46 protein-coding genes, 3 tRNA genes and 1 pseudogene (2 of these 50 cut by a window edge) are annotated in these 57671 nt (G+C 73.5%); 30 read left to right on the top strand and 20 right to left on the bottom strand.

The genetic code is table 11. The features are described from left to right. From ACIBFB_RS18390 to ACIBFB_RS18380, 3 genes are all read left to right on the top strand, one after another. Positions 1-207: the 3' portion of a sensor histidine kinase gene (locus ACIBFB_RS18390; RefSeq protein WP_397231549.1), read on the top strand. 1059 nt of this gene lie to the left of the window's left edge; the window shows 207 of its 1266 coding nt (coding positions 1060-1266); its start codon lies off the left edge, out of view; the stop codon is at positions 205-207. Between the two features lie 244 nt (positions 208-451). Next, a complete protein-coding gene (locus ACIBFB_RS18385; protein ID WP_397231547.1) occupies positions 452-1615 on the top strand; it encodes an RNA-guided endonuclease InsQ/TnpB family protein in 1164 nt (387 codons plus the stop codon). 175 nt (positions 1616-1790) lie between these two features. Further along, positions 1791-2456 carry a response regulator gene (locus ACIBFB_RS18380; RefSeq protein WP_397231545.1) on the top strand — a complete coding sequence of 222 codons (666 nt, stop codon included), beginning with the start codon at positions 1791-1793 and terminating at the stop codon, positions 2454-2456. 130 nt (positions 2457-2586) lie between these two features. Here the strand turns inward: ACIBFB_RS18380 and ACIBFB_RS18375 are convergent, their stop codons facing one another. The 3 genes from ACIBFB_RS18375 to ACIBFB_RS18365 form a co-directional block, all read right to left on the bottom strand. After that, entirely contained in the window at positions 2587-3579 is a 993-nt protein-coding gene (locus tag ACIBFB_RS18375; RefSeq protein ID WP_397231543.1) for a cytochrome d ubiquinol oxidase subunit II, read from the bottom strand. A gap of 11 nt (positions 3580-3590) precedes the next feature. Beyond that, a complete protein-coding gene (locus tag ACIBFB_RS18370; RefSeq protein ID WP_397231541.1) occupies positions 3591-4865 on the bottom strand; it encodes a cytochrome ubiquinol oxidase subunit I in 1275 nt (424 codons plus the stop codon). Positions 4866-5227: 362 nt separating this feature from the next. Continuing rightward, the gene (locus tag ACIBFB_RS18365; RefSeq protein WP_397231539.1) at positions 5228-6424 is read right to left on the bottom strand and encodes an aminotransferase class V-fold PLP-dependent enzyme; all 1197 of its coding nucleotides are present in this window, start codon (positions 6422-6424) and stop codon (positions 5228-5230) included. A 518-nt stretch (positions 6425-6942) separates the two neighbouring features. On the opposite strand from ACIBFB_RS18365, the gene ACIBFB_RS18360 reads away from it, so the two are divergent. After that, positions 6943-8883 (top strand): BTAD domain-containing putative transcriptional regulator, encoded by a 1941-nt coding sequence (locus ACIBFB_RS18360; protein WP_397231537.1) that lies wholly within the window; start codon positions 6943-6945, stop codon positions 8881-8883. A 237-nt stretch (positions 8884-9120) separates the two neighbouring features. Here the strand turns inward: ACIBFB_RS18360 and ACIBFB_RS18355 are convergent, their stop codons facing one another. After that, positions 9121-9315, bottom strand: a complete 195-nt coding sequence (locus ACIBFB_RS18355; protein ID WP_397231535.1) for a DUF5957 family protein — start codon at positions 9313-9315, stop codon at positions 9121-9123. Positions 9316-9627: 312 nt separating this feature from the next. Here ACIBFB_RS18355 and ACIBFB_RS18350 point away from each other — a divergent pair, with 312 nt between their 5' ends. The 6 genes from ACIBFB_RS18350 (at position 9628) to ACIBFB_RS18325 (ending at position 24041) form a co-directional block, all read left to right on the top strand. Then, positions 9628-11463, top strand: coding sequence for an asparagine synthetase B family protein (locus tag ACIBFB_RS18350; RefSeq protein ID WP_397231533.1), 1836 nt, complete (start codon positions 9628-9630; stop codon positions 11461-11463). 72 nt (positions 11464-11535) lie between these two features. Continuing rightward, positions 11536-12585: a PLP-dependent cysteine synthase family protein gene (locus tag ACIBFB_RS18345; RefSeq protein WP_397231531.1), complete on the top strand. Its 1050-nt coding sequence runs from the start codon at positions 11536-11538 to the stop codon at positions 12583-12585. Between the two features lie 26 nt (positions 12586-12611). Further along, positions 12612-13829, top strand: coding sequence for a M24 family metallopeptidase (locus ACIBFB_RS18340; protein WP_397231529.1), 1218 nt, complete (start codon positions 12612-12614; stop codon positions 13827-13829). Then, positions 13826-14662, top strand: a complete 837-nt coding sequence (locus ACIBFB_RS18335; protein ID WP_397231526.1) for a putative hydro-lyase — start codon at positions 13826-13828, stop codon at positions 14660-14662. Before ACIBFB_RS18340 ends, ACIBFB_RS18335 begins: the two co-directional genes overlap by 4 nt. A 31-nt stretch (positions 14663-14693) precedes the next feature. Next, positions 14694-15404 (top strand): sulfotransferase family protein, encoded by a 711-nt coding sequence (locus ACIBFB_RS18330; protein WP_397231524.1) that lies wholly within the window; start codon positions 14694-14696, stop codon positions 15402-15404. A gap of 45 nt (positions 15405-15449) precedes the next feature. Then, positions 15450-24041 (top strand): SDR family NAD(P)-dependent oxidoreductase, encoded by an 8592-nt coding sequence (locus ACIBFB_RS18325; protein WP_397231522.1) that lies wholly within the window; start codon positions 15450-15452, stop codon positions 24039-24041. Positions 24042-24404: 363 nt separating this feature from the next. Here the strand turns inward: ACIBFB_RS18325 and ACIBFB_RS18320 are convergent, their stop codons facing one another. Both ACIBFB_RS18320 and tnpA read right to left on the bottom strand, forming a co-directional pair. Beyond that, entirely contained in the window at positions 24405-24677 is a 273-nt protein-coding gene (locus ACIBFB_RS18320) for an AbrB/MazE/SpoVT family DNA-binding domain-containing protein (RefSeq protein ID WP_397231653.1), read from the bottom strand. Positions 24678-24897: 220 nt separating this feature from the next. Further along, on the bottom strand, positions 24898-25359 hold the full coding sequence (gene tnpA / locus ACIBFB_RS18315) for an IS200/IS605 family transposase (RefSeq protein WP_083924148.1): 462 nt from the start codon (positions 25357-25359) through the stop codon (positions 24898-24900). Between the two features lie 19 nt (positions 25360-25378). Between tnpA and ACIBFB_RS18310 the strand changes: the two genes are divergently transcribed. Then, positions 25379-26542 (top strand): RNA-guided endonuclease InsQ/TnpB family protein, encoded by a 1164-nt coding sequence (locus ACIBFB_RS18310; protein ID WP_397231519.1) that lies wholly within the window; start codon positions 25379-25381, stop codon positions 26540-26542. 84 nt (positions 26543-26626) lie between these two features. Here the strand turns inward: ACIBFB_RS18310 and ACIBFB_RS18305 are convergent, their stop codons facing one another. Next, a complete protein-coding gene (locus tag ACIBFB_RS18305) occupies positions 26627-27862 on the bottom strand; it encodes a cytochrome ubiquinol oxidase subunit I (protein WP_397231517.1) in 1236 nt (411 codons plus the stop codon). A 48-nt stretch (positions 27863-27910) separates the two neighbouring features. Next, entirely contained in the window at positions 27911-29593 is a 1683-nt protein-coding gene (locus ACIBFB_RS18300; RefSeq protein ID WP_397231515.1) for an FAD-dependent monooxygenase, read from the bottom strand. A gap of 222 nt (positions 29594-29815) precedes the next feature. On the opposite strand from ACIBFB_RS18300, the gene ACIBFB_RS18295 reads away from it, so the two are divergent. After that, positions 29816-30832 carry a methyltransferase gene (locus tag ACIBFB_RS18295; protein WP_397231513.1) on the top strand — a complete coding sequence of 339 codons (1017 nt, stop codon included), beginning with the start codon at positions 29816-29818 and terminating at the stop codon, positions 30830-30832. A 34-nt stretch (positions 30833-30866) separates the two neighbouring features. Next, positions 30867-31766, top strand: coding sequence for a hypothetical protein (locus ACIBFB_RS18290; RefSeq protein ID WP_397231511.1), 900 nt, complete (start codon positions 30867-30869; stop codon positions 31764-31766). A 54-nt stretch (positions 31767-31820) separates the two neighbouring features. Here the strand turns inward: ACIBFB_RS18290 and ACIBFB_RS18285 are convergent, their stop codons facing one another. Both ACIBFB_RS18285 and ACIBFB_RS18280 read right to left on the bottom strand, forming a co-directional pair. Next, positions 31821-32723, bottom strand: coding sequence for a cytochrome c biogenesis CcdA family protein (locus ACIBFB_RS18285; RefSeq protein WP_397231509.1), 903 nt, complete (start codon positions 32721-32723; stop codon positions 31821-31823). Further along, positions 32720-33313 carry a redoxin domain-containing protein gene (locus ACIBFB_RS18280; RefSeq protein ID WP_397231507.1) on the bottom strand — a complete coding sequence of 198 codons (594 nt, stop codon included), beginning with the start codon at positions 33311-33313 and terminating at the stop codon, positions 32720-32722. The genes ACIBFB_RS18285 and ACIBFB_RS18280 overlap by 4 nt, the downstream gene beginning before the upstream one ends. 279 nt (positions 33314-33592) lie before the next feature. Here ACIBFB_RS18280 and ACIBFB_RS18275 point away from each other — a divergent pair, with 279 nt between their 5' ends. Continuing rightward, entirely contained in the window at positions 33593-34027 is a 435-nt protein-coding gene (locus ACIBFB_RS18275) for a hypothetical protein (RefSeq protein ID WP_397231505.1), read from the top strand. Between the two features lie 163 nt (positions 34028-34190). On the opposite strand, the gene ACIBFB_RS18270 is transcribed toward ACIBFB_RS18275, so the two are convergent. The 3 genes and pseudogenes from ACIBFB_RS18270 to ACIBFB_RS18260 all read right to left on the bottom strand — a co-directional run. Beyond that, complete coding sequence (locus tag ACIBFB_RS18270) at positions 34191-35339, bottom strand: phytoene desaturase family protein (protein WP_397231503.1); 1149 nt, start codon at positions 35337-35339, stop codon at positions 34191-34193. 4 nt (positions 35340-35343) lie between these two features. After that, entirely contained in the window at positions 35344-36258 is a 915-nt protein-coding gene (gene sigJ, locus ACIBFB_RS18265; RefSeq protein WP_397231501.1) for an RNA polymerase sigma factor SigJ, read from the bottom strand. Between the two features lie 125 nt (positions 36259-36383). Next, positions 36384-36503 (bottom strand): annotated as a pseudogene (locus ACIBFB_RS18260) (Uma2 family endonuclease); the annotation flags it as partial. Between the two features lie 175 nt (positions 36504-36678). On the opposite strand from ACIBFB_RS18260, the gene ACIBFB_RS18255 reads away from it, so the two are divergent. Beyond that, positions 36679-37218, top strand: a complete 540-nt coding sequence (locus ACIBFB_RS18255) for a GNAT family N-acetyltransferase (RefSeq protein ID WP_397231499.1) — start codon at positions 36679-36681, stop codon at positions 37216-37218. A gap of 51 nt (positions 37219-37269) precedes the next feature. Here ACIBFB_RS18255 and ACIBFB_RS18250 read toward each other — a convergent pair whose 3' ends face one another. The 6 genes from ACIBFB_RS18250 to ACIBFB_RS18225 all read right to left on the bottom strand — a co-directional run bounded on the left by ACIBFB_RS18250 (position 37270) and on the right by ACIBFB_RS18225 (position 42465). Beyond that, the gene (locus ACIBFB_RS18250; RefSeq protein ID WP_397231497.1) at positions 37270-37479 is read right to left on the bottom strand and encodes a hypothetical protein; all 210 of its coding nucleotides are present in this window, start codon (positions 37477-37479) and stop codon (positions 37270-37272) included. 78 nt (positions 37480-37557) lie between these two features. Beyond that, positions 37558-37767, bottom strand: coding sequence for a hypothetical protein (locus tag ACIBFB_RS18245; protein WP_397231495.1), 210 nt, complete (start codon positions 37765-37767; stop codon positions 37558-37560). A gap of 322 nt (positions 37768-38089) precedes the next feature. Continuing rightward, positions 38090-38629 (bottom strand): hypothetical protein, encoded by a 540-nt coding sequence (locus ACIBFB_RS18240; RefSeq protein WP_397231493.1) that lies wholly within the window; start codon positions 38627-38629, stop codon positions 38090-38092. Between the two features lie 153 nt (positions 38630-38782). Continuing rightward, a complete protein-coding gene (locus tag ACIBFB_RS18235) occupies positions 38783-39445 on the bottom strand; it encodes an SDR family oxidoreductase (protein WP_397231491.1) in 663 nt (220 codons plus the stop codon). A 76-nt stretch (positions 39446-39521) separates the two neighbouring features. After that, positions 39522-40583 (bottom strand): 2-oxoacid:ferredoxin oxidoreductase subunit beta, encoded by a 1062-nt coding sequence (locus ACIBFB_RS18230; RefSeq protein WP_397231651.1) that lies wholly within the window; start codon positions 40581-40583, stop codon positions 39522-39524. 28 nt (positions 40584-40611) lie between these two features. Beyond that, on the bottom strand, positions 40612-42465 hold the full coding sequence (locus ACIBFB_RS18225) for a 2-oxoacid:acceptor oxidoreductase subunit alpha (RefSeq protein WP_397231489.1): 1854 nt from the start codon (positions 42463-42465) through the stop codon (positions 40612-40614). Positions 42466-42929: 464 nt separating this feature from the next. On the opposite strand from ACIBFB_RS18225, the gene ACIBFB_RS18220 reads away from it, so the two are divergent. Then, entirely contained in the window at positions 42930-43790 is an 861-nt protein-coding gene (locus ACIBFB_RS18220) for a M48 family metalloprotease (protein ID WP_397231487.1), read from the top strand. Between the two features lie 61 nt (positions 43791-43851). On the opposite strand, the gene ACIBFB_RS18215 is transcribed toward ACIBFB_RS18220, so the two are convergent. Next, positions 43852-44349 (bottom strand): YajQ family cyclic di-GMP-binding protein, encoded by a 498-nt coding sequence (locus ACIBFB_RS18215; protein WP_397231485.1) that lies wholly within the window; start codon positions 44347-44349, stop codon positions 43852-43854. 232 nt (positions 44350-44581) lie between these two features. Here ACIBFB_RS18215 and ACIBFB_RS18210 point away from each other — a divergent pair. From ACIBFB_RS18210 to ACIBFB_RS18145, 14 genes are all read left to right on the top strand, one after another. After that, a tRNA-Tyr gene (locus tag ACIBFB_RS18210) sits at positions 44582-44663 on the top strand. A 630-nt stretch (positions 44664-45293) separates the two neighbouring features. Further along, entirely contained in the window at positions 45294-45539 is a 246-nt protein-coding gene (locus ACIBFB_RS18205; protein WP_358565207.1) for a hypothetical protein, read from the top strand. Between the two features lie 55 nt (positions 45540-45594). Further along, positions 45595-45843 carry a hypothetical protein gene (locus ACIBFB_RS18200; protein ID WP_397231483.1) on the top strand — a complete coding sequence of 83 codons (249 nt, stop codon included), beginning with the start codon at positions 45595-45597 and terminating at the stop codon, positions 45841-45843. Between the two features lie 12 nt (positions 45844-45855). Next, on the top strand, positions 45856-46104 hold the full coding sequence (locus ACIBFB_RS18195) for a hypothetical protein (protein ID WP_397231481.1): 249 nt from the start codon (positions 45856-45858) through the stop codon (positions 46102-46104). A 12-nt stretch (positions 46105-46116) separates the two neighbouring features. Beyond that, entirely contained in the window at positions 46117-46383 is a 267-nt protein-coding gene (locus ACIBFB_RS18190) for a hypothetical protein (protein WP_397231479.1), read from the top strand. A gap of 126 nt (positions 46384-46509) precedes the next feature. Continuing rightward, complete coding sequence (locus ACIBFB_RS18185; RefSeq protein ID WP_397231477.1) at positions 46510-46992, top strand: hypothetical protein; 483 nt, start codon at positions 46510-46512, stop codon at positions 46990-46992. A gap of 146 nt (positions 46993-47138) precedes the next feature. After that, on the top strand, positions 47139-48179 hold the full coding sequence (locus ACIBFB_RS18180) for a DUF2397 family protein (protein ID WP_397231649.1): 1041 nt from the start codon (positions 47139-47141) through the stop codon (positions 48177-48179). Between the two features lie 9 nt (positions 48180-48188). Then, positions 48189-49565, top strand: a complete 1377-nt coding sequence (locus ACIBFB_RS18175) for a TIGR02678 family protein (protein ID WP_397231475.1) — start codon at positions 48189-48191, stop codon at positions 49563-49565. Next, the gene (locus ACIBFB_RS18170; RefSeq protein ID WP_397231473.1) at positions 49519-54138 is read left to right on the top strand and encodes an SbcC/MukB-like Walker B domain-containing protein; all 4620 of its coding nucleotides are present in this window, start codon (positions 49519-49521) and stop codon (positions 54136-54138) included. The genes ACIBFB_RS18175 and ACIBFB_RS18170 overlap by 47 nt, the downstream gene beginning before the upstream one ends. Before the next feature lie 93 nt (positions 54139-54231). Next, positions 54232-56337, top strand: coding sequence for an AAA family ATPase (locus ACIBFB_RS18165; RefSeq protein WP_397231471.1), 2106 nt, complete (start codon positions 54232-54234; stop codon positions 56335-56337). Between the two features lie 262 nt (positions 56338-56599). Beyond that, positions 56600-56675, top strand: a tRNA-Thr gene (locus ACIBFB_RS18160). A gap of 98 nt (positions 56676-56773) precedes the next feature. Further along, positions 56774-56849: transfer RNA gene (locus ACIBFB_RS18155), tRNA-Met, on the top strand. 97 nt (positions 56850-56946) lie between these two features. Continuing rightward, positions 56947-57111 (top strand): 50S ribosomal protein L33, encoded by a 165-nt coding sequence (rpmG, locus tag ACIBFB_RS18150; protein WP_013156089.1) that lies wholly within the window; start codon positions 56947-56949, stop codon positions 57109-57111. Between the two features lie 151 nt (positions 57112-57262). Continuing rightward, a protein-coding gene (locus ACIBFB_RS18145) for a MaoC family dehydratase N-terminal domain-containing protein (protein WP_397231469.1) crosses the window boundary here: on the top strand, positions 57263-57671 show its 5' portion. Its footprint extends 32 nt past the window's final position; only the first 409 of its 441 coding nucleotides appear in the window; its start codon is at positions 57263-57265; its stop codon lies off the right edge, out of view.

Raw genomic sequence — 57671 nt, 5'->3', positions numbered from 1 at the left:
CGGGCGGACGTGGCGATCGAGCGCGCTCCGGGGGAGGTCGCGGTGCGGATCGTCGACGACGGCCGCGCGACCGCCGCCGACGCCCGGCCCGAGGGAAACGGGCTCCGGGGGATGCGCGAGCGCGTGTCCGCGCTGGGCGGCCGTTTCGAGGCGGGTCCGCTGCCGACGGGAGGTTTCCTGGTCCGTGCCGTCTTCCCGGTGCGTTAGGGCGCGCTCGGCGGGCCGCACGTCGCGCGGCGGGGGAGGTGTCCGCCGAGCGAGCCCCGGCCCCGCCGCCGGACCGACGACATCGACTCCCGCCCACAGCGCGCGGCCGTCTGATCGCGGATCAAGGGCGCGAACCCGGTCCTCCAGGGCCGGGTAAGCCCGTCAACCACCCGCACGGAACCGAAAACCCTCCACCATGGCCCCCGCTAGGATCCCGTCGAGACCGAGAGGGGGTGTTCCCACTGTGCTGACCGGGTTCCGGTACCGGCTCGCGCTCACCGACGAGCAGGCCGAGCGGTGCGCCGAGTACGGCGACATCTGCCGGGCGGTGTGGAACACGGCCCTGGACCAGCGCCGCCAGGCCGTGAACCGGTGGCGGCGCGGCCACGACCAACCCTACTGCGGCTACCACCTGCAAGCCGCCCAGCTCGCCGAGGCCAAGACCGAGGAGACCTGGCTGCGGGCGGCGCCCTCCCACATCCTCCAACAGACGTTGAGGGACCTGGACGCCGCCTGCCGACAGCACGGCACCTTCCACGTCAACTGGCGCGCCAAGGCCCGGTGGAGGCCCTCCTTCCGGTTCCCCGACCCGAAGCAGATCACCGTGGAGCGCCTGGGCCGCGGGTGGGGTCGGGTGAAGCTGCCCAAGCTGGGGTGGGTGCGGTTCCGGTGGTCGCGTGCCCCCCGGGGCACGATCCGCTCCGCGACCGTGTCCCGGGACGGCGCGCACTGGTGCGTGTCGCTGCTGTGTGAGGACGGCGAGCACACCCCCGCCGAGCACGCGTTGCCGGACTCGGCCGTGGGCGTGGACCGCGGGGTCGCGGTGGCGGTGGCCACCTCGGACGGGGACCTGTTCGACCGCGTCCTGCAGACCCCGAAGGAGCACGAGCGGGAACGCCGCCTGCGACGCAAGCTCGCCCGGCAGCGCCAAGGCTCGAACAACCGGGCCAGGACCAAGGCCGCCCTGTCGAAGCTGACCGGTCGGGTCCGTTCCCGGCGCGCGGACTTCGCCGCCCAGACCGCGTCGGTGTTGTGCGCCAAGAACGCGGTCGTGGTGCTGGAGAAGTTGAACACGAAGGGCATGACCGCCTCGGCCAGAGGCACCACCGAATCCCCGGGGCGTCATGTTCGGGCCAAGGCGGGGTTGAACCGGGCGATCCTGGCCAAGGGATGGCACGGCTTCAAACTCGCTTGTGTCAACAAGGCTCGGCGCACGGGAACCCGTGTGGTCGAGGTCGATCCCGCGTACACGTCGCAGACCTGTCACCCGTGCGGACACGTCGCAGCGGACAACCGAGAGAGCCAATCGGTGTTCCGTTGTGGTGTGTGCGGGCACACAGCTCACGCGGACGTGAACGCGGCCCGGAACACTCTTTCGCGCGGATGGACTAGCTCCTTACCGGGGTGAACCGTGCCAGCCTGCGGAGACCTCTGGGGTGCCATGTCGGTAAAGCAGGAACCAGCTCGTGCCGCGAGGCGCGCAGCGCCACCTGGCCGCAAGGCCCGGTCGGAATCCCGGTCCTTTCAGGGCTGGGAGGAAGTCAAAGAACATTGCCGCCGACGGGCGACAGAAGGGGATCCTTGTGATCAACGTGGTGATCGCCGACGACCAGACCCTGGTGCGGGCGGGCTTCCGCTCGATCCTGGACGGTGAGGAGGACATCTCCGTCGTCGCGGAGGCGGCCGACGGCGCGGAGGCCGTGGAACGCGCCGCCAGCGAGCGGCCCGACGTGGTGCTCATGGACATCCGCATGCCCGGGGTCGACGGGTTGGAGGCCACCCGGCGCATCGCCGCCGACCCCAGGCTCGGCGACGTCCGCGTCGTCATCCTCACCACCTTCGACCTCGACGAGTACGTCTACTCCGCGCTCCGCGCCGGGGCCAGCGGCTTCCTGGTCAAGGACACCGAGCCGATGGAGCTCATCCACGCCGTCCGGGTGGCCGCCCGCGGCGACTCCCTGCTCGCCCCGGCGGTGACGCGGCGGCTGATCGCCGAGTTCGTCGACCGGATCAAGGAGCCGCCCCCCGCGCCGCGGCTGAACAGCCTGACCGAGCGCGAACGCGAGGTCCTGGCGGGAGTGGCGGCGGGGCTCAGCAACGAGGAGCTCGCCGAACGGCTGGTCGTCTCCATCGCCACCGCCAAGACGCACGTCAGCCGGGTCCTCACCAAGCTCGGCGCCCGCGACCGCGCCCAGCTCGTCGTCATCGCCTACGAGTCCGGGACCGTCCGTCCCGGCTGGCTCTCCTGACCGTCTCCGCGGCCCCCGCAGGGCGGGAGCGCGGGGCCCGGTCGCGCACAGGCGGGTGGGACCGGCCCGGTCCCACCCGCCCCGCCCGTGCCCGGTGACCCCACTGGGATGGGAGAGGAGGGACGCGCGGTCACCGAGCGACGGGAGCCGGGGGCACGGACGCCACGAAGAACCCGCGTTCCTCCGTCGGGCGCCGCAGCATCCGGTAGAGCGCCACCTGGCCGACGACCATGAGCGGCAGCACCGGCAGGATCGACACACTGGTCAGCACGAGCGTCCCCGTCGGCGCGGCCCCGAGCGGCAGCGCCAGCGCGGCGCCGGCCACCACCGGCACCGCCCCGATCGCGACCGCCGAGGTGTGCCGTGACAGGTGCGGTCCGGACAGTCCGGCGGTCGCCGCCAGCGCGACCACCGGCACGGCCGCCGTCCCGGCCAGGGCCAGCGGCCGGTCCACGTCCAGCCCGCCGAACGGCAGCACCGCCAGGACGATCGCGACCACCGCCGCGACCAGTCCGATCCGGGCCAGCTGGCGGGTCAGACGCGCCGCCTCGTCCGCGCTCGGCGCGGCGTCGGCGGCAGACGGCGCCGCTGCGGTGTCGGCGTGCGCGGGCACCATGCGCTCGGCGCCGAAGGCCGCCCCGCGGAGCAGGAACAGGACGGTCACGACCAGCGCGCACGCGAGTGAGAACGGGCTGAGCGGCCGACCGCCGGAGAGCAGGCCGCCCAGCGCCAGCCCCCACGTCACCGCCAGGGCCCAACTGCCCCCCGTCACCGCGGCGTCGCACACCGACCGCCACCCGGGCGCGTCCACCCGCGCCCGCAGCCACAGTCCCGCGTCGCGGAACAGCCACCCGGCCAGCAGCGCGGTGAACACCGCCCACATGCCACCGCCGAACAGCACGTCCTTCAGCGCAGGGAACAGCCCGGCGATCACACCGATCGTGCCGACCAGCCACACCTCGGTGCCGAGGAAGTAGGGCGCCAGCGCCGACACCAACCGGCGCCGCTCCGTCGGCGTCCGGGCCAGGTAGGGCGTGAGCATGCCCAGCCCGACGTCGCACCCGGCGAGCACGAAGTAGCCCACGACCAGGCCGGTCAGGAAGAGTACGGGGACGGTTTCCATGCGGGGGCTCCCTACAGGGTCGGGGTGGTGAGGCGGTCCCGGTCCTCGTCGGCCGCGCCCTCCGGGGCGGCGGCCAGGGGGCTGGCCTCGGGGCCCCGGCGGGCGAACCGGACCAGCAACCAGGCGGTGACCGTGCCGAGCACGGCGAAGGCCAGGGTGAACAGGGTGAACGAGGCCGCGGCCATCAGCGGCGACATGTCGGTGACCGCGTCGGCGGTGGTCAGGTGGTGGCGCACGGTCCAGGGCTGGCGTTCGGTCTCGCGGAAGACCCACCCGCCGACGCTCGCCGCGTAGGGGAACACGGGCGTGACGGCGAGCAACCGCAGGTGCCAGCGCCACCGGTCGAGCCGGCGGGACAGCCACACCGCGGCCGAGACCAGGCACAGCAGGAGCAGAAGCGCCCAGGACGTCATCATGAGCATGTCTCCGGACACGCTGAGGATGAGGGAGGTGCTCACGTCGGAGCCGTCCTCGAACCCCCGGAAGCCCTGCTCGATCTGCGCGATCTCCTCGGCGCTGTACGTCATGCCGCTGGTCGGCGGCTCCTGGCCGTACATCGCGAGCTGGGAGAAGCCGGTGGCGATGGTCGGGATCAGCCCGACCATCACGAGCACCAGCCCGTGCCGCAGACTCCGGCGGAACATCCCCCCGGCGTCGCGTCCGCGGCGGACGTGGAAGGCGCTGGTCGCCGCGATCACCGCGCCGCCCACCAGCAGGGCCGAGGCCGCCACGTGGGCGAAGGCCAGCAGGCCCGACGGGTTGGTCACCAGGGCGACGGGGTCGTCGAGGACCGCCACCCCGTCCTGGACCGAGAAGCCCGCGGGCCACTTGAGGAAGCCGTTGGAGACCAGCACCCAGTACGCCGACGCGTAGGCGGTGAGGGTGACGACGAGGAAGCACGCCCAGTGCGCCCAGCGCGACATCCGGTCCCAGCCGAAGATCCACAGGCCCAGGAAGGTCGACTCGACGAAGAACGCCGCCATGGTCTCGATGGCCAGCGGCGCGCCGAACGTGTACCCGAACATGGTGGTCAGGCCCTGCCAGTTGAGCGCGAGCTGCAACTCCATGACCAGTCCGGACAGGATGCCCATCGCGTAGTTGACCACGTACAGCCCGCCCCAGAACCGCACCGCGCGCAGTCGGGACGCGTCGCGGCGCAGTACCGCGCCGAGCTGGGTGAACAGGACGTAGGGGGCGAGTCCCAGAGTGAAGGCGACGAACATGTAGTGCGTCGCCGCGGTGAGCGCGAACTGGAGTCGCGCCAGGAGCAGGGGATCGTCGAGCATCGTGGATGGCCTTTCGGGGCGCGTTCGTCACGCCATGCTCGCCCGGCACGGGGCGCCGGGGCATCGCTCCTGAGGCTGCACCCGGCCTACAGCTCCGGACGGGGGAGGGTGCGGCGCGCCTACGTCCTCGGATGTAGGCGGCCTCATCCCGGGGACGCGTCCGAACGTAGGGCGCGGTGCCGGGAGGGGTGATCCCCCGGGAGGCACCGCGCCCCACCGGTCCTCCCGGTTCCTCCGGTCGCTCAGAAGTCACCTGTCCCTGCGGTCCCTCTGGCCTCCCCGGTTCTTCCGATCCCTCCGGGCCGCGCCGCCCGTGCGACCCCGCCGGCCCGCGCACCCCGTTCACCGCGCCCGCCCCGGGCTCACCGGACGTCTCCCCGGGCGTTCCGCAGGATCCCCGCCAGGGCCTCCACCGCCCGGTCGATGTCGCCGTGCGAGACGAAGTAGTGCGGCGACGCGCGCACGACCGCCTCCAGTCCGCGCCGCTCCATGTCGAACCGGGTGGACGCGCGCGGGCTCACCGTGACGGCCACCCCCGCGTCCCACAGCGCCGCCGCCACCCGCCGCGGCTCCTCCCCCGCGCAGGTGAACGTGACGATCCCGTTGTGCTCGGCGCCGAGGTCGGCCACCTCCACGCCCGCGATCGCGTCCAGCCCGCGGCGCAGCCGTCCCGCGCGGTCGGCGACGGCGGCGGCGACCGCCTCCACACCCAGGTCCAGCGCGTACCGGGCGGCGGCGATCAGGCCCAGGCGCTCGGCCACGCCGTACTCCCACAACTGGTGGACGCGGGCGTCATCACGCAGCCGGTAGGTGGTGGCGCTGTCCCACTCCGCCCCGGAGTGGTCGACGAGCAGCGGTCGCAGGCGATCGGCGGCGGAGCGGCGGACGGCGAGGAAGCCGGTGCCGCGCGGGCCGCGCAGCCACTTGCGCCCCGTCCCGGAGAGCATGTCGACCCCGAGGTCGTCCATCCGCACGGGCAGCTGGCCGACGGACTGGCAGGCGTCCAGCAGCACCAGCGCGTCCACCTCGTGCGCGGCCTTGACCGTCTCGCGGACGGGGTTGGTCAGTCCGGAGTTGGTGGGGACGTGGACGAGCGAGAGCAGCTTCACGCGCTCGTCGAGCATCGCGCGGAGCGCCTCCACGGACATCGCGCCCGCGGAGTCGGAGGGGACGACCTCCACGCTCGCCCCCGCGCGTTCGGCCAGGCGCAGGAGTGCGACGGCGTTCGCGCCGTACTCGGCCTCGGTGACCAGGACGCGGTCCCCGGCGCCCAGGGGCACCGACCCGGCCAGGGTCAGCCACGACCGGGTGGCGCTGTCGGTGAAGGCCACCTCGTCGGGCGCGCAGCCGAGGAGGTCGGCGAACACGGTGTGGCCCGCTTCGACGTCCTCCGCCCGTTCGGCGTAGGCGCGGTACCCGCCGATCTCCGCCTCGCGCCGCAGGTGGGCGATCACCTCGTCGAGCACGGGCGCGGGCGGCAGCGAGGAGCCAGCGCTGTCGAGGAAGATCCGTCCCCGGCAGCCGGGCGTGTCGGCGCGGGCGGCCTCGATGTCGATCATGCGTGTCCCTTCCGTGGGTGTCGGTCGCGGCGTCCGGACCGGGGCGCCGCGGCCGACGTGAGGATTGTCCGTCGGTCCGGTGGTGTCGCGCTGACCGGACGCTGTAGTCGGATCGACGCGGCGTGTGCGGACGTCGGTCGAGTTCAGGGCGGTGCCTTCCGGTCGCCCGCCGTCGGGCGGGTGGTCCCGGGGCGGGGAGTTCGATGGGCGGACTAGCGGTTTGCAAGCGGTCGGATCGATACTGCCGGAGGCCTCACGCCATCCGGGAAGCCACCTGGTCGAGCAACACGTGAATGGCCGACCGGTGAAGCGGCCGGGGGTGGCCGGAGAAAATTCCGCCAGCCGGGGTTGCGGGGGGTCGCCTGTTGGTTACAACGTGGATTCTATCGGGGAGTGAATTGTCGCGCCGGTCCCTCCACAAGGGTGGCTGACGCGTAAGAAAACTTCCTGGGAAGAGGATTGATCGTTCGCGGACCGTGCATGATCTCCGACCATTGTGGAAAGTTGGCGTGTCTCGATTGACCAGGTACAGAGAACCAACCCGACTGGAAAACTCCACGAACGACACCGGGCGGATCCCCGGGGGAGTCCAGTGCCTGGAGCGTCCCGCGGGTGTCGATTTCCGTCTTCTGGGCCCGCTGGAGGTCCGTATCGGCACCTGCGACGTCACACCGAGCGCCCCCAAGCTCCGCCAGGTGATGGCGCTGTTGCTGCTGAGGAGCAACGCGCTGGTCCAGACTGCGGAATTGATCGACGAACTCTGGCGCGGGTCGCCTCCGCCGAGCGCGGTGCCCACGCTGCAAACCTACGTGTACAAGCTGCGCAAGATCCTGCGCTCGGCCGGAGAGGGCGTCGATATCCAGACGCGCCCCTCCGGTTACATGGTTTCCTCCCCCGATGCCGAGGTGGATGTAGCACAGTTCGAAGAATGCGTCAACGACGGAAAGGCCCTTTTCAACGCGGGCGATCTCGAAGAGTCCGTCGACCGCCTGACCCGCGGCCTGTCGGTTTGGCGCGGACCCGCGTTGGCCGACGTCGAAAAGGGGGAACTCCTCGCATCGCAGGTCGCGCGTCTGGAGGAACTCCGGCTGCGGGCGCTCGAACTGCGGATCGAGGTCGAACTCCGGCTCGGCCACCACGAGGGGCTCATCGGCGAACTGCGCTCGCTCACCTCCGCGCACCCGCTGCACGAGGGGTTGCACGCCAAGCTCATGGTCGCCCTCAACAAGGCCGGCCGGCGCTACGAGGCGCTCGACGTCTACCGCGCCCTGCGCGAGACACTCGTCCTCGAACTCGGCCTGGAACCGTCCCTGGAGGTGCGGGCGATCCAGCAGGACCTGCTGTCCGCCGACCCCGGGCCCGAGGACCGCCCGCCGCGGGCTCCGCGTCAGCGGTACCACTCCCTCGCCCACACCCCGGCGCAGATCCCGCCGGACGTGCCCCACTTCCGCGGGTACCGGCGCGAGATGCGGATGCTGGAGGAGCAGTTCTCCGGCGAGGGAGCGGAGACGTGCGTCCGGGTCGCCTCGATCACGGGCATGCCCGGGGTGGGCAAGACCGCCCTGGCCATCCGTGCCGCACACCGACTGCGCTGGCGGTTCGAGGACGGGCAGCTGTTCGCCAAACTCGGCGGCGACCGGCCCTCGCCCGTGGACCCCCTGCGCATACTGGAGGGCTTCCTCGGCGCGCTCGGCGTCCCCGCCGACACCGTTCCCGACGACCTGGAGGAGGCGGGCAAGCTCTTCCGGACGTGCACCGCCGACAGCAGGATCCTCGTCGTGCTGGACAACGCGGCCTCGGCCGAACAGGTCGAACACCTCTTCCCCGGGAGCGCGGAGTGCGGTGTGATCGTGACCAGCCGGCCCCACATCCTCCACGAGGCCGAGGTGATCTCCCTCGGCGGGCTGGACGGTGCGGACGCCATCGACGCGCTCAGGAGCATCGTGCGCCCCCAACGCGTCGACCGCGAACCGCGCGAGGCGGCCGCGATCGTACGGGCCTGCGGCGGGCTGCCCCTGGCGGTACGGGTGGTCGGCGCGCGCCTGGCGGCCGTGCCGGGGCTCCCGCTGGCCAGCATCGCGCGCGAACTCGACGACGCCGACCGCCGCCTGGACTACCTCCGCTTCCAGGGGCTGGACCTGCGGTCACGCTACGACAGCAGCTACGTGCAGCTGCACGTTCGCGAGGCGAGCCTGTTCCGGTTGCTGAGCATCCTCCCGGACAACGTGTTCACCGCCGCGCAGGTCGCCCGCTTCCTCAGCACCCCGGCCGAGGAAGTGGAGCCGCTGCTCGCCACGCTCGTCGAGAAGCGCTTCCTCCAGGTCTGGGAGCAGGGCGGGCAGCGGGACGTGCAGTTCTACTTCCACGAGCTGATCAAGCTCTACGCCCGGGAGCGGCTCAAGAGCGACAGTGACGGAGCCGATCCCCGCCTCCAACCGACGGCACCGCCAGCGCCCTGACCGTCCGCGCTGGACCGCCGAGCGGTCGGACCCGCCGCCCCCGCACATCCCCACAGCGCCCCGTCCCCGCGTTCCCCCGTCCCCACGACCCGACGGCCCCTGACGTCGGCCCGGGTCTCCCCTCCGCCCCGCCCCGTCGACTCCCGCGTTCCGTTCCCCACGACGGACGCCGCAGCGCCGCCTGCCGTACACCCGCGTCGCCGTGACGACGGCTGACGCCCGCGCTCGCCACGGGCGTCAGCCGGACCGCGACCGCGAGCCGAGGATCAGCCCGCCGGCGCAGAACACCAGCGCGAGGATGATCGGCAGTCCGCGGATTCCGACGGGCTGGTCGAAGGCCAGGACCGAGATGATCCCGACGATCTGGTCGACGACCAGCCCCGCCAGGAACCCGGCGACCAGACCGACGACGCCCATGAGGAGTACGCGCATCGGTGTCTCCCTCCCTTTCGCGTGTTTCCTTCTCCGGCTCGATCCACGTTCGATACGCGCCGAAGGTAACCGCGCGACCAGCCGCCCTCCAACGTGCGCGCGACGGAAACCCGTGGCCAACCCGCGCTGTACGCGTTCCGTGTCGGATACCGCGCGCGATGTACGACCGTGGGCGCTTCCTCCCCCAGAGCACCTTCAGCCGCGTTCGATTCGGCTTCGATGCGCCGCTGCGAGCCTTGGTCGGGCAGACGGGAAGGTACGGAATCCGCCGTACCGGACCGTGGGGCCGATCCACAGGAATGAGGTGCCGCGATGTCCGGCGTTGTTGGCGTGATCGACTTCGAACGGGATCTGGAACGCCACCGGCCACTGCTCGTCGCGTTGACCGCGACCATGGCCAACCGCGGCCCAGACGGGGAGGGGCTCTGGCTCTCCCCCCGGGCCGTTCTCGGCTACCGCGCCCTCGGGAGCGGAGCGGGGGCCGCGGACCAGCCGTTCGCGATCGACGTCGGCGGCGCGACGGTCGTCGCGTGTGTCACCGGGGCCCCCACGGGCCTCGGCGAGGTGGCGCGCCAGCTCCGCGCGGGCCGGTGCGGCGTCACCCCCGGAGCCTCCACCGCCGAGCTCGTCGCCCGCGCCTACCTGATGTGGGGCGAGGACGTCGTGCGCCGCCTGGGCGGCGCGTTCGCCCTCGCGATCTGGGACGGTCGCAGCGAGGAACTGGTCCTGGCCCGCGACCGGATGGGCGGCCAGACGCTGTACCACGCACCCACCCGCACCGGTCTGGTCTTCGCCTCCGAACGCAAGGCCCTGCTCGCCCACCCCGAGGTCGACCCGGTCGTGGACATGGAGGGGCTGCGGGAGGTCATCGCGCACGCCCTTCCGCCCGGCCCCCTCTTCAGCGGGTTCGGCCAGGTCGACTCGGCCGAGGTGGTCCGCTACGGCAGGTCCGGCTGGCACCGGCACCGCTACTGGGACCTGGAACCGCGACCGCACACCGACGACGTGGACGCCACCGTCGCCCGGGTCCGCGAACTCCTGGAGGAGAACGTCCGGCTGTCCGTCCCGGAGGACACCGAAGGGCTGGTCGCCACGCTCTCGGGCGGCATCGACTCCTCCTCCGTCACCGCCCTGGTCGCGGCCGAGCTGCGCCGCAGGGGCGCCGCCGACCTGCGCACGTTCACCGTCGGCTTCACCGACGGCGAGTTCCAGCGCGACGCCGTCCGCGACACCCAGGACGCGCCCTTCGCCCGCGCCGTCGCCGAGCACGTCGGCTCCCAGCACCGGCTGGTCGAGCTGGACGCCCGCCGGATCCTCGACCCCGACGTGCGCCTGGGCCTGATGCGGGCCAAGGACTGCCCCACCCGCATCTACGACATGGACGCCTCCCAGTACCTGTTCCTCCAGCACGTGGCGGCCGCGGGCGGTCGGATCGCCTTCACCGGCGGCATGGGCGACCAGCTCTTCCACGGCGCCCGCTGGTCGACCGACCCCCACCTGGTCGACTCCGGGACCTTCCCCTGGATCGCGCTGGCGCAGCGGCACGGCGCGGAGAACGGGTTCGGCACCCGACTGCTCAACCACGACACCCTGCGCAAGCTCGACCTGCCCTCCTACTACCGGGACGCCTACGCCGAGAGCGTCGCCGAGGTGGAGTTCCTCCCCGAGGACGACGGGGCGCAGCGCCGCATCCGGCAGCTCTCGCACCTGCTGCTCACCCGGTTCCGCACGGACGCGGGGCTGTACAACTCCGTCGGCCTCCAGATGCGGGCGCCGATCAACAGCGTCGAACTGGTGGAGTACGCCTACAACATCCCCGCCGAGATGCAGCGGCACGGCGGGATCGAGAAGGGCCTCCTGCGCGCCGCCGTCGCCGACACGCTCCCGGAGAAGGTGGTCCGGCGCCCGCAGAGCGCCACGCCGGTGAGCAGGAACCCCGCCTACGCGCGGCGCCTCCAGGAGGAGTTCACCGCGATCCTCGCCGATCCGGCCTCCCCGGTCCTGCCGCTCATCGACCTCCAGGCCGCGGCCCGCCTCGCCGAGTCGCCCGACGAACTCGTCCGGAACCGCCTGAGCAGGGCCGACATCGACCTCGTCCTGCAACTGAACCTCTGGCTCGACCACTACCGGGTCCGGCTGGCCCTCTGACGGCCCCGGCCCGCCTCCGCCTCGTCCGCGGAACCGAACACATCGGCGATCCAACGCCCCTGGGGGCTGAACATGGTTTACGACAACGTACTGGAAGCGGTGGGGCACACCCCGATCGTTCGGCTGTGCCGGATGAGCGTGGGCAACGGCTCGGAGATCCTCGTCAAGCTCGAGGGGTTCAACCCCGCGGGCAGCATCAAGGACCGGACCGCCCTCGGCATGATCACCCGCGCCGAACTCGACGGCCGCCTCAAGCCCGACGGCACGATCATCGAGTCCACCTCCGGCAACATGGGCAAGGCCCTGGCCATGATCGGCGCGGCCAAGGGCTACCGGGTGGTCCTGGTGACCGACCCCAAGGCGCCGCGTTCGATGATCGACTTCGTCCGCGCGCTGGGCGCCGAGCTGGAGATCATCCGCACCCCCGACGAGAACGGCGGGTACCAGCGGCCCCGCCGCGAACGCGTCCGGCAGCTCATGGACGAGATCCCGGACTCCTTCTGGCCCGACCAGTACAACAACCCCGACAACTCCGCCACGCACGCCGAGCGGACCGCCCGCGAGCTGATGGAGGAGGTGCCCGACTTCGACGCGCTCGTCGCGGCCGTGGGCACCGGCGGCCACATCAGCGGCGTGTCCACCGCCCTGAAGGAGGAGCGCCCGCACGTGGTGACCCTCGGCGTGGACGCCGCCGGGTCCGCCGCCTTCGGCTACCCGGTGGGCTGCTGGGCGATGCGCGGACTGGGGATCGCCTGGCCGCCCGGCAACCTCAGGCCCGAGGTCGTCGACCGGGTGCACCTGGTCGAGGACCACGAGGGCATCGCCACCAGCCGGATGCTCGCCCGGACCGAGGGGCTGCTGGTCGGGGAGTCCGCGGGCGCGGCCGTCTTCGGCGCCCTGCACTTCGCCCACCACCACCCCGGCAGCCGGATCGTGGTCGTGGCCCCCGACGGCGGCGTCAACTACCTCGGCGAGTCCTTCGACGACGCCTGGCTGGAGGCGCGCGGTATCGCGGCGCCCCTCGTCCGAGCCGGTCTGGACACCCTGGAGGGCCTGCTGGCCGCCGCGCGCACCCCGCACCACCCCGCGACGCCCCGGCCCGTGGGAGGGGCGCGGCCGTGACGGCGCCCGAGGAGAGGAGAGGCCGCGTGCCGACCCGCACCGCACCGCTCGCCCACACCGGACGGCTGGCCCGCCGCATGGACGAGCAGGGCGTCGACGTCCTGGTGGCGACCACACTGGAGAACGTCCAGTACCTGACCGGCGTCGCCAGCGTCACCCTGGAGATCTTCCCGCACACCGGCGCGTGCTTCGCCGTCGCCACCCGTGACCGGCTCACCCGCCCCCACCTGATCACCTCCCGCTGCGACCTCGACCAGGCGCTGGACGCCGCCGTCGACCTGGACGGCGCCACCGGCTACGGCCGCTTCCACCGGGAGCGCCCGGACGCCGACGGGCTCGACGACCGCCAGCGGCGGCTAAGGGAGCTGTGGGGCGACGGGACCGCGCCGTCCACCTCCGCCGACGCCCTCGTGGCGGTGCTGCGGCGGGCGGGCCTGGGCGCGGCCCGCGTCATGGTCGACGAGGACGCCGCCCGGGCCGACCTGCTGCCCGCGCTGCGGGAGGCCCTGCCCGGAGCCGACGTCCGGCCGGGCGGGTCCGCCCTGCTGCGCTGGGTGCGCAAGGTCAAGACCGAGGAGGAGCTGCGCCGGCTGCGCGCCGTGGCGGCCGTCGCCGAGCGGGGGATCCAGGCGGTCGCCGGCATCGCCCGCCCCGGCGTCCCCGAGCGCGCGCTGGTCCGCGAGTTCGAGCGGACGGTGGCCGGAGAGGGCGGTCGGCCGAGGTTCACACACGTCAAGGTCGGCGCCAACGCCGTCCTGGGCCAGACCCGGCCGACCGACACGCCGCTGCGCGCCGGGGACGCGGTGTGGTTCGACGTCGGATGCGTGTACGAGGGCTACTGGGCCGACATCGCGCGGGTCGTGAGCGTCGGCGAGCCCTCCGCGAAGCTGCGCCGCCACTACGCGGCGATGCTCGCGGGCGAGGAACGGGCGATCGCGGAGGCCGCGCCCGGTATGACCGGCAAGGAGCTGTTCGACATCACCGTGGAGGCGGTCCGCGAGGCCGGCGTCGGGCACTACCAGCGCAACCACGTGGGGCACGGCATCGGTGTGGAGGTCTACGACCGTGTGCTCATCGCCCCCGACAACGACGACGAGATCGAGGAGGGGACGGTCGTGAACATCGAGACGCCCTACTACGAGTTCGGGTTCGGCGCCGTCCAGGTGGAGGACCCGTTCGTGGTCCGTGCCGCCGGGAACGAGCTGCTCACCACGCTCGACCGCGACCTGGCGGTGGTGGGATGAGCGCGGCGACGAACGGCGTGGCGGCGGTCGGGCCGGTCACCGGAGCCCCCGGGGCGGACGACCCCGCCGAGCTCACGGCGGCCCGGGCGCGCGCCCTGTTCCGGGGCGGGCTCGACACCGCCACGATCGGGTGGGCCAGCCGCCACGCGCAGGCCAACCTCATCGCGGTGCCCCGGTCGGCCGCCTACGACCTGCTGCTGTTCGCCCAGCGCAACCAGCAGGCCTGCCCGCTGCTGGACGTGACCGACGTCGGCAGCCCCGCCACGGTGCTGGCCGAGGGCGCCGACCTGCGCACCGACCTGCCCGCCTACCTCGTGTGGCGGGACGGCGAGGTGGTCGACCGGGTCACCGACGCGACGCCGTACTGGCGGGAGGACATGGTCGGCTTCCTCGTCGGGTGCAGCCTCACCTTCGAGCTCGCGCTCATGGAGGCGGGGGTGCCGATCCGGCACATCGAGGAGGGCGTCACCGACCCGATGTACGTGACCAACCGGGCCACCCGCCCGGCGGGCGCGCTGTCCGGGCCGCTCGTCGTGTCGATGCGGCCGATCCCCGCGCACCTGGTCACCACGACGGTGCGGATCACCGACCGCTTCCCCGACGTGCACGGCGCCCCCGTGCACATCGGCGACCCGGAGGCGCTGGGCGTGGCGGACCTGGGACGTCCCGACTTCGGCGACCCGGTGACCGTCGGCGACGACGTCCCCGCCTTCTGGGCGTGCGGCGTCACCACCCAGGCGGCGGTGGCCGCCTCGCGGCTGGAGTTCGCGATCACGCACGTGCCGGGGCGGATGTTCGTCACCGACGTCCCGCACTCCACCTACATGCGCTGAGACGCGCGCGGACCGACGCAAGGAGTTGGCGATGCACGTGATCGGAGTGGGGTTCGGGCGGACCGGCACCCTGTCGCTCAAGGTCGCGCTGGAGGAACTCGGGCTCGGGCCCTGCTACCACATGCGGGAGGCGATCGCCTCGCCCGGCCACAAGCGGCTCTGGTCGGAGGCGGCCCAGGGCGGCCCCGTGGACTGGGACCGGCTCCTGGGCGGCTACCGGTCCACCGTGGACTGGCCCGGGTGCTACTTCTGGCGCGAGCTGGTCGAGGCCTACCCCGAGGCCAGGGTGGTACTCACCGTGCGCGACCCCGAACGCTGGTACAGCAGCACCCGGGAGACCATCTACCGGCTCTCCACCTGGGTGGCCCGGGTGGCGGCCCCCTTCTTCCCGACCGCGCGGGGCATGGCCGGAATGACCGACGCGATCATCTGGAACGGCACCTTCGGCGGGCGGTTCACCGACCGGGAGCACGCCATCGGCGTCTTCGAGCGCCACATCGAGGAGGTCCGCGCGCACGTGCCCGCCGACCGCCTGCTCGTCTTCGACGTCCGCGAGGGCTGGGAGCCGCTGTGCCGGTTCCTCGGAGTCGAGGCGCCGGGGGACCGGCCGTTCCCGCACGTCAACGACCGCGACCACCAGAAGTCGAAGATCCGCCGGGCCCGGGTCCTGGTGGGCTCGCTCGGCGCGTCCCTCGCCCTGGCCACGCTGGCCGGACTGGCCCTGCGCCGACGGCGGCGCTGAACCGCGGCCCCGAACCGCACAACCCCGCATCGGATGGGAGCGACCTTGAAGGCACACGCGCGCACACACGAAGGGACCGACGCGGTCGCGGTCGTCGGGCTGTCCTGTCGCCTGCCGGGGGCGCCCGATCCGGGTGCGTTCTGGCGGCTGCTGCGGGAGGGGCGGGAGGCGGTGGCGCCGCCGCCCGCCCACCGGGGACTGGACGGACTGGCCCGGGCCGGGCTGATCGAGGACGTCGGCGGCTTCGACGCGGACTTCTTCGGGATGTCCGCGCGCGAGGCTGCCGCCGCCGACCCGCAGCAACGCCTGATGCTGGAGTTGGGCTGGGAGGCGCTGGAGGACGCGGGGATCGTGCCCGACTCCCTGCGCGGTGCGGCGGTCGGCGTGTTCGTCGGCGGAATGGCGGACGACTACGCGGCGCTGCTGCACCGGGCCGGGGCGCCCGCCGGGGCGCACACCCTGGCCGGGACGCAGCGGTCGATGCTGGCGAACCGGCTGTCCTACCTGGTCGGGGCACGCGGCCCCAGCCTGGTGGTCGACAGCGGCCAGTCGTCGTCGCTGGTCGCGGTGGCCATGGCGGTGCAGAGCGTGCGGAGCGGGGCGACGCCGGTCGCCGTCGCGGGAGGGGTGAGCCTCATCCTCGACGGCGGCGGATCCGCGGCGCCGAGGGCCCTGGGCGCGCTGTCACCCGAGGGGCGGTGCCGGGTCTTCGACGCGCGCGCCGACGGTTACGTACGGGGCGAGGGCGGGGCGGCGCTCGTGCTGCGCCCCCTGGCCGACGCCCTGGCCGACGGCGACCGGATCCACTGCGTGATCCGCGGTGCGGCCGTGGGCAACGAGGGCGGGGGACGTGTGCTCACCTCGCCGGACGGCGCCGGGCAGGAGGAGGTGCTGCGCCGGGCGTGCGCCGACGCCGGTGTGCGGCCGGGCCAGGTCCGGTTCGTCGAGCTGCACGGGACCGGGACGCGCGCGGGGGACCCCGTCGAGGCGCGGGCCCTGGGCGCGGTGCACGGAGTCGGACGGGACGCCGACGCGCCGCTGCTGGTGGGGTCGGTCAAGACCAACATCGGCCACCTGGAGGGCGCGGCCGGCGTCGCGGGCCTGGTCAAGGCGGCGTTGAGCGTGCGCGAGGGGACGCTGCCCGCCAGCCTGCACTTCACCGAGCCGAATCCGGGGATCCCGCTGGAGGAGCTGGGGCTGCGCGTGCCGACCGAGGCGACCCCGGTGGACGACGGCGCCGTGCTGCTGGGCGGGGTCAGTTCGTTCGGCCTGGGGGGAACGGACTGCCACGTGGTGGTGGAGCGGGCCCCCGACCAGCCGACGCCCCGGGCAGCCGGGGGTTCCGGCGGCGGGGCCGTTCCCCTGGTGCTGTCGGCGGCCTCGGGACCCGCGCTGCGCGGGCAGGCGGCCAGGCTGCGGGACCACCTGGAGCTGACGGGGACGGAGCCGGGGGATGTCGCGTACTCCCTGGTCACCACGCGCACGGTGTTCGCGCACCGCGCGGTGGTCAGGGCCGGTGGGCCGGAGCGGGCCCTGGAGCTGTTGGGCGCGCTGGCGGACGGGGAGGTCCCGGAGGGGGTGTGGGTCGGTGAGGCCGTGCCCGACCGGGTCGCCGACGGTGTCCGCACGGACGACGGCCGGGGTGCCGGGTCGGGCCACGACGCTGGCGCTGCGCCGGACGGGACGGGCGGTGGCGTCCGTGCCGATGGCGACCGGGGCCGTGGGGTTGCTGTGGGGGAGGAGTCGCGCGCGAGCGGCATCGTGGAGCGAGAAGACGGCGATGACGGGATCGGTGACCTCGCCACAGCGTTCACCCAGGGCGCTCACGTCGATTGGACGCCGTTGACACCCGCTGGTCGCAGGGTCCCCCTGCCCACCTACGCCTTCCAGCGCCGTCACTACTGGGCGCCCGGTCTGGGCCGTGGTCCGGTGCTGGGCGGTCCGGCGGAGGCCGGGACCCGGGGCGCCCACACCACCGACGCGGCCGGGCGCGATCTGATCTCCGCTCCGGGCGACCCGTCCTCCGCCACGAGGCCTCCCGCCACAGACGACGTGACCGCTCCTGGCACGACCTTCATCCGTGACCCGGCCAGCACCTCCGACACCGTCATCACCTCCGGCCCGGGCGACGGCGCCGGACCCGCGAGCGGCCGGACCTCGCCGGCGGGGCCGCGACGCCCCGACCCCGAACTCGCCGGGCGCGTCCTGCGCATGGTCCGGGAGGCGACGGCGTCGGTCCTCGGCGACGGCCGCGACATCGACGCCACCGCCACCTTCCGCTCCCAGGGCCTGGACTCCGTGGCCGCGCTCGAACTGCGCAACGTCCTGCGCGAGGAGACCGGGCTCGACCTCGCCCCCACCCTCGTCTACGACCTCGCCACCCCCGGGGCCGTCGCCGACCACGTCGCCGCTCTGCTGGCCGACCCCGTCGGGCCCGCCCCCACCGGCGCCGCCCCGGACACCGTCCCCGTCACGACCCCCGCACCCGCGCCGACGTCCGACGAACCCGGGGACGACCCCGTGGTCATCGTCGGCATGGGCTGCCGCTACCCCGGCGGCGTCCGGTCCCCCGAGGACCTGTGGGACCTCGTCGCCGCCGGGACCGACGCCGTCACCGAGTTCCCCGACAACCGCGGCTGGGACGTCGACGCCCTCTACGACCCCGAACCCGGCGTCCCCGGCCGCACCTCCACCCGCCACGGCGGCTTCCTCCACGACGCGGACGCGTTCGACGCCGACTTCTTCGGCATCAGCCCCCGCGAGGCCGCCGCCATGGACCCCCAACAGCGCGTCCTCCTGGAGGTCGCCTGGGAGGCCCTCGAACGCGCCGGAACCCCGCCCGAACGGCTCCGCGACGCCCGCGTCGGCGTCTTCGTCGGCGCGATGGCCCAGGACTACGGCCCCCGCCTGCACGAGTCCGCCCCCGGCTACGACGGCCACCTCCTCACCGGCGGCTCCGTCAGCGTCGCCTCCGGCCGACTCGCCTACGTCTTCGGGTTCCACGGGCCCACCATGACCATCGACACGGCGTGCTCCTCCTCCCTCGTCGCCCTCCACCAGGCCGTGCGCGCCCTGCGCCACGGCGACTGCGACGCCGCCCTCGCCGGGGGCGTGGCCGTCATGTCCACCCCGGGCATGTTCGTCGAGTTCAGCATGCAGCGCGGCCTCGCCCCCGACGGCCGCTGCAAGTCCTTCTCGGCCGACGCCGACGGCACCGCCTGGGCCGAGGGCGCCGGGATGCTCGTCCTCGAACGCCTCTCCCGCGCCCGTGCGCTCGGCCACCGGGTCCTCGCGGTCGTGCGCGGGTCGGCGATCAACTCCGACGGCACCAGCAACGGGCTCACCGCGCCCAGCGGCCCCGCCCAGGAGGAGGTCGTCTCCACCGCCCTCGCCGACGCCGGGTTCGCCCCCGCCGACGTGCAGGCGGTCGAGGCGCACGGCACGGGCACCGTCCTCGGCGACCCGATCGAGGCCCGCGCCCTCCAGGCCGTCTACGGCCCGGGCCGGGGCGACGAACCCCTCTGGCTGGGGTCGATCAAGTCCAACCTCGGCCACGGCCAGGCCGCCGCGGGCGTCGCCGGGGTGATCAAGATGGTGCAGGCGATGGCGCACGGCGTCCTGCCCCGCACCCTGCACGTGTCCGAACCCACCCCGCACGTCGACTGGGAGTCGGGCCCGCTGCGGCTGCTCACCGGCGCCGTCCCGTGGACCCCGCGCGGCGGGGTGCGGCGCGCGGGCGTCTCCTCGTTCGGCATCAGCGGCACCAACGCCCACGTCGTCCTCGAACAACCGCCGGGGCCGGGCCGCCCGACCGGTGACGGACGCACGGTCGCCTGGACCCTGTCGGCGCGCGGCGAACCGGCCCTGCGCGCCCAGGCCGCCCGGCTGCGCGACCACGTCGCCGCCGACCCGGGCCTGACGCCCCAGGCGGTGGGGCACGCCCTGGCCACCACGCGCACCGCGTTCGAGCACCGCGCCGCCGTGGTCGGCTCCGACCGGGCCACCCTCCTGGAGGGGTTGGCCGCCCTCGCCGAGGGCCGACCGTCCACCGGCACCGTGGAGGGGCGGGCGCTCCCCGGCGGCCCCGTCGTGTTCGTCTTCCCCGGCCAGGGCTCCCAGTGGCCGGGGATGGCCGCGGACCTCCTCGACGGCTCCCCGGTCTTCCGGGCCGCCATGGACGAGTGCGCCCGCGCGCTGGCCCGGTACACCGACTGGTCCCTGACCGACGTCGTCCGTCAGACGCCCGGAGCGCCGGGTCTGGACCGGGTCGACGTCGTCCAACCCGTGCTGTGGGCGGTCATGGTCTCCCTGGCACGCGTGTGGCGCTCGGCCGGGGTGGAGCCCGCCGCCGTGGTCGGCCACTCGCAGGGGGAGATCGCCGCGGCGTGCGTCGCGGGCGCGCTGAGCCTGGACGACGGGGCGCGCGTGGTCGCGTTGCGCAGCCAGGCGATCACCGAGATCAAGGGCGTCGGAGGCATGGCGTCGGTCCCGCTGCCCGCCGCCCGCGCGCGCGAACGGATGTCCCGGTTCGGCGCCCGCGTCCACGTGGCCGCGCTCAACGGCCCCGAATCGACGATCGTCGCCGGTGACGCCGCCGCGCTGGCCGAGCTCGTCGACGGGTGGCGCGCCGACGGGGTGCGGGCACGCCTGGTCGACGTCGACTACGCCTCCCACACCCCCTACATGGAAGAACTGCACGACCGGCTGCTGGAGCGCCTCGGCGCGCTGTCCCCGCGCTCGTCGGGCGTCCCGATGTACTCCACCGTCACCGAGCGCCCGATCGACACCGCCGGGCTGGACACCGACTACTGGTACTGCAACCTGCGCAACACCGTGCGCTTCGACCCGGCCGTGCGCCGACTGCTCAAGGACGGGCACCAGGTGTTCGTCGAGGTCAGCCCGCACCCGGTGCTCACCGGCGCACTGCACGACATCATCGCCGACGCCGGAGCCCCCGGGCACGCCGTCGGCACACTGCGCAGGGACGAGGGCGGCACCCACCGTCTGATGGCCGCCCTCGCCGCCGCGCACGTCAGCGGGGCCCGCGTCGACTGGCCCCGGCTGCTGGGCGGGCACGGCGCGCCCCCGGTCGACCTGCCCACCTACGCCTTCCAGCGCGAACGCCACTGGCTGTCGGCGCCCGCGCAGGGGAGCGCGCCCGCGCCCGCGCCCGCCGAGCACCCGCTGCTGCCCTCCTCACTGGACCTGGCCGAGACCGGACATGCCGTGTTCACCGGCCGTCTGTCCCCCGACCGGGACCCGTGGCTGGCCGACCACGTCGTGCGCGGCGACGCGCTGCTGCCGGGCGCGGCGGTGGTCGAGCTCGCCCTGCACGCCGGTGACCGGGTCGGCCTGCCCGTTCTGGAGGACCTGACCCTGGAGCGGCCGGTCCCGCTCGACGGCGACCGCGCGGTGGAGGTCCAGCTGACCGTCGCCCCCGGCGACGCGAGCGGGCGGCGCGCCCTCGGACTGCACGTCCGCGCGGCCGACCGCGGCGCGTGGACCCGCTGCGCGAGCGGTCTGCTGGCGCCCTGGACCGAGCCGGTGGGCGACGCGATGCCCGCCGAGTGGCCACCGCCCGGGGCGGAACCGGTCGAACCGGACTATCCGGCGCTGGCCGAGCGCGGATACGGGTACGGGCCCCGGTTCCGGGGACTCCGGGCCAGCTGGCGGGACGGGAAGGAGTGGTACGCGGAGGTCCGCGCGCCGCGGGGGATCGACGTGTCCGGGTACGGGCTGCACCCGGCGCTGCTCGACGCCGCGCTGCACCCCCTGCTGCCACCGGACGGCGCCGCCCCGGTGGAGCTGCCGTTCTCGTGGAGCGGGGTGCGGCTGCACGCGGTCGACGCGGATGAGCTGCGGGTCCGGATCCGGTCCGTCGAGGGGGGCTCGCAGATCACGCTGACCGACCCGACCGGCGCGCCCGTCGCCGAGGCCGCCGTGGCGTTGCGCCCGATGCCGGTCGCGGGTCGGGCACTCTCCGCTCCGGACGCCGAGGGCTCCCTGTTCCACGTCGCCTGGGAGACCGTCCCGGAGCCGGACGCCGCCCCCGACGGCCGGTACGCGGTCGTCGGGCCGGTCGACCCGGAGCTGCCCGGGGCGGACCACCACCCGGACCTCGACGCGCTGCTGGCAGCGGTCGCTGAGGGCGCCCCCGTTCCGGACACCGTCGTCGTCGACCTGCGCGAGGGCGGCACGGTCGACGCGGACGGGGCCGCCGTGGTCGCCGAGGCGCACCGGCGGACCGCCGACGCCGCCGCCCTCCTCGCGGCCTGGTCCACCGACGACCGCCTGGCCGACACCGTCCTCACCGCGTTGACCAGCGGCGCCGTCGCCACCGGTCCCGACGAGCCGGTTCGCGACCTGGCGGGCGCGCCCCTGTGGGGCCTGCTGCGCGCCGCGCGCACCGAACACCCCGGACGGGTCCGCGTCGTCGACCTCGACGCCGACACCGCGGCACCGCCGACCGCCGCGCTCGCCAGCGCCGAACCAGAGACGGCCGTGCGCGACGGACGGCTCCACGTCCCGCGGTTGTCCGCCTACCCGGGCCGCGGCACGCTCCAGCCGCCCGCCGAGGGCGACTGGAGCCTGACCGGCGGCGGCGGGGAGATCGACGGCCTGTCCACCGTCGCGCACGAACCCGGCGAGCTCGGCCACGGCGAGGTACGCGTCGCCGTCCGCGCCGCCGGGCTCAACTTCCGCGACGTCCTCATCGCCCTCGACATGTACCCGGGCCACGCCCCGATGGGCACCGAGGCGGCCGGAACCGTCGTGGAGACCGGACCCGGCGTGGACGGACTGCGCCCAGGCGACCGGGTCATGGGGGTCTTCCCCGGCCACGCGATCGGCACAGCCGCCACCACCGACCACAGGATGCTCACCCGCATCCCTTCCGACTGGTCCTTCACCCGCGCCGCGTCCGTCCCCGTCGCCTTCCTCACCGCCTACCACGCTCTCGTCGACCTGGCCGACGTCCAGCCGGGCGAGCGCGTCCTCGTGCACGCCGCCGCCGGGGGCGTCGGTCAGGCGGCGGTCCAGCTCGCCCGCCACCTGGGCGCCGAGGTGTTCGGCACCGCGAGCCCCGCCAAGTGGCCCGAGCTGCACCGGCTCGGCCTCGACGACGCCCACGTGGCCAGTTCGCGGACGCTCGACTTCGAGGACGCGTTCAACGACGCGACCGGCGGCGCGGGGGTCGACGTCGTGGTCAACGCGCTCGCGGGCGACTTCACCGACGCCTCGCTGCGTCTGCTCGCCGCCGGCGGCCGGTTCGTCGAGATGGGCAAGACCGACCTGCGGGACGCGGAGTCCACCGGTGTCGACTACCAGGCCTTCGACCTCCTGGACGTCGACCCCGACCACGTCGCCCTCCTGCTGGCCGACCTGGTCGACCTGTTCGAGCGCGGCGCACTGGCGCCTCCCCCCGTCACCGAACGCCCCGCGCACCGCGCCCCCGACGCCTTCCGCCTGCTCCAACGCGCCGAACTCGTCGGCAAGGCGGTCCTCACCCTGCCCGCGGCCCCGGACCCCGACGGCACCGTGCTGGTCACCGGCGGGACCGGAACCCTCGGGCGGCTCGTCGCCCGCCACCTGGCCGAGCGCCACAGCGTGCGCCGCCTCCTGCTGCTCGGGAGGCGCGGGGCCGACGCCGAGGGCGCGGACGCGCTGCGCGCGGAGCTGGCCGGGCTGGGCGCCCACGCCGCCTTCGCCGCCTGCGACGCCGCGGACCGGGACGCACTCGCCGCCGTCCTGGCCGACGTGCCCGACGACCACCCGTTGACCGCGGTGGTCCACGCGGCGGGCGTCCTGGACGACGCCACCGTGGGCGCGCTCACCCCCGACCGGGTCCGCGCGGTGCTCCGCCCCAAGGTGGACGCCGCCTGGAACCTGCACGAGCTCACCCGCGGCCTGCCGCTGTCGGCCTTCGTCCTGTTCTCCTCGGTCGCAGGGGTGGTCGGGATGGCCGGCCAGGCCAACTACGCCGCCGCCAACGCCTTCCTCGACGCCCTGGCCCGACGGCGCCGTGCCGAGGGACTGCCCGCGACCTCGCTGTCCTGGGGGCTGTGGGAGCAGGCCAGCGGCATGACCGGCCACCTCGACCGGGCGGACGTGGCCCGGATGGCGCGCGGCGGGGTCGCCCCGGTGCCGACCGACGAGGGCCTGGCCCTGCTCGACACGGCGCTGCGCCTGGACGTGCCGCATCTGGTGCCCGTCCGGTTGGACCGCGACGGCCTCGCCGGTGACCCCGCCGGGTTGGCGGCCGTCCTGCGCGGCCTCGCCCGACCGGCCGCGCCGACCCGGACGAGCGCCCGCCGCCGCGCGGTCGAACCGGCCGCGGCCCCCGGGTGGGACGGTGCGGCGCACGGCTCGGGTGAGGAGGAGCGCAGGGAGAGCCTGCGGGCGCTGCTGCACAGCCAGGTGGCGACCGTGCTCGGGCACGACTCCCCGGCTCGGGTCGACCCGGGCCGGACCTTCGAGGAGCTGGGCTTCGACTCGCTCACGTCCGTGGAGCTGCGCAACCGGGTGCGGACGGCGACCGGCGTGCGCCTGCCCGCCACGATCGCCTTCGACTACCCGACCATCCCGGTCCTCGCCGACCGCCTGCTCAGCGACCTGGCGGACGGGAGGAGCCGCCCCTGAGCGCGACCGCGTCGGGGGCCTCCCTTTCCGGCCGGGAAGGAAGGCCCCCGCTGTGTGATCAGGGCGGACCGGGGTTGAAGATGGCGTGTGTGCCCACCCGGCGCCAGATCACGTGTGGCTTGCCCGGGTAGCGCTCGTCGCCGTACTCCCATGTGGCGCGTCCATCGGGTGCCCAGGTCATCTCGTGGACTCCCGGGGCTCCCCGGACTCCCTTGACACGCAGGCCGGGCCGGAACCGTCCCTCCTCCACACCGGATGCGAACTCGGTGGTGACGACTCGCCGGAAGCGCTCCGCCTGCTGGCGGGTCAGCTTCGTGAAGTCAGCCTTGAACCGGGGGGTGGTGGAGAACGTGGCCAGTGTTCTCAGCTCTCCTCATCGTGTTCCAGAGCGTCGAACATCGACTCCGCGTCCTCGAACTCCTCGGTCTGCGCTGCGGCGATCTGCTCGCTTGCCTCTCGCTCGCCTCGCTGCCATTCCGGGTCCCAGAACCACGCCTGGTCGGTGGGGACCGGGGTCATGCCTCGAAGGATGACCTGGCCGCTCTCGGAGATGTCGAACTCGACCTCGTCGCCCTCACGGATGTGCAGGGCCTCGGCGACCTCGCGGGGGAGGGTGATCTGGTTCTTGCGGCGCATCACCGCACGTCGACGTCTGGCCTTCGTCTCACCCATCATGTGCGCGGCTCCTGTGTCGGGGTCGTGCGCCGGGTTCACCGCCCCAGCAGTACACCATCGGGACGACTCCGAAAGTCAGACAGTTCAACTTTCCTACGCGCACGGTGGCCCGGACGCCGAGGTCAGCGTGTCTTAGCGAGGAACCCCGGGGCTTCAGCCCCGGGAGGAATCGCCCCCAAGACTAGGTAGAGCGCCGCTCGATCCCTGGAGCACCGGGACCGGGACGTTTCTGGTTCTCGATGTACTCCCGCACGATCGACAGCGGCGCCCCACCACACGAGCCGACGAAGTAGGACGGCGACCAGAAGTGTCCGTGCATGCGGGCACGGTTGACCCGTCCGGTGAACTCCTGACGAAGCCTGCGAGCGGACACACCCTTGAGCGAGCCGACCAGGCGAGACAACGCGACCTTGGGCGGGTAGTGCACCAACAGGTGGACGTGGTCGGTCTCGCCGTTGAACTCGCGCAGCTCCGCCCCGAAGTCGGCACACACCTCGCGCATGATCTCCTCGCATCGGGTGAGCATGGCGTCGTCGAACACACCCCGGCGGTACTTCGGTGTGAAGACCAAGTGTGCGTGGAGGTTATAGACGACGCTTCTTCCCCTGCGTACGTCGGGGTCTGGTTCCCATCGCGGTGACATAGATCAATGCTACGATGCGGTGGTGTCCACGATCGTCGTGCAGCTCAAACTCACGCCTTCGCCCGAACAGGCGGCGGCGCTTGAGGCAACCCTGCACACGGTCAACGAGCAGGCCAACCGTGTTTCCCGGATCGCCCACAGCGAAGGTGCCCACCGCAACTACGCGCTGCGCAAGCTCGTCTACGCCGACGTGCGCGCGGCCGGTGTCGGATCCCAAGCGGCACAGCATGTCGTAAAGAAGGTCGCCGACGCCTACACGACGTTCAAGGCCAACCTGAAGGCCGGGAACTATGGAAAACCCGGGTCGAAGCGGCGCAAGCGCGTCGAGGAAAAGCCGATCGTCTTCCGGTCGGACGCCGCACAGCCCTACGACCAGAGGAACCTTTCCTTCTGTGTGGACGCCCGCACGATCTCGTTGTGGACTGTCCGGGGACGGTTGAAGGACGTGCCCTTCGCTTGCTCACCTGATGCGGCTAAGGCCTTGGGCGAGCACAAGCGCGGAGAGTCCGACCTACTGTATCGGGACGGGGTGTGGTTCCTGTCCGTCACGCTCACCGTGCCCGACGACGAGGAGTATGACCCGGAGGGATTCCTGGGTGTGGATCTGGGGATCGTCAACATCGCCACCACCAGCGATGGCCGTGTCATGGCCGGGCGCAAGCTCAACCGGTACCGCGGGCGGCAGCAGCGTCTACGCCAGAAGTTGCAGGCCAAGGGCACCACGTCCGCCAAACGTGTGTTGAAGCGGCAGCGACGCAGGGAATCACGCGTCGCCAAGGACGCCAACCACTGCATCTCCAAACGCATCGTGGCCGAGGCTGAACGCACCTCGCGCGGGATCGCCCTGGAAGATCTTTCGGGCATCCGGCAGAGGGTACGGCTTCGCAAGCCCCAACGGGTCACGTTGCACTCCTGGGCGTTCGCCCAGCTCGGGAGCTTTATCGTCTACAAGGCCAGGCGGGCGGGTGTGCCCGTGGTGTTCGTGGATCCGGCGTACACGTCCCAGACGTGTAGCTGGTGCGACCACCGGGAGAAGGGCAACCGCATCAGCCAGGACTCCTTTGTCTGCCGGTCGTGCGGCGTCGTTGCGCACGCCGACCGGAACGCTTCCCGCAACATCGCCCACCGTGGCGGGGTTGTGTGGAACGCGGGGCGGAAGTCACACGTCCCACCCGGATCCTAGGATCCGGGTAAGACGCGGTGGACGTTCCTGGCAGCCAGTCAGGTGTTCGACCGCAAGCTCGGTCCTTCAGGGCCGAGAAGCTGACTACACGGAGACGGGCTCCTCGACCCCCTCCTGCGCCGTCGGCGGGGCGAGCGGGCCGCCCTCGGGCCCGCGGCGCGCGTACCGCACCAGCAGCCACACCGTCGTGCACCCGAGCAGCGCGAAGGCCGCCGTGAACAGGGTGAAGGACACCGCGGCCATCGCCGGGGACATCGGGGTCACCGCCTCCGCCGTGGTCAGGTGGTGCGTCACCGTCCAGGGCTGGCGGCCGAACTCCCGGTACACCCACCCGCCCACGCTCGACGTGTACGGCAGCACCGGCGCGGCGATCAGCACCCGGTGGAACCAGCGCCACCGATCCAGGCGGCGCGCCACCCAGGCCACGGTCGCCACCAGCATCAACAGGATGACCAGCTCCCAGACGACCGTCATCGCGCCCCCGGCCACGTCCCAGATCCACGAGTACGCGGAGTCGTAGGCCCCCTCGATCTCCGCGATCTCCGCCTCGCCGTAGGTCAGCCCCGTGGTCGGCGTCGGCCCCTCGGTGAACCGGAACTGGGTGCCGCCCGTGACCGCGACCGGCGCGATCGCCGCCATCACCAGCACCAGCCCGCAGCGCAGGCCGCGCCGGAACATCCCCTCCGGGTCCCGGCCGCGCATCAGGTGGTAGGCGCTCACCGCGCACACGAACAGCCCGCCGACGAACAGCGCGGTGACCGACACGTGCGCGAACCCGAGCAGGCCCGACGGGTTGAACGCCACCGCGAGGGGGTCGGTGAGCAGTGCCCGGTCGCCGTCCATCCGGAACCCGACCGGGTTGCGCAGGAACCCGTTGGCCACCATCACCCAGTAGGCGGAGGCATATGCCGTCAGAGTGACCACGGCGAAGCAGCCCAGGTGCGTCCAGCGGCCCATCCGGTCCCACCCGACGATCCACAGGCCCAGGAACGTGGACTCGACGAAGAACGCCGCCATCGTCTCCGCCGCCAGCGGCGCCGCGAACGCGTACCCGAAGACCTCGGTCAGCCCCGACCAGTTCACGGCCAGCTGGAGCTCCATGACGATGCCCGACAGCACCCCCATGGCGTAGTTGACGACGTACAGGCCGCCCCAGAACCGCACCGCCGTCATCCGCGCCGGATCGCGGAGCCGGACCGCCCGCCACTGGCTGAACAACAGGAACGGGGCGAGCCCCAGGGTCAGGGCGACGAAGACGTAGTGGGTTCCGGCCGTGAGCGCGAACTGGAGTCTGGCCAGGGCGAGGGGATCGTCGAACATCGGGGGTGCACCTCGTGTGACGCGGGGACGGGGGAGCGGGGACGGGGGTCAGACGGCGGGCCGGGCGAGCATCCGAGCCAGGGCGGCCCCGACGGCGTCGGCCTCCGGGGCGCGCTCGCGCCACCGGTGGGCGACGAACCCGTCCGGCCGGACCAGCACGGCCCCGCCGGGCGCGACGCCGTACCGCCGCGCCCAGTCGCCGTCGTCGACCAGGTCCCGGCCCACCGTGTACACGTCCAGCGGCACGCCGAGCGCGTCGGCGGCGCCCCGCGCGTTCTCGGCCCCGGCCCCGCCGTCCAGCCCGTCCGCTCCGACCAGGAGCACGGGCCGCGGCCCGAACAGGTCGATCAGGGAGACCGGCTCGCCGTCCCGACGCACCCACAGGTGCGGGGCCCGGGTGCCGGGCCGCCCCGACAGCCGCTCCGGCGGCGTGAACTCCGTCTCCCGCGGGCCCGCGTCCGCCACGTCGTCGGTCACCGTGGACGACCGGTACCGGTACCCGAACGTCACGGCCAGCGGTTCCGCCAACGCCGCCGGCCCCCCGGGTCCTCCAGCGCCCGCCCCCGGACCGCCCGCCCCCGGACCGCCCGCCCCCGGACCGCCCGCCCCCGGACCGCCGCCCGCTCCCGACCGCGCCACCAGCCGCATGGCCGCCTGGCGCACGGTCGCCTCCGCCACCGGGCGGCGCTCCTCCTCGTAGCTGTCCAACAGCTCCCGGGGCGCCATCCCGCCCAGCACCGCCCACAGCTTCCACGCCAGGTCGTAGGCGTCCTGCACACCCGTGTTGGCCCCGTACCCGCCCACCGGCGGGATCACGTGCGCGGAGTCGCCCGCCAGGAACACCCGGCCCGCGGCGAACCGCTCGGCCGTCAGGGCCGCCATCTCCCACGGCATGACCCCGCGCAGCCCCACGGGCGCGTCCGGAACGCCGATCGCGGCGCGGACCAGCCGGACGCAGCGCTCGTCGGTGAAGTCGCCGGGGCCCTCCCCCCGCTCGGGCCGGTAGGTGACGATGAGCGTGCCCCGCCCCAGCGAGTCGTCGTGCCCGAGTACCCCCTCCACCTCGGCGTTGCGGACCTGGCAGATGGCGAACCGCCGACCGCGCAGCGGCCCCCGCAGGTCGGTGTCGAACAGGATGCTCATCTGGTGCCGCAGCACCCCCCGCCCCCTGCGCCCGATCCCCAACCGCTCCCGCACCGTGCTGTGCGCCCCGTCGGCCGCGACCGCGTACCGCGCGCGGATCGCGTACTCGCCTCCGCCGACGCGGTCGCGCAGCACGGCCGTGACCCCGTCCGCGTCCTGGGCCAGCTCCACCGCCTCGGTGCCGAACCGCACGTCCGACCCCAGTTCGCGGGCGCGCTCCACCAGGATCGGCTCCACCCGGTCCTGGCTCAGCGACACGATCCGCTCCACCGGGCTGACCCCGCTGACGTCCTCCGGCTCCGGGATCCGCGACACCGCGATCTCCGAGCCCGCCAGCGACTCCACCCGGCCGTTGAGCACGTGCCCCGCGAACCCGGCGCTCTCCGCCAGAACCGCCTTCTCCACGCCGGCCCCGCGCAGCAGTTCCAGCGTGCGCGGGTACAGCCCCCACGCCCTCGGGTGGATCGACGTCCCGGGATGCCGCTCCACGAGCACGGACCGCACCCCCCGCCACGACAGGAACAGGGAGGCGGACAACCCGACCAGTCCGCCTCCGATGATCAGAACAGGGGTCGACTCGGTACGCACGATGGCCCTTTCGACGGCACGGTTCCGGGCCGCCAGGGTCGCAGGCGCCCCTGAAGTTCCCCTGTACGTCCGCTGGAGGATCGCTCGGAACCGATCGGGGCCGCACGGCGCCATGCCGGGTCGAGCGAGCGACGACCGATCGACGACCGGCGCCTGGGAGGGTGCACGCGATCCCGACCGGGCCGCACACCAACGCGGCGCAGCGCGAGAAGGAGCCCCGACATGGACGGCACGAAAGCGGACAGCGCACCCGACACCTCCGAGCTCCTGGACCTCGCCCAGGGCTTCTGGGCGGCCAAGACCCTGCTCACCGCGGTAGAACTCGACCTCTTCACCCTCCTGGGCCGGGGACCGCTGACCGAGGAGGCCGTCCGCGAACGGCTGGAGCTGCACCCGCGCGCCACGCGCGACTTCCTCGACGCGCTGGTCGGACTGGGCCTGTTGCGGCGCGACGGCGACGCCTACGCCAACGGCGGGGCCGCCGACCTGTACCTGGACACCGCCAAGCCCACCTGCGTGGCGGGGCGGCTGCGCCTGCTCAACTGGCGGTACCGCATCTGGGGAGGCCTCACCGACCTGCTGCGCACCGGTGAACGGCAGGCCAACCAGGACCGCGACTTCGACACCTTCTACAGCAATCCCCAGGCGGTCAAGCGGTTCATGGCCGCCATGGACGGCGCCAACGCCGAGATCGGCCCGGCCCTGGCCCGCGCCTTCGACTGGACCGAGCACACCTCGTTCGTCGACATCGGCGGAGCCCGGGGCAACCTCGCGGCCGAGATCGTCCGCGCCCACCCGCACCTGCACGGCGGCTGCCTGGACCTGCCGCCGGTCGAGCCGGTCTTCGACGAGCACATGGAACGCCTGGGCCTCACCGGCAAGGTGGCCTTCCACGCCGCCGACTTCTTCGCCGACCCCCTGCCGCGGACCGAGGTCATGGTCTTCGGCCACGTGCTGCACGACTGGGACGACGAGAACCGCGTCCGCCTGCTGCGCCGCGCCCACGAGGCCCTTCCCGAGAACGGGTGCGTCCTCGTCTACGACGCGCTCGTGGACGACGACCGCACGGACGCCGCCAACCTGCTGCGCAGTCTCAGCATGCGCCTGGTCACCCCCGGCGGCTCCGAGTACACCGGCGCCGAGTGCCGCGCCTGGTTGGAGGAAGCGGGCTTCACCGATGTCAGCGTCCGACCGCTGGTCGGCACCGACTCCCTGGTCACCGCGTACAAGCGCGGATGAACCGCCCACCCACGCACCCGGAGGGGGAATGGACATGACGCATCGCGCACCGGGACTCTCCCGTCGCCGGATCCTCGCGGGCGCCGCACTGGTCGGCACCGCGGCCGCGGCCCTGCCCGGCTCTGCGGCCGCCGCCGAGGGCGGGGCGGTCCGCGGCCGGACGATCGGGGTCGTCCTCGAACCCGACACCCTGGACGTCCCCGAGGAGATCCCCTGCGGCGTGGTCTCCTTCCACGTCAGCACGCCCGAGGCCGTCGGCCGGTCCCTGCTGCTGGTCCGCCTCGCCGACGGCGTGACCGCCGACCGGTACCTGGAACTGCTCGCCGCGACCTCCACCTGGGACCCGGCGGAGAAGGCCGAGGCCGCCCGCGCCGTCGCCGCGGCCGCGCACAACCTCGGCGGCGCGGTCGTCGCGGCCGGGACCGACGCGGGCTTCACCCAGGTGCTGCGGCCCGGCCCCTACCTGCTGATCAACTTCGGGTACGCGAGCGGGGGCCGCCCGGTCGCCCGGGAGGTGCGCGCGACCCGGCAGTCCTGGTCCGCGCACGCGGGCACGGACGGCTTCGTCGTGCACCGCCAGACGCCGGAGGGCGTGGAGTTCACCGTCTCCCGCGGCCTGCCCGCGAACGGCCGGTACACCCTCCTCAACACCACCGGAACCCCCCAGGAGGCGATGTTCTGCCGCGTCCAGGACGGGACCGCGGAGGAGGACGTCCGGGCCTACTTCGACGCCCTGCGCGAGGGCCGGACGCCGCCGGTCCAGCCGCTGCTGACCCGGCCGGTGGGTATGGCCCCGCTCGGGGCGCGGCAGTACGGGACGCTGCACGCCGAGTTCACACCCGGCCCGTACGTGCTGTTCTCCTTCACCATCAACCACGAGACCGGCTACAACCACGCGCTGGAGGGGATGTTCCGGCTGGTCGAGCTGGTGTGAGGCGACCGGCGCGGGACGGCTCCGCCTCCCGCGCCGGTCGTCCGCCCCCGCGGTTCACCGGGGCGGGGCCTGGGAGCCGCTCCGACCGCCGCTGCGGGACCGCCGCCACGCGAGCGCGCCGACACCGGCGACGAGCACGCCGAGGACGAGCGCGGCCCGTCCCGGTCCCACCGACTCCACCAGGCGCACCAGCTCCGCCTGCACGCGGGTCGCCGCACCCACGACCGGGTCGTCGGCGGACCCGCCCGCGAACACGCGCAGCTCGAACCACCCGTAGTAGGCGACGTACAGCCCCGCCAGCACGAGCAGCACGCCACCGGCCCGCGTCACGTACGGCATGGCCCGGCGCAGCCGCGCCGCCACCGAGTCCCTGGCCAGAGCGACGGCCACGGTGACGACGCCGACGACCAGCCCCATCCCCAGCGCGTAGGCCAGGAACGTCGTGACCACGCCGACGGCGCTCGACGAACGCAGCGCGGTCGTGGTGAGGGCGAGGAACGGGCCGATCGTGCAGGACAGGGACGCCACCGCGTAGGTGACCCCGTAGACCAGCGCCCAGCGCAGGGAGCGCGCCGGTCGCCCCGGCGAGGGCTTGGGCAGGAGCAGGGTGATCTCCCGGCCCGACGCCAGCCACGCGCCCAGCCCCACCAGGACGGCGCCGATCACCACCGTCACCCAGGGCAGGTGGCGCTCCACCGACAGCGCCAGCGGGGTGACGAGCAGTCCGAAACCCGCGAAGACGAGCACGAACCCGCTGGTCATCGCCGCCGTCGTGGCCAGTGCGCGCCCCAGCGGACGCCACCGGGCGCCGGTCGGGACGTCGCCGGAGGACGCGTCCCCAGCGCCGTCGGAGGCGACCAGCAGCGCGAGATAGCCGGGGAGGAGCGCGAACCCGCACGGGTTGAGCACGGCCAGCATCCCGGCCACCACGGCGATCGCCAGCGGGAGCCCGGTCATGAACCGTCGGCGATCAGGTCGACCCGCGCGTCGAGGTCGTCGTCGGAGAGGGCGCCCTGGACCGTCTCGAAGGTGCCGTCGGCGGAGACGAACGCGAACGCGGGCTGGCTCACCACACCGAAGCCCGACCAGATCGAACCGTCCTCGTCCACCAGGTGCGTCAGCTCCCCGGTCCCGGTGTCGGAGACGAAGCCGCGCATGGCCTCGACCTCCCCGAGCCCGGCGACCCCGACGAACCCGACGTCGCCGGAGTGCCGCGCGGCGGCCTCGGCGACGCCCGCCGCCTCGCCCCGGCAGATCGTGCACCAGGGGGCCCAGAACCACAGCACGGTCGGTTCTCCGGCGAGGTCGGCGCCGGAGAACGCGGCTCCGTCCACGGTCCGGGTCTCGAACGCCAACGCGTCGGGGGTCGCACCGCCGGTGTCCCCGCCGTCCTGGGCGTCCTCCTGGGCCGCGGGCGCCTCGGCCGTCCCGTCGTCCGCGCCGTTCCCGGCGCCGCCGGAGGCACAGGCGGTCAGGCCCAGGAGCAGCGCCAGCAGGGCCGCCGTCAGGGTCGGGGGAGTGCCGCGTCTGGAGGCCGTCGTCGCCATGGTCACCTCGGGATCTCGGTTCGGGGGAGGGGCGGCCCGCGGGGTGCGCGTCCGCGGACCGGCGGGATCGCACTCCGTATTCTCGGGCGCGGGTTCCCCGCCGTCCAGACCGGGGGGCGGTACCGCGGACGGGGCGGCGTGCGCGAACGTGCCGAAGACGCGTGGGGAAAGGGGGTCCGGCGGGTGACCGACGGCCCTCACCGGGGTAATGGACATAGTGAGGTGGGTCACATTTTCGGGTTCGTGCCATGGACCCGTGACCCCGAGGAGGTGGGGACCATGTCCACGATCGCGCACGCACGCTCACACGCCATGACGCACGCCTGGAGGGGCGCGGTGGCCGGTGTGATCGGTGGTGTCGTCTTCGGGATCCTGATGGCCATGACGGGCATGCTGCCGATGGTCGCGATGCTGGTCGGCAGTGAGAACGCGGTCGTGGGTGCGGTGGTGCACCTGGCGATCTCCGCGGTGTTCGGTGTGGTGTTCGGGCTCCTCGTGGGCGCCCTCGCCGACCACGCGTGGACCACCCTCGGCGCGGGCCTGGCCTACGGGATCGTGCTGTGGGTCGTCGGCGGGCTCATCCTGATGCCCGCGATGCTCGGCATGGCGATGTTCCCGATGGGGGAGATGTCGATGATGAGCCTTCTGGGGCACGTCATCTACGGCCTGGTGGTCGCCGCCTCCATGTACGGCCTGAGCAGGAAGCACGTGTAGACCGCGTCCGTCGCGTGCTGACGGCGCCGACGCCCCGCATGGGCGTCGGCGCCGTCGTGTCCGTATCCCACCCGCCGCGTACCCGGCCCCGCGTCCCGCCGGGGCGGACCCCGCGCCGGACCCCGCTCCCCACGGCGCGGGACCGCCCGCTCCGAGCCGGGCCCTACGCCACCGAGGCCCGCACCCCGCCGACGGCGGCCCCGGCCGCGGCGAGCCCGCTGGTGACCGACACCTCCGCCAGGAGCCCGGGCGCCGCCACGGAGTCCCCCGCCAGGTAGACGCCGTCGCCCCGGTCGATCGCGGGCCGGTCCCGCCACGTGCGTCCCGGCAGGTCCAGGGCGCCCGTCCGCCCCCGGCACATCTGGTCGCGCCGCCAGGTGACCCGTTCCCGCCAGCCGGGCAGCACGTCGTCCAGCAGGCGGTCCATCCGTGCGGTGACCTCCGCCCGGGACTCGCCCGCCCGTACCGGCAGCTGCGCCTGGTACAGGTCCTCGCCCTCGGGCGCGATCGACCGGTCGAGGAAGGAGTAGCACTCGACGAACCCGGACTCGTCGAGGTCGAACACGATCGTCGGGGCCTTCGTCCGCCGGACCCCCAGGTCCACGAGCAGGGAATGGCCGCTCTCCCACTCCAGCGTGCCGTCGCCGAGCAACGACCTGGCCGAGGCCAGCGGGACCGCCACGATCGTCGGGGTGTCGGGCAGCTCCGTCACCCGGACGCCCGTCTCGATCCGGACCCCCGTCTCCCGCGCCCGCGACGCCATGCGTTCCACCAGGGAGCCCCAGCCGCCGCGCGGGTAGCGGACGGAGGGCCACCGCGGCGCGGCGACCCGGACGAAGCGCTCCCACACGAACGCCGCCGAGAGCCGGCCCGGGTCCGCCTCATACGTGACCACGCCCAGGAAGCCGCAGACCGCGCGGGTGGCGGCCTCGCCCAGGTTCGCCCGCCCCCACGTGGCGAAGTCCTGGTCGTGCGGCGCGCGCAGCGACCGTCTCCGGACCGCTCCGACCAGCCCGGCCGACAGCGGCGGGGTCACCCGTCCCCCGTTCCGGATCCGGCCGCCGGCCAGGAAGGCCGGCGTCGGCCGGGAGACCGGCGGAACGAGGTCGCGGGCGGCCAGCCACGCGTACGGCGTGCCGTCGGTGTACAGGGCGTGCGGGCCGTCGTTGACCACGTACGGCGGCTCGGTCGACCGTGCCCTGCCGCCCAGCCTCCCGTGCGCTTCCCACAGGGTGACGTGCGCGCCCCTCTCGGCGCTGGCGATGGCCGCGGTCAGTCCGGCGAGGCCCCCGCCCACAACGGTGATGTCCATGCCCCTAGGACGAGGGGGGCGTCCGCAGACGTGACATCTTGTCGGGGTTGGCGACGAGATAGACGTGTCGGACCAGGTCGTCGGCCACGTCCAGCACGATCAGCGTCACGATCCGGCCGTCCGCCGCGACGTAGGCCGCCGGGGCGCCGTTGACCTCCGTGAGCCCGATGTCCAGGTCCGCCAGGTCCGCCCGCTCCTCGACCCCGGCGGAGTCGAGGAAGCGCTGTGCGTTGCGCTCCTGGGCGACGGCGTGCAGGAAACCGGCGACCCTCCGGATGCCGTGCAGGACCCGCATCGGCGCCCGGACCCGTCCGCCGCCGTCGCCGACGAGGGTCACGTCGTCGGCCAGCAGCGAGGTGAGGCCGTCGAGGTCGCCCTCCAGACAGGCCTGGAGGAAGCGTTCGGTGATCCGGCGGCGCGAGCCCCGGTCGGCGTCGAACCGCGGACGCCGCTCGCGCACGTGGTCGCGGGCGCGCCGGGCGAGCTGCCGGGTGGTGGCCTCCTCGCGGCCGATGACCTCGGCGATGCGCGCGTAGGGGAACTGGAAGGCCTCGCGGAGGACGAAGACGGCGCGTTCGAGGGGGCTGAGGGTCTCCAGGACGACGAGGAGCGCGTACTCCACCGAGTCGGCGAGTTCGGCGTGGTCGGCGCCGTCGGGGATGTCGCTGACCGGTTCGGGGAGCCACTCGCCCACGTAGGACTCGCGCCGGGAACGGGCGGACCGGAGCCGGTCGAGGGCGATCCGGGAGGCGACGGTGACGAGGTAGGCGCGGGGGTCGTCGACGCCGGCGCGGTCGACCGTGTTCCAGCGCAGCCAGGTCTCCTGGGTCACGTCCTCGGCGTCGGCGGCGCTGCCCAGGATCCGGTAGGCCACGCCGGTGAGGAGGGAGCGGTGCTCTTCGAAGACATCGGTGGTCATGTCGGTTAGACGTACCACGGCGCCCCGGGCGTGACATCCCGGGGCGGGGGGAGGGTCACTCGCCGTCGGGGCCGCCGAGTTTCTTCCGCCAGGGGCCGTTGGCTACCGGCCAGTGCGGGACGAAGCGCTGGCGACACGTCAAGCCGCCCGTCGACCAGTTCGTACCGCCGTCCGTCGTCCGGCGTGTTCTCCAGGTCGTCCACCGTCAGACGCCGCTCGGGTGCTTCCGTGGGTCCGAGGGTCATCACAGCCGTACTGCCTCCTCGGTCGCGTGTGGACCAGCATGGCGGACACACGCTCGGTTACCGGCCGGTTCCCCTGGGAAACCCCTGCGACCCTCACACCGCGAAACCCCTTGCCCCCTGGGCTTTCCCGTGCCTAGCGTGGCGCGGTCGCCGACCACGATCACGAGGGGGCCGGGTGTACCGACTACGGGAGTGGGCGCCTGAGGACGCCGACCGCCTGACGGGGGCGTTCGAGGACCGCGACCTGGCGCGGCAGACCACCGTCGTGCCGCGCACGCGCGCGCTGGCGCTGGAGTGGATCGCGCAGTGCCGGGACCGCGCCGGCAGCGGGCGGGCGTTCGCGTTCGCCGTGGTCGAGGCCGACGGGCCGGTGCTCGGCCACGTCGAGATCACCGTCACCGACCCGCGGCACGACACCGGTTGGGTGTCCTACTGGACCCACCCCGCCGAACGGGGGCGGGGTGTGGCCTCGGCGGGCGCGCGGCTGGCCGCCGACCATGCCTTCGGCGCCCTGGCCCTGCACCGGTTGGAGCTGGCGCACCGGATCAACAACCCCGGCTCGTGCGTGGTGGCGCGCCGCGCCGGGTTCCGGCCCGAGGGCGTGCAGCGGGCGCGGCTGCGCTACGGGGCCGAGCGCTTCGACGTCGGGGCGCACGCCCGGCTGGCCACCGATCCGGTCGGTGGCGTCGACCCCCGTCCCTGCGGCGGCCAGTGACGCGAGCGGGGCACGGTGGTCGCCGTGCCCCGCCTCCGCGTGTCCCGTGGGTCAGCGGTTGTGGATGTTGTTGTTGGCGTCGAAGTCGATCACGTTGCAGCCGTCCAGGGAGACCAGGGCGAACTGGAGGACGTCGGCGCAGATCGGAACGGTGATGTTCTGGATGTTGGCGTTGTTGTCCGCGGCGGCGGTGCCGGTCATGGAGCCCACGGCGAGGCCGGTGGCGAGAACGAGGCCGGAGACGGTGGAGAAGCGCTTCATGGTGTTGGTCCTTGTCGGTTCGCGATGTGATCGTTGGTACTGAGGAGGCCGGACGGCCCCCGGACGGCGTGCCCGTGGTTAGCGGGCGCTGATGTTGCCGTTGTGGTTCACGTCGACGACGTTGCAGCCGTCGGCGGACAGGCCCGCGGCCTGGATGATGTCCAGGCAGATCGGGATCGTGATGTTCTGAACCCGGGCGTTGTTGTCCGCGGCGGCGGTGCCGGTCATGGCACCGAGGGCGAGGCCCGTCGCGAGGATGAGCCCGGACGCCTTGGCGATACGAGGCATGGAGGTCACCTTTCGGAAGATCCAAAACAGGGTGGCTGTAGCCGCCGGAAATAACTTAGCGTAGTCACCCGCATGCTTGGAGTGCTTCTCGGGAAGAATCCAGAGGTTCCCGCGACTTTTCCCGGCCTCGGATCCGACTTCGCCCGACATGTCAGGCCAACTCGGCGGCCGGTGTTACCGAACCGAGAACACGACACGTCCGACCTCGGGCGCGCCGCCCCTCACCGGCGATCACATCGACGTCCGCGTCCGCCGACGCGCACGAAAAAGGGCCCGCGCGGTGCGCGAGCCCTACCGGTGTGGAACGGCGTACAGCCGCCTTCTACTGGCCGTACCCCGGGTACTGCTGCTGCCCGTAGCCGGGCTGCTGGCCGTAGCCCGGCTGCTGCTGCCCGTACCCCGGGTACTGCTGCCCGTAGCCGGGGTACTGCTGCTGGTCGTACCCCGGGTACTGCTGGCCGTAGCCCTGCTGCTGCCCGTAGCCCGCGTACGGGTCGTGCGCCTGCTGCGCGCCCGTGGCCGGGTTCGGGTAGGCCTGCTGCTGACCGGAGTGGTCCTGGTGCTGCGGGGCCTGCTGGGCCTCGGACTGCTCGGCGGAGCCCTGGCCGGCGGTCGGGTCCGGTCGGAAGACGAACAGCCGCGCCGCCGTGTTCTCGGCGTCGCTCGGCGACGTCATCTCCAGCCGCCACCCCGCCTCCTCGATCCCCTCGAGGATCCGGGTCAGGCCGGGGCGCAGCTTGCTGTCCTTCTCGTCGTAGGCGTTGACGTCGAGCTGGATGATGAACATCCGCCGCTTCTGCTGCGCGGCGACCTTGGCGTGCTCGACGACCGTGCTGTCCCTCACGACCTGTGTGACGCTCATGAATAACCGTACCCATCTGCTCTGTTCGGAGCTGCTTCACCCGCCGGGGGCCTCCCGGTCATCCGCGTCCAGCATGGCGGTACTCCGCCGGGCTCCGGATCCATCATGCCCCCTGTGGTCGTATCTGGCCACAGATCGGCCGGATCGGGCCGCTCAGGACGACATGGCCCGGACGGCGTCCGCGACGGGCGTCTCACCGTTCACCAGGTTGAGAGTCCTGCCGACCGTCCCCGGTTCGTCCAGGAGCGCGACGATGACCGACGCCACGTCGTCGCGGGTCACCTCGGCGCGCCCGACGTCCGGGCCGAGCGCCACCAGTCCGGTGCCGGGCCCGTCGGTCAGCCGTCCGGGCCGCAGGATCGTCCAGTCCAGCTCCAGGTGGCGCTCGCGCAGGTCGGCGTCGGCGGCGCGCTTGGCCTCGACGTAGGCGGCCCAGACCTCGTCGGCGCCCTCGGGGACGGGCTCGTCCACGTTGATGGCCGAGACCTGGATCAGGCGGCGCACACCCGCCAACGCGGAGGCGTCGGCGGTCAGGACGGCCGCCGCGCGGTCCACGGTGTCCTTGCGCGGCGCGCCGCTGCCCGGCCCGGCGCCGGCGGCGAAGACCACGCCGTCGGCGTTCATGACCTTCTCGGCCAGCTCGGTGACGGTGGCCTTCTCCAGGTCCACCACCACCGGCTCGGCACCGGCGTCGCGGACGTCCTGGGCGTGGTCGGGGTTGCGGATGAGGGCGACGGGTTCGTCCCCGCGGTCGGCCAGCTGCCTGGCCAGACGCAGCGCGATCTTCCCGTGTCCCCCGGCGATGACGATACGCATGCCCGAAGCGTATTCCCTCGACGCCGAAACCGTCCCCGGGGCCGGGCGCCGCGCACGGCCCCGGGGACGGCGGGATTCACGCGTCCCGGCCGACCGTCCACGTGTCGCCGCTGGCGAGCAACGACGCCAGGTCGCCGTCCCCCTGGGCCGACCGCGCGTCGGCGATCTGCTCGTTCAGCAGCTCGTCGTAGGTGGGCCGCCGCACGGCGCGGAAGATCCCGATCGGCACGTGCTCGAAGGCCGGCTGGTCCAGCCGCGACAGCGCGAACGCGTACCCCGGGTCCTCCCGGTGCGCGTCGTGGCGGATCAGCCGGTCCTCACCCGCGGCGTCGACGTCCACGACCTCCAGACCGCCGAACCCACCGGCGACCACACCGCGGTCCGGACCCAGCCGCAACGGCTCGCCGTGCTCCATGCGGAGCAGGCGCGTGTCCCGCGAGGACGGGTCCTTGAGCGGCTCGAACGCGTCGTCGTTGAAGATCGGGCAGTTCTGGTAGATCTCCACGAAGGACGCGCCCGGGTGGTCGGCGGCGGCCCGCAGCACCGACGTCAGGTGCTTGCGGTCGGAGTCGACCGTGCGCGCCACGAACCCCGCCTCGGCCCCCAGCGCCAGCGACACCGGGTTGAACGGGTGGTCCAGGGACCCGACCGGTGAGGACTTGGTGACCTTGCCCGTCTCCGACGTCGGGGAGTACTGCCCCTTGGTCAGTCCGTAGATCCGGTTGTTGAACAGCAGGACGTTGACGTTGACGTTGCGCCGCAGCGCGTGGATGAGGTGGTTGCCGCCGATCGACAGCCCGTCGCCGTCTCCCGTCACCACCCACACCGACAGGTCCGGCCGACTGGTCGCCAGTCCGGTGGCGATGGCCGGTGCGCGCCCGTGGATCGAGTGCATCCCGTAGGTGCCCAGGTAGTACGGGAACCGGGAGGAGCAGCCGATCCCGGACACGACCACGATGTTCTCGCGCGGGACGCCCAGCTCGGGCAGGAAGGACTGGAAGGCCGCCAGGATCGCGTAGTCGCCGCAGCCGGGGCACCACCGCACCTCCTGGCCGGACTTGAAGTCCTTCGCCTTGTAGGCGGTGTCGGTCCGGGGAACCAGGCTCAGCCCGGCGAACCCCCCGCCGTCCCCGTCCACCGCCGCGCGCGGCGCGCGGTCGCCGTTCTCACTCACCACGGTCGATGACCTCCTGAAGCACGCCCGCCAGCTCCTCGGCCCGGAACGGCAGACCGCGGACCTTGTTGTAACCGATGACGTCGACCAGGTACCTACCGCGCAGCAGCAGGGCGAGCTGGCCGAGGTTGATCTCCGGGACCACCACCCGGTCGTAACGGCGCAGCACCTCGCCGAGGTCGGCCGGGAACGGGTTGAGGTGGCGCAGGTGGGCCTGGGCGATCCGCCCGCCCGCGCGCCTGACCCGCCGCACCGCCGCCGTGATCGACCCGTAGGTGCCGCCCCACCCCAGGACCAGGACCTCCGCGTCGCCGGTGGGGTCGGACACGTCCACGGGCGGGATGTCGCGCGCGATCGCGTCGATCTTGCCCTGCCTGGTGCGGACCATGAGGTCGTGGTTGGCGGGCGTGTAGGAGATGTCGCCCGTCGAGGCGTGCTTCTCGATACCGCCGATCCGGTGCTCCAGCCCCGCGGTCCCGGGCACCGCCCACGGGCGGGCCAGGGTGCCGGGGTCGCGCTCGTACGGCAGGAAGGAGCCGTCGGGCCCGTTGGGCGCGGTGGCGAACGCGGGATCGATCTCGGGCAGCGCGTCGACCTCGGGCAGCCGCCAGGGCTCCGACCCGTTGGCCAGGTACCCGTCCGAGAGCACCACGACCGGGGTCCGGTACGTGACCGCCAGCCGGACGGCCTCCAGCGCGGTGTCGAAGCAGTCCGCGGGAGAGGACGGCGCCACCACCGGCAGCGGCGACTCGCCGTTGCGGCCGTACAGGGCCATGAGCAGGTCGGTCTGCTCGGTCTTGGTCGGCATGCCCGTGCTGGGGCCCGCGCGCTGGACGTCGATCACCACGAGCGGGAGTTCGGTCATGACCGCCAGACCGACCGTCTCCTGCTTGAGCACCATGCCCGGGCCCGACGTGGTGGTCACGCCGAGCGCGCCGCCGAAGGCCGCGCCCAGCGCCGCGCCGACACCGGCGATCTCGTCCTCGGCCTGGAAGGTGCGCACGCCGAACCGCTTGTGCCGGGACAGCTCGTGCAGGATGTCCGACGCCGGGGTGATGGGGTAGGAGCCCAGGAACAGCGGCAGCCCGGACCGCTGGGACCCCGCGATCAGCCCGTAGGCGGTGGCGAGGTTGCCGGTGATGTTCCGGTAGGTGCCGGCGGGGAGCCGGGCCGGCTTGATCTCGTAGGAGACCGCGAAGTCCTCCGTGGTCTCCCCGAAGTTCCAGCCCGCCTGGAACGCGGCCAGGTTGGCGGCCAGGATGTCCGGCTTCTTGGCGAACTTCGCCTTGAGGAAGGTCCGCGTGCCCTCGGTCGGCCGGTTGTACATCCAGGACAGGAGACCGAGCGCGAACATGTTCTTCGCGCGCTGTGCGTCCTTCTTCGACACGTCGGCCTCCGACAGCGCCTCGACGGTCATGGAGGTCAGCGGGACCGCGCTGACCTTGAAGCCGTCGAGGGTGCCGTCGGTGAGCGGGTCGGCGTCGTAGCCGACCTTGGCCAGGCTGCGCCGGGTGAACTCGTCGGTGTTGACGATCACCGTGGCGCCCCGGGGCAGGTCGCCGAGGTTGGCCTTCAGGGCCGCGGGGTTCATGGCCACCAGGACGTCCGGGGCGTCGCCCGGGGTCATGATGTCGTGGTCGGCGAAGTGCAGCTGGAAGCTGGACACGCCGGGCAGGGTCCCGGCGGGGGCCCGGATCTCCGCGGGGAAATTCGGCAGGGTCGACAGGTCGTTGCCGAACGACGCGGTCTCCTGGGTGAACCGGTCACCGGTCAACTGCATCCCGTCGCCGGAGTCGCCGGCGAAGCGGATGATGACGCGGTCGAGCTGTTCGATCTGTTTGGCCACTGAGATCGACGACCTCCTTGGTGAGCCGCCCGTCGTGAGGGGCGGCGGCGCTCGGTTGTCAGTCCCCGGTCGGTCCGTGTCTCGCGGCTGGTCGGTCGATCCGGGGGCGTGGGTACGGCGGGTGCGGCCCTCGCGGTGACCGGGCGCGCCAACCCGGCCTCACACGGCGTCGCCGCGGCGGCCGGTCGTGCGGGGGCCAGCCATCGACGACACGGCCGCGCCGCGTCGGACAGAGGCGGCCCCGGCCCGACGCCACAGGTGATAAAGGCCACGTTCGCACTATAGGTCGTCGCCCGCGGGCGGTTCTCTCCCGGGTGGCGATTGTCACAGCCGGTGGGCGGGAGCGGGGCGGAGGGATGTGACGGACAGCTGGTCACATGGGGAACGCAAGACGCCGACCCGCACGTTTGTCACCATGTACGCATCCAAAGCGGGCGCGGCCACGGTACGGAGGAGGTGACGGCGTGCACGTCAACGCGGTTCGCGCGGTCGGTCTGTTCGTCGGCGCCGGAGCCCTGGTCGTGGCTGGCGGCTGGCTGTTCGGGGCCGCCGCGGGCGCCCAGTTCGGGCTCGCGCTCGTCGTGTGCGCGGGGGTCCTGGTGCACCTGTTCGGTGACACGCTGGCGCTGCGCGCGATGCGGGCCCACCCGGTGAGCGAGATCGAGCAGCCGGAGCTGTACCGGATCGTCCGCGAGTTGGCCACGGCCGCGCGGCAGCCGATGCCGCGCCTGTACCTGTCGCGGGTCCGGTCGCCCAACGCCTTCGCCACGGGCCGGAACCCGCGGAGGGCGGCCGTGTGCTGCACGACGGGCCTGCTGCGCACGCTGAACGAGGACGAGCTGCGCGGTGTGCTGGCGCACGAACTGGCGCACATCCGCTCCCACGACACCGTGATCAGCTCCGTGGCCGCCACCCTCACCGGGCTCATCGCCGCGCTGACCCTGGTGGCGTTCCTGCTGCCGCTGGGGGAGTCGGAGGAGACCGACATGCCCGATCTGCTCGGCGGTCTGCTGCTGGCCGTCCTGGCTCCGCTCGCGGCCGTGGTGGTCCACTGCGGGGTCGGACGGCACCGGGAGTTCCGGGCCGACGAGGAGGCGGCGCGGCTGACGGGCGACCCCGAGGCCCTGGCGAGCGCGCTGCGCAAGCTGGAGGCGGGCGCGCGCACGCATCCGCTGCCCCAGAAGCGCCCCCTGTTCGCCGCGGCGCACCTGATGACCACCAACCCGTTCCCCTGCGGGGTCGGCCGCCTGTTCTCCGCGCACCCGCCGGTGGCCGAGCGCGTGCGGCGCCTGCGCGGCCTGCGGCACGGGTGGGACCTGGGCTGAGACGCGCCACGGCCGCCCCGCTCCCGGCTCGGGGAGGGCGGCCGTGTGCGGTACCCGGCGGCTACCGGTAGTTGACGAACTGGAGCGCCAGGTCGAAGTCCTTGGCCTCGATGAGCTTCATGACGCTCTGGAGGTCGTCCTTCTTCTTGGAGCTGACGCGCAGCTCGTCACCCTGGATCTGCGCCTTGACGCCCTTGGGCCCCTCGTCGCGGATCAGCTTGGAGATCTTCTTGGCGTCCTCGGAGGTGATGCCCTCCTTGAGGCTGATGGGGAGCCGGTACTCCTTGCCGGAGACCCTGGGTTCGTCGGCGGGGTCGAGGACCTTGAGGGAGATCTTCCGCTTGACCAGCTTCTCCTTGAAGAGCTCCAGGGCGGCCTTGGCGCGTTCCTCGGAGCCGCTCTTGATCTCGACCCCGTCCTCGCCCTGCCAGGCGATGGTGGTTCCGGTGCCCTTGAAGTCGAACCGCTGGGCCAGCTCCTTGGCCGCCTGGTTCAGGGCGTTGTCGACCTCCTGACGGTCGAGTTTGGACACGACGTCGAAACTGGATTCGGCGGCCACGTACGCTCACACCCCGTTGTCTGTCATGGGTAGCGGGCGCTCGTGGGCGCCCGTGCGGTCTCGTCCTGCCCGCGCCGACGGTCCGGCCGGGTGGGGACACGAGCTTAGCCGTGCGCTGCTCAGGACGCCCGAACGCCCTGCTGGGGAGGCACGCGGGTCACCGATTTCAGGTTCGGGCCGAACATCCGCTATTCTCATTGATGCGCCGCGACGAACACGTCGCCGCAGCCCAGGCAGGTTGCCCGAGCGGCCAATGGGAGCGGACTGTAAATCCGTCGGCTTAGCCTTCGAAGGTTCGAATCCTTCACCTGCCACGCTGGGAACAGGCCCCGGTGGTCAGCGGAAACGCTGTCCGCCGGGGCCTTTCGCGTGTCGGGGCTCCCCGTCGGCCCGCAGGGCGCGGCGGCGGTCGCGCGGGCGCGAGCCGCGTGATTCCAGGGGGCGTGGGGCCGATGGGAGTGGTGTGCGTCACTCCCGGTGGTGCGGCGGTCGCCTTCGGGGGATTCGGCCGATCGCGAAACGATCGCGTTAGCGTAACGGGCGAATTACGCACAGTAATGGGCGTGTCGTGGTCCGCTCATGGGCCGGGCTTGTCCCGCGCGCGCCCCTGAACTGCGGATTCGCCGACGGGGCGGGCGATCCGGGTGTGCGACGGGGGTGCGCTCCGTGTGCCTCTGGCTCGATTCGCCCGTCTCGCCGGGGGTGGGGGTTCGCGGCGGGGTTCGCGGCGTTGGCGTCGGTCACGTGGAAGTGTCGGGCCGGTACGGATTCGCCCCCCGAACAAATGGAATGTCGCCGACAATTCGGGCAAATTCCTTTACGAGTTTCGGCGTTGACAAAAAACCGGGGCCGGATGATGATTGCCCCAGTCCACCGCGACACAGGTGCAAGAAGCGCCTGCGTCTTTTTCTGTCAACACCTCGCATTGATTCTCGGGGGAAGTCATGATCAAGAAGATGGCCGCTGCTGGCCTGGTCGCCGGTGCCGCGATGGGCGCGATCCTCACGGGGGCTCCCGCGTACGCCTCGCACGGTGGCGACCAGCAGTTCAACCAGAACCTGCAGGTGGTTCCGATCCAGTCCTGCAACCTGACCGGCAGCGTCGGCCTGGTTGCCGTCACCATCCCGATCCTGTCGCCGCAGACCACGGGCGACTGCGTGAACGGGCCCATCGGCACCAACATCAGCTAGTTCCGGCAATTAGCTCGCCGAGACAGTTCTCCAACTTTTCTGAAGGGTAATACAAATGCTGCGTAAGCTCGGTGTTGCCGGCCTCGTCGCTGGTGCCGCTTTCGGTGTCGTTCTCTCCGGCTCCCCGGCCTCCGCCGACTCGCACGGTGGGGACCAGCAGTACAACCAGAACCTCCAGGGCATCCCGGTCCAGCTGTGCAACACCAGCGCGGCCGTCGGCCTGATCGCCGTCAACGTGCCGGTTCTGTCGCCGCAGACCACGGGCGACTGCACCAACGGCCAGGTCGCCACCAACATCGACTAGGAGATCTCTGACATGCTGCGCAAGCTCACCACCGCCGGCGCCGTCGCCGGAATCGCCCTGGGCGCCGTCCTGGCCGCCACGCCCGCCTCCGCCTCGCACGGCGGCGACCAGCAGTTCAACCAGAACCTGCAGGTCATCCCCGTCCAGCTCTGCAACACGGAGCTGGCCGTGGGTCTGCTGGCGGGTGTGAACATCCCGATCCTGTCGCCGCAGACCACGGGCGACTGCGTCAACGGGCCCCAGGGCACCAACATCCGCTAGGAGCACCAGGTCATGCTGCGAAAGCTCACCGCGACCGGCGCTCTCGTGGGGATCGCGTTCGGGGCGGCCCTGATGGCCGCCCCGGCCTCCGCGGACTCGCACGGCGGCGACCAGCAGTACAACCAGAACCTGCAGGTCGTTCCCGTGCAGCTGTGCAACACCAGCGCGGCTGTGGGCCTGGCGGCGGTCAACATCCCGGTTCTGTCTCCGCAGACCACGGGCGACTGCACCAACGGTCCCGAGAGCCTCAACCTGAGCCACGAGAACGACAGGTACTAGTCCTGGGTGGCGGGGCCTGACGGCCCCACAGTGACGGAAAAGAGCGGTTCGGAGGCCCCCCGGCGTGTGCTGGGGGGCCTTCCCGCTGTTCACGGGCATGATGGGGCGCACACGGAGGAGGTCGGAATGAAGCGTGTTCTCCTGAGCGGCGCGGTCGTGCTGCTGGTGACGGCCTGCGGAGAGCAGATCGCCACACCCAGGGAGCCCGAGGACGGCGGTCCGGACGAGGTGGTCTCGCCGAACACCGGTGGCCCCAACGGCGCTCCCTTCGTCTTCAACCGGTACGGCGACCCCGAGGGATTCGACGACCAGCGCCCGACCGACTACGTCGCCACCGAGTTCACCACGTTCGGCCGGATGAACTGGGAGGAGTGGTCCGCCGAGTCCGCGCGGGGCCACGGAGAGCTGTCCGGGACCTGGTGCTTCCAGCACGACTGCGCCGACGACCCCTACGAGGTGGACGTCGAACTCGCCGACCCGCGTGAGGTCGGCGGCACCGAGTACTTCACGACCTACACGGTCAGCGACCCGGCCGGGGACATGCCCGCCGAGGCCCGCCAGGCGATGGAGGAGGCGGACGGGGGCCGTCTGGACCTGCCGTCGGAGTAGGGCCTACCAGGAATCCTCCCAATCTTCCGAAAAAGTACATAATCCCTGCTCAGAACGGGTGATGGGGGTGGCCCACACGGGCCATGCGGGGCCGATCCGGGCGTGGCGTGTCCGTGAGGTCTCTACTCTGCTGAGTTGTGGGACTCATGGAGCGGCCGGACGACCGCGCGGACGACGGACAGGGCCTCGGCGACCCGCCGGTGCCACGGCACGGCCGCGCCGCCCTGCTGCGTCTGGCCTCGTGGTTCGAGGACGCCGACCCGGACCGCGCCGAGGCGCTGGCCACCGCCGCCTACGGCCTGCACTCCGACCTGCGTCTGGCGGGCCGCGCCGACGACGGCGTCGCCGCCACCACCAGCTGGTGGCACGCCGACCCGGACCGGAGCGCCGTCACCGAACGCCCCGGCACCCGCCCGCCCGAGCCGGTCCGCGACCACCGCGAGCAGCGGGCCCGGCTGCGCGACGCCGCCGAATCCTCCGCGCACTGGCGCCGCGCAGGGGCCTCCCAGATCCGCGCGCTGCTCGCCGAGCCGACCGGGCGCCGTGCCCGACTGGACCTGTCCGGGCCCGGCATGGAGGTCCTCATGGAGCTGCTCACCGCGGCCCTCGGCTCCGGTGACGCCAGCCGGCGCCCCACCTCCGCCGGGGACCTGGAGTTCGCCCTCCGGCTGCACGTGTTCTCCGAGCCCGGCGCCGAGGTCACGGTCCTGGGGGAGGGCGGTGAACTCACCCTCGAGGGGCTCCGGCTGTGCGTGACCCCCTACGACCAGCACGTCCTCGAACTCCCGGCCGCCCCGGAAGCGGCTCCGCCGCCCGCCGCGCCTCTGACGGAGCCGGGGCCCTCGGCCGCCCCCGAGCCCCCGGGCGCCGAGGAGCCCTCCGAACCCCTCGGGCCGCTCGCTCCCCCGACGACACCCGGCTCACCCCTCTCCGAGCCCCCCGTCCCCCCACCGGTCACGGACGTCCTCGCCGGACCGGAGGACCCACCCGCCGCGTCGGCGGCTGACGCCGTCACCGGCCCCATCCCCGTCGTCACGTCCGACACCGCCGAAGCTCCGGCCGACGGCGGCCACCGCGACCGCACCGGGGCGAGTCCGGACACCCCTCCCCCCGACGGGACGCCCGACCCCGACACCGAGACCACCGGACCGATCGACCTGTCCGCGCACCGGCGCGAGGCCCTGTAGACGGGGGTGATGGAGACGGACACCCACAGCGAGGACGCCGCCCTCCTCGGCGAGCGCCAGGCGGCCGCCCGGGCCCTCATGGCGCGCCCGCTGATCAGCGCGCGCACCCACCCGGCCGAGTTCGCGCTCGTGAGCTCCCACGCCGAATGGCTCGTGCAGCGCTTCCAACGCGTGCTCGGCTACCGGCTGACCGTCGCCGACGACCACGCCCGGCTCGCCAAACGCGGCCTCGTCGCGGAGGTCACCCGTCCGCACACCAGGAACACCGGCACCCGCTTCACCCCGCGCGTCCACACGTATGTCGCGCTGTCCCTGGCCGTCCTGCTGGAGGAGACCGAGACCGTCTCCGTCCGCACCCTGGCCGCCCGGGTCAGATCCGCCGCGCGCGAGGCCGGTGTCGACGCCGACCCCGCCCTGGGACTGGGCGAGCGCCGCGCCTTCTGCGCCGCCCTGACCCGTCTGGTCGACCTCGGCGCCCTCACCGAGGTGCACGGAACCCTCGCCGACCACCGCGACGACGCCACCGCCGACCCCCGACTGCGCCCCGCGACCCAGGTCATCCGCTCCGTCGCCGCCCACCCGCCCCGCGCGGGCGACACCCCTGACACCTACCTCGCCGAGGCCGCCGACACCGACCCCTCCGGCGACCACGCGGGCGAGATCGGCCTGCGCCGCCTCCTCGCCGAGACCGCCGTCGTCTACCGCGAGGACCTCCCCGACCGCCAGCGCGACCGCCTCGCCGCCCACCAGTGGCGCGCGGCCGCCGCGCTCGGCAACCTCCTCGGCGCCGACACCGAGGTCCGCGCCGAGGGCGTGGCACTCGTCTTCCCCGACGAGACCGCCCCCCGCCCCGCCTTCCCCTCCGACGATCCCGTCGGCCAGGTCGCCCTGACCCTGGTCCGACACCTCTCCGGCCGCCTGCACCCCGGTCGCCCCGCCACCTCCGTCCCCGTCCCCGACACCGAACTGGACCGCGCGCTCGACGTCCTGTGCGCCCAGGGGACCCCGGAGCGGGCCGAGTGGGCCCGCACGGCCGGACCCGAGGTCCCCGACCCGGACCGGCTCCGCTCACGGGTGCTCGCCCTGCTGGCCGACCTCGGTCTCCTCCGCGGCGGACCCGGGCACCGGCGGCTCACCGCCGCGGCCGCCCGCTACGGAGCCGACACGGACGAGCGTGTCCCCCTGATCCAGGACAATGACGACTACAGCCGGACACACCCCGACGAAACGAGTGGCGGCGACCACCACGCGCCCGGGGCCCCCGCCGACCCCCACGGTGATCTGAGCCGCGTGGCGTCCGTGCTGCTCGCGGTGGCGAACGAGAAGGTGAGCGCGACCAGTGGTGACCCAGGAGACGAGCCCGACCCCCGCGACGGGTCCGACTGACCCGGCCGGCGCCCCCCGCTACCGCCTCGAACGGGCGGGCATCCGCAACGTCTGGCAGTACGACGACCAGGTCCTCGACTTCGCCGAGGGGCGCCTCCTGCTGCGCGGCCGCAACGGCGCGGGCAAGTCCAAGGCCCTGGAGATGCTGCTGCCGTTCCTCCTGGACGGCGACGTCCGCCGCCTGGACACCACCGGCACCAACCGCACCAGCCTGCGCTGGCTGATGTCCGAGGGGTCCCGGCCGGCCCGGACCCCCGACTCCGAGGAGACCGGCCCCGACCTGCTGGGCGGAACGGACCCGGCCGACGAGGCCGAGCCCGCCGAGGACACCGGCCCCGCCACCCGCCTGGGCTACCTGTGGGTCGAGTTCACCACCGACCGCGGCGACCGCGGCCTGGACGCCGCGGCCCGCGGCGGCACGGCCTCCGCCCTGCTCGCCGCCGCCCTCCCCGCAGAGGGCACCGGCGCCGCCGACCCGGACGCCCCGCCGCGCCACCTCACGCTCGGAGCGGCCGTCCTGGCCGCCGGCGACGCCGACCCGCGCTGCGTGTTCTTCGTCACCGACCGCCGCGTCGGCCACGACCTGGAGCTGGTCACCGACGACCGCCCCAAGCCCGTCGACCGCCTGCGCTCCGAACTCGGCGCCGACCACTGCTTCACCAGCCCGGTCGCCTACCGCGCCCGCGTCATGAACGCCCTCTTCGGCATCGACGACTCCGTCCGCTACCGCAACCTCGTCCACCTGCTCTACCGGCTGCGCAGGCCGACCATCGGCGACCGCCTCGAAGCCGGGGAACTCGTCAGCGTGCTGTCCGAGGCCCTCCCGCCCATGGACGACTCCGTCCTCGACGAGGTCGCCCGCAACATCGCCGACCTCGAACAGGCCCGCGTGGAGAAGGACGCCCTGAGCCGGGCGGGCGCGGGGGTCGCCGACTTCCTCGCCGACTACCGGGGCTACCTCGTGCACGCCCTGCGCGCACGCGCCGCCGCCGTCCGCGAGCAGCTCGACGCCTGCGCGTCCCGCACCGCCGAGGCCGACCGCCTGCGCGTCGAACTCGACGAGCTGGTCACCGCCGAGGGCCGCGTGTCCGAGGAACGCGACCAGGCCCGCCGCACCCGCGACACCGCCGACGCCGACGACGGCACCCTCGCCTCCGCCCAGGGCGGCGCCGCGACCGCCACCGAGAACGAACGCCGCGCCTACGACGCCGCCGTCGGCGCCTACATCCGCGCCGCCGAGGCCGCCTGGGTCGCCGCCGAGCACGCCGAACGCACCGAGAACCACGCCGTCGAACGCCTCGCCGAGGACACCGGCGCCATCGAACGCGCCCTCGACATCCTCCGCCAGACCCACGCCGAGGCCACCCGCGCCGCCGTCGCCGCCGGGATCGACCCCGCCGCCCTCGGCGCCGTCCCCGACACCTCCCCCCGGGTCCACGCCCCCCGCGAGAGCGCCACCCGCGTCGACCTCCACGGCCTCGAACAGGCCGTCGAACGCCCACCCGTGGAGGGCATCGACCTCGACGCCCTGCGCGAGCGCCTCGGCCGCCTCCACGACCGGCTCACCTCCGCCGCCGACCTGGCCGACCTCCGCTCCGACGCCGCCACCGTCCTCACCGGGTTCACCAGCGACGAGGCCGCCACCGACCGCCGACTGGTCGCCCTCACCAGCGAGGCCGAGAGCGCCGAGGCCCACCTCGAACGCGCCCGCGACCGCGAGCTCGGCGCCATCGACGGCCTGCGCGGGGAGAGCGCCGCCTACGCCGAGGGCGTCCGGGCCTGGACCGCCCGCCTGCGCGACTCCAGCCACGCCCACGCCCTGGGCGACGCCATCCACGAGCTGGAGGGCAGCGTCGAACTGCCGATCAGCGAGGAGCTGCGCGTCCTGCCCCCCGACGTGCCCGCCACCGTCGCCCGCCTGGCCCACGCGGCCGTCGACCCCCTCCTGGAGGAACTGCGCGCCCGCCGCGACGTGGCCGTCGGCGAGGAGGGCCAGCTCTCCGACGAGCTCCACGAACTCGCCGACCAGCGGGCCCGGGGCGCCGACCCCGCCCCCGCGCGCCCGGCCTGGGCCACCCACCCGCGCCCCGACGGCGAGGGCGTCCCCTTCCACCTCGCCGTCGACTTCGCCGAGGCGCTCACCCACGACGAACGCGCCGGGCTGGAGGCCGCCCTCGAGGCCAGCGGCCTGCTCGCCGGGTGGATCAGCGCCGACGGCGCCCTCCACGACCCCGCCACGCGCGACCTCGTGCTCAGCCCCGCGCGCCCGGCGAAGGGCCGCACCCTCCTCGACGTCCTCGTACCCGTCGCCTCCCCCGACACCGGTGTCAGCCACGACGCCGTGCGCGTCCTGCTCTCCTCCATCGCGCTGCGCCGCGAGGGCCGGGGCCTCGCCGAGGACTCCGAACCCAAGCACCGCCGCGACACCGCGGTGGCCACGGTCAGCTCGGTGTCCCTCGACGGCGGCTGGCGGCTCGGCGTCGTGTCCGGACGCCACCGCAAGGGCGAGCCCGAGTTCATCGGCGAGGCGGCGCGCAAGCGCGCCCGTGACCGCCTGCTGGCCAACACCGACCGGCGCAGGGCCATGGCCGAGGCCCTCCTCTCCGAGGCCGGGGAGCGCCGGTGGGCGGTCGAGAACTCCTACGCGGAACTCCTGGAGGTCTCCCGCGGGCTCCCCGACCCCGCGCCGCTCGTCCGCGCCTGGGCCACCCTGGACGTCGCCCGCGCGGACGTCGCCACCGCCCGCCGCGCGCACGACGTCGCCCAGGCGGCAGCCGAGGAGGCCAGGGCCGAACTCCTCGACATCCGCGCGCGCCTCCGGGAGGCCGCCGCCTCCGCCCACGAGCCGCCCCACGGGACGGGGAGGGCCGCTCGGCCGACGCCGTGGGCGCAGTACCCCCTGCCGACCGTCCGCGCCGAACTCGACAGCGCCCTGCGCGCCCTGGACCACCTGCGCGTCCTGGTCGCCGCCGCACTGCGCGACCTCGACGTCCTCGCCTGGGACCTGGCCGACCACGAAGGCCACGTCGCCGCCTGGAACCGCACCCGCTCCGACCGGGTCCTCGCCGAGGACGCCCGCGCCGCCGCCATCGACGACATGATCACCGTGCGCCGCCAGATCGAGCTGGGGGACCGGGCCCGCGGCGTGTCCGACGAACAGCTCGACGCCGCCCGCGAGCAGGTCCAGGCCCGCGCGGAGGAGGCCGCCCGCCGCCTCCCCGAGCTCGAACGCGCCGCCCAGCGCGCCCGCGACGGGCGCGTCAGCGCCGAAGCGCGCCTCGCCGCCGCCACCCGGGAACGCGCCGAGCAGGTCCGCCTGGCCCTCGTCGGCGGTGCGGCCCTCGTGTCCGCCGTCACCACCGCCTCCGGCGCCTCCGGAGACGTCCCCGACGCGGTCCTGCTCGCCGCCGCCGGTCTCGACGCCTGCGCCGCCGCCGACGCGCCGCTCGCCCGGTACCTCGCGGCGAGCGCCCAGAGCGAGGGCGGCGACGCCGCCGACGCGACCCGCGACGCCCCGGCCTCCCCGCCGGGCCCCGACACGCGCCTCGTCCTGCTGGAGTCGTTCGTCGGTCAACTGGAGGAGGGCCTCGCCGAGCACGACGACGTCCCCGAGGTCGACGACAGCGCGATCCTCGGCAGCCGCGAGGAGCTGCGCGGCCTGCTCGCCTCGGTCGGCTGGTCCCAGACCCGCACCGAACTCAGCGAACCGCGCGGACTCAAGCGCCTGACCGTCCACGACGAGGACGGCGTCCACGACGTCACCGCCTACGCCGAGCGGGTCACGGCCGCCGCCGCCCGCGCCGAGGAGACCGTCGCCATCGCCGAGGAGGAGGCCTTCGAACGCCACCTGCTCGGCGAGCTCGCCGCCCACCTGGCCCGCCAGATCGACGAGGCGCGCGGCCTCATCGCCACCATGAACGGCGTCCTCAAGGACGTGACGACCTCCGCCGGGCTCGGAGTGCGCCTGGACTGGGACCTGGCACCCGACGCCGGAGCCGACATCGAGGCCGTCGTCCCGCTCCTGGCCACGCCCGCGGAGCGGCGCACCCGGGTCCAGACCACCCGGCTGCGCGACGCCCTGCGGCGCTGCATCGAGGCGATCCGCCGGCTCGACCCCACCGCGACCGGCGGCGCGCAGCTCCGCGCGGCCCTCGACTACCGGTCCTGGTTCGCCTTCACCGTCTACGTCACCGACGGCAGCGGGCACGAGCGCAGGCTCGGCCACCGCACCGCGCTCAGCCAGGGCGAGCAGCGGGTCGTGGCCTACCTGGTCCTGTTCGCCGCCGCGGCCGCCCAGTTCGACGCCCTCGCCGCGCACGCCCCCTGGGCGCCGAGGCTCATCCTGCTCGACGACGCCTTCGCCAAGGTCGACGAGCCCACCCACGGACGCCTGCTCGGTCTGCTCGTCGAGCTCGACCTCGACTTCGTGCTCACCTCCGAACGGGTGTGGGGCTGCTTCGCCAGCGTCCCGAGCCTCAACATCTACGAGTGCCTGCGCGACCCCAACGTCCCGGGGATCGCCACACTGCACTTCACCTGGGACGGGAGCAGGCGCAGGCTGGTGGGGGTCTAGCGGCCGGGTCTTCGGCCGCAGACCGGGGGGAACTTCGAGTCGTACTTTCCTCTCTGTCCTAGTCTGCTGGTGCAGGTTCGACGACGGAGCGGGGTGGCGCAGGTGACTCGGGGACCCGGGGCGTTCGACGACGCAAGGCAGCACGGTGCCCCACCGCCCGCCGAGGACCCCGTCACGGAGGGGCTGCTGGACGAGCTGGCGCGGTCGGGGCTGCCCGCCGGGGTCCGCGCCTGGGTCACCGCCGCGCTGTGGGGCGACGAGGCCCTGACGGCCCTGCTCAACGGCGAGCGCATCCCCGACGCCGCCCCGGGCGCCCCGCCCGGCGGGGACCGGGCCGGGGGGCCGGTCCGCCGCGCCTACCTCACCGGCATCCGCGTCCAGGGCTTCCGCGGCATCGGCAGGCCAGCCGAGCTCGCCTTCCCGCCCGGCCCCGGCCTCACGGTCATCGTGGGCCGCAACGGCTCGGGCAAGTCCAGCTTCGCCGAGGCCGCGGAGGCGGCCCTGACCGGCCGCAACCCCCGCTGGGACGCCATGCCGACCGGGTGGCGCGACGGATGGCGCAACCTCCACTACGACGAGCGCACCGAGGCCACCGTCGACCTGCAGATCGCGGGTGACGCGAACCCGACCCGGGTCAACCGGCGCTGGACGGGGGAGAGCGTGCGTTCGGCGCGCGGCGAGGTCGTCCACCCCGACGGCACGACCTCCCCCCTGCGCACCCTCGCCTGGGGCGAGCACCTCGTCCGCTACCGGCCCTTCCTGTCCTACGACGAACTCGGCCGCACCGTGTCCGGCCGCGCCGCCGAGCTCTACGACACCCTCACCGCCCTCCTCGGACTCACCGGCCTGGCCGAGGCCGAACGGCGGCTCGCCCGGACGTGCGACGCCCTGGCCAAGCGCCGCGACCGGCCCTCGCGCGAGATCCGGTTCCTCCTGGAGGCCCTCCAGAGCTCCGGGGATCCCCGGGCCGCCCGCGCGCACCAGCTCCTGACCGCGTCCCACCTGGACCTGGAGGCGCTGCGCGCGATCGCCGCGGACGACGGTCCCAGCGACCCCGCCCTGCACGTGGTCCTGCGCCGCCTGCGCCGCCTCGCCGTCCCCGAGCGCGTCGTCATCAGCGACGTCGTCAACGAGCTGCGCGGCGCCGCCATGGAGCTGGCCATGGCCGCGGGCTCCAAGGGCGACCACGCGCACGGCGTCGTCCGCCTCCTCGAACAGGCCCTGGAACACCATCAACGCCACCCCACGGACACCACCTGCCCCACCTGTTCCGCTCCGGGGGCGCTGGGCGCGGACTGGGCCCGCCGGGCCAACGCCCAACTCCGGGCGCTGCGCTCCCAGGCCGCGAGCGCCTCGGCCGCCTACGAGCGCGCCGACGCCGCCCGCGACCAGGCGCGCTTCCTCCTCGCCCCGGCGCCCTCGTGGCTGCCGCCGGAGAGCGAGCTGGGACAGGTGTGGACCCTGTGGGAGTCCGGTGCGGACCTCACCGACCTCGGAGAGTTGGCCGAGCACATCGAGACGGTCGGGCGCAAGCTCCGCGCCGCCGCCGTCAGCGCCCGCCGGGACGCCACCGAACGCCTGGAGGACCCGACCGGGGGCTGGGCGGTCCTGGCCGAACAGCTCTCCGGCTGGCTGGACGACGCCCAGGACGCGATCACGGCCCGGGACACCCTGGGCCCCGCCGAGGCGGCGTTGAACTGGCTCTCCGAACAGGCGCGGGAGCTGCGCTCGGAGCAGCTGGGGCCGGTGGCGAGCCAGGCCGAGCAGGTGTGGTTCCGGCTGCGGCAGGAGCGCCGCATCGACCTCCAGGGCATGCGCCTCATCGGCCGCGGCGCCCGGCGCCGGGTCGAGGTGGACGTGGCCGTGGACGGCGTGACGGACCAGACCAGCGCCCCCGGCCTGCTCAGCCAGGGCGAGTTCCAGGCGCTGGCACTGTCCATCTGCCTGCCGCGCGCCCTGGTGGAGGGCAACCCGTTCGGCTTCCTCGTGCTGGACGACCCGGTCCAGGCGATGGACACCGAGACCGTCGAGGGCCTGGCCTCCGTCCTGTCGGAGGTGGGCCGCCACCGGCAGCTCATCGTGTTCACGCACGACACGCGCCTGTCGGACGCCCTGCGCAGGCTCGGCCTGCCCGCCGCCATCCGCACGATCAACCGCGACGCCATGTCCAACGTGTGGGTGACCGAGGGCGACGGATGAGGCCGGTGCGGCGCTCCCGGGGGAGCGGCGTGGATCACAGGGGCGCGTTTCCCGCGCCCGTCCGCGGCCGTCGCGACGGCCACGGGACCCGCGCTGTCCTGGGCGTTCCCTCCCCGCACGAGTACGGTGCGGGGTCCGTCCCGGGGCCGGTCCGGAGCCGGTCGGTATTCGATTTGGCAGACCACCCCCGAAGACCTGTATAGTCATGACCAGCGCAAGGGGGCGACGCCCCCGGGGCGGACGGAAGAAAGCCCCGCAGCGCGCCCCTTTAGCTCAGTCGGCAGAGCGTCTCCATGGTAAGGAGAAGGTCTACGGTTCGATTCCGTAAAGGGGCTCCACCACTTGAAGCGGTCCGGTCCACTCAGGTGGGTGGCCGGTGGAGCGACTGCCGGCCTGGAACCGGGAACGGCCATTGGTGGCCGTCCCCACCGATCGGGGCGGAGTAGCTCAGTCGGTAGAGCAAGCGGCTCATAATCGCTGTGTCGTCGGTTCAAGTCCGGCCTCCGCTACCAACCCGCTGACCCCTGAGGCCTTCTCAGGGGTCGTCGCGGGCCCTTTGCAGTGTTCACTGCATGCCAGTACCGTCTCCAGCGAGAAAGGCACTCCGAAGTGGCTGCCACAGACGTGAGGCCGAAGATCACCCTGGCCTGCCAGGAGTGCAATCACCGGAACTACATCACGCGAAAGAACCGTCGGAACACCCCCGACCGTCTCGCGATCAAGAAGTTCTGCCCGAACTGCCGCAAGCACAACGAGCACCGCGAGACCCGCTGAGTCCCGCCGCGTGCCGTCGCCCGCCCGCGGGGGCGTGCGAGCGGTGGCTCCGTTCGACTTAGACTTCCAGCCCGGCGAGCGAACCGCTCGCCGGGCTGTTCGCGTGTCCGGGACCGGCCCCGGGCCGGAGGACCAGGAGAGGGAGACGACCGTGGCGATCAACGCCGAGTACGTCGGCCGGGAGTACCCGGCTCCGGAGCCCTACGAGGTGACCCGCGGCAAGATCCGCGAGTTCGCCGAGGCGATCAACGACCCCAACCCGGTGTACGTCGACCCCGAGGCGGCCAAGGCCGCGGGGTACCCCGACGTGATCGCGCCGCCCACGTTCCCCGTCATCCTGGGCATGGCCGGGTCCGCGATCGCCGTCGCCGACCCCGAACTGGGGGTGGACTTCTCGCGCGTCGTGCACGGCGACCAGAGCTTCCGCTACAGCCGCCCCGTCCGGGCCGGCGACGTCCTGACCGCCGTCACCCGGATCACGGACGTCAAGACCCTCGGCGGCAACGGCATGCTGACCCTGGAGACCGTGGCCGAGGCCGACGGCGAGCACGTCGTCACGG

Source organism: Nocardiopsis sp. NPDC050513, assembly GCF_044457925.1.
Lineage (GTDB): Bacteria > Actinomycetota > Actinomycetes > Streptosporangiales > Streptosporangiaceae > Nocardiopsis.
This window is presented reverse-complemented; position numbering and strand designations above follow the sequence as displayed.

What these genes read in the sequence shown, in the direction of transcription:
- ACIBFB_RS18375 (WP_397231543.1), bottom strand. Translation starts at nt 3,579, where the DNA reads ATGGAAACCGTCCCCGTACTCTTCCTGACCGGCCTGGTCGTGGGCTAC.
- ACIBFB_RS18370 (WP_397231541.1), bottom strand. Translation starts at nt 4,865, where the DNA reads ATGCTCGACGATCCCCTGCTCCTGGCGCGACTCCAGTTCGCGCTCACC.
- ACIBFB_RS18365 (WP_397231539.1), bottom strand. Translation starts at nt 6,424, where the DNA reads ATGATCGACATCGAGGCCGCCCGCGCCGACACGCCCGGCTGCCGGGGA.
- ACIBFB_RS18355 (WP_397231535.1), bottom strand. Translation starts at nt 9,315, where the DNA reads ATGCGCGTACTCCTCATGGGCGTCGTCGGTCTGGTCGCCGGGTTCCTG.
- ACIBFB_RS18350 (WP_397231533.1), top strand. Translation starts at nt 9,628, where the DNA reads ATGTCCGGCGTTGTTGGCGTGATCGACTTCGAACGGGATCTGGAACGC.
- ACIBFB_RS18345 (WP_397231531.1), top strand. Translation starts at nt 11,536, where the DNA reads ATGGTTTACGACAACGTACTGGAAGCGGTGGGGCACACCCCGATCGTT.
- ACIBFB_RS18335 (WP_397231526.1), top strand. Translation starts at nt 13,826, where the DNA reads ATGAGCGCGGCGACGAACGGCGTGGCGGCGGTCGGGCCGGTCACCGGA.
- ACIBFB_RS18330 (WP_397231524.1), top strand. Translation starts at nt 14,694, where the DNA reads ATGCACGTGATCGGAGTGGGGTTCGGGCGGACCGGCACCCTGTCGCTC.
- ACIBFB_RS18320 (WP_397231653.1), bottom strand. Translation starts at nt 24,677, where the DNA reads ATGCGCCGCAAGAACCAGATCACCCTCCCCCGCGAGGTCGCCGAGGCC.
- tnpA (WP_083924148.1), bottom strand. Translation starts at nt 25,359, where the DNA reads ATGTCACCGCGATGGGAACCAGACCCCGACGTACGCAGGGGAAGAAGC.
- ACIBFB_RS18305 (WP_397231517.1), bottom strand. Translation starts at nt 27,862, where the DNA reads ATGTTCGACGATCCCCTCGCCCTGGCCAGACTCCAGTTCGCGCTCACG.
- ACIBFB_RS18295 (WP_397231513.1), top strand. Translation starts at nt 29,816, where the DNA reads ATGGACGGCACGAAAGCGGACAGCGCACCCGACACCTCCGAGCTCCTG.
- ACIBFB_RS18290 (WP_397231511.1), top strand. Translation starts at nt 30,867, where the DNA reads ATGACGCATCGCGCACCGGGACTCTCCCGTCGCCGGATCCTCGCGGGC.
- ACIBFB_RS18285 (WP_397231509.1), bottom strand. Translation starts at nt 32,723, where the DNA reads ATGACCGGGCTCCCGCTGGCGATCGCCGTGGTGGCCGGGATGCTGGCC.
- ACIBFB_RS18280 (WP_397231507.1), bottom strand. Translation starts at nt 33,313, where the DNA reads ATGGCGACGACGGCCTCCAGACGCGGCACTCCCCCGACCCTGACGGCG.
- ACIBFB_RS18275 (WP_397231505.1), top strand. Translation starts at nt 33,593, where the DNA reads ATGTCCACGATCGCGCACGCACGCTCACACGCCATGACGCACGCCTGG.
- ACIBFB_RS18270 (WP_397231503.1), bottom strand. Translation starts at nt 35,339, where the DNA reads ATGGACATCACCGTTGTGGGCGGGGGCCTCGCCGGACTGACCGCGGCC.
- sigJ (WP_397231501.1), bottom strand. Translation starts at nt 36,258, where the DNA reads ATGACCACCGATGTCTTCGAAGAGCACCGCTCCCTCCTCACCGGCGTG.
- ACIBFB_RS18250 (WP_397231497.1), bottom strand. Translation starts at nt 37,479, where the DNA reads ATGAAGCGCTTCTCCACCGTCTCCGGCCTCGTTCTCGCCACCGGCCTC.
- ACIBFB_RS18245 (WP_397231495.1), bottom strand. Translation starts at nt 37,767, where the DNA reads ATGCCTCGTATCGCCAAGGCGTCCGGGCTCATCCTCGCGACGGGCCTC.
- ACIBFB_RS18240 (WP_397231493.1), bottom strand. Translation starts at nt 38,629, where the DNA reads ATGAGCGTCACACAGGTCGTGAGGGACAGCACGGTCGTCGAGCACGCC.
- ACIBFB_RS18235 (WP_397231491.1), bottom strand. Translation starts at nt 39,445, where the DNA reads ATGCGTATCGTCATCGCCGGGGGACACGGGAAGATCGCGCTGCGTCTG.
- ACIBFB_RS18205 (WP_358565207.1), top strand. Translation starts at nt 45,294, where the DNA reads ATGATCAAGAAGATGGCCGCTGCTGGCCTGGTCGCCGGTGCCGCGATG.
- ACIBFB_RS18200 (WP_397231483.1), top strand. Translation starts at nt 45,595, where the DNA reads ATGCTGCGTAAGCTCGGTGTTGCCGGCCTCGTCGCTGGTGCCGCTTTC.
- ACIBFB_RS18195 (WP_397231481.1), top strand. Translation starts at nt 45,856, where the DNA reads ATGCTGCGCAAGCTCACCACCGCCGGCGCCGTCGCCGGAATCGCCCTG.
- ACIBFB_RS18190 (WP_397231479.1), top strand. Translation starts at nt 46,117, where the DNA reads ATGCTGCGAAAGCTCACCGCGACCGGCGCTCTCGTGGGGATCGCGTTC.
- ACIBFB_RS18185 (WP_397231477.1), top strand. Translation starts at nt 46,510, where the DNA reads ATGAAGCGTGTTCTCCTGAGCGGCGCGGTCGTGCTGCTGGTGACGGCC.
- ACIBFB_RS18180 (WP_397231649.1), top strand. Translation starts at nt 47,139, where the DNA reads ATGGAGCGGCCGGACGACCGCGCGGACGACGGACAGGGCCTCGGCGAC.
- ACIBFB_RS18175 (WP_397231475.1), top strand. Translation starts at nt 48,189, where the DNA reads ATGGAGACGGACACCCACAGCGAGGACGCCGCCCTCCTCGGCGAGCGC.